Below are 57671 nucleotides of genomic sequence, written 5' to 3'. Positions count from 1 at the left end.
AATTAAAGTCGGTTAAACCAATTCGATAAGCAACTTCTTGATCATTTACGGTCCATAAATTCAGGTTGGGAATTATGGTAAAATTCTCGTTTACTTCATAGGTCACTTTAGCACCAGCAAGCGTATTTTCTATTTCATAAGTTGCATGTACAATTCCATCAAGACGCCTAAGTTTAAGGACATCGGCATCTAGCTTAGTCGAATCAATTTTATGCCCAACTTTTACCTTAATTAGTTTTTCAAGAAAAGATGTTTTGGTTTTTTTATTTCCCTCAAAAACTAGCTCACGAATAGTATTACCCTCCTGTGCGGTGGCAATAAAGCAATACCCGATAAAAAGCAAAGCAAGTAGGGTTTTTAATCTCATTATTCGGCGGTAAATACCTTTTGCTGTACTGCGCCTACCCAATTGTCACCACTAACACCCATTACCGTAATTTGATATGGATCGTTTGGTATAAGTGCTGGAGGTGTCCCAATTGTTACATTAAGTACAACGTTGTCTAGTTTATAGTATTGAAAGGTAGTATCTGTTGTGTAGGTTCCTGATAACGCATTATCACTTATATCGGAAACCACATGAAAATAAATGGTTGAGTCATTAATTACATCCCATGAAAATTCGGGCATTAATGATTCTGATTGATCGACCGTGATCTGATCACTCCAAACAGTTGGTTTTTCTAACTGCTTTAATCGTATTGGTGTTGATGTATGAATTTGTCCGTCTTCTTCAAAACTTACAATAACCCAAATTTCTTCTTGTAACTCGAGAATATACTGTTTCAGAAATCCATTGAAAAAGTCATTTATACCACCTTCCCCAGTAAATTGATAATTACTAAAGTCATTTTTATCTTCAATACTAGTATCAATGGATGCATATAATTTTAGATTAGTAGCACCTGGTCTTAAATAAGCAAAAACAAATACTTCATTTGGATCATCAGGGCTGCTTGCAGCACAAGCAATCACATTATCCCTAACTACGGTTAATCCTGAGGCTTCGATGTCAGCACTTAAATTGTCAAATGCGACCTCAACATCGGGCGAACAGCCCAACATGATAATTGATAATATGATGACTAATTTTTTAATATGCTCCGTTTTTATAAAACTTCCGTATCAGCTCTTCTGCTGGTTTATTTTGCGGTGTAAATTGAGCATTCTCAACGCCACCTACCTTTTCATGTTTGTCAAACCATTTCCATAGGAAGCCGCCAGCAAACCAATCTTCTGACCAAAACTCGTCATAAATGGCTTTTAAAGCGTTTTCTTGGGCTACAAGATTAACATCTTGCATTTCCCGGCTATAATCCCACGGGCGTTTACCAGAGTAATCCACACTGCGATATCCATACTCTGTAAATAAAACTGGCTTATCTACTTTTTCATGTAGTGCTTTTATTTTAGGCTTGTGAGTTTTCCAACCAGCTTTTAAAGTTTCCATGGTTGGTGTTTGTTTTTCACATAGCGGAAAATATGCATCTACACCTATATAATCAAGCTCATTCCAAAAAGGAACATCAGCAAAAGTATCCCAATTTTCAGCGTACGTAAGTTCTCCTTTATAGACACTTCTTATTTTGTCGATTAAACTGCTCCAAAATTTCGGTCGGGCACTAACAAATTTGTTCAATTCTGTCCCAATGCATAAAACCTCGGCTTCCAATTCGGCCGCCAGATCAGCATATTCCATAATAAAAGCTTCGTAGGACTTTTCAAATTTAAGCCAATCTTCTTCACTTTTCATGGTAATGGTACCCGTAAATTCACCATTTCGAACCCAAATTTGCGGCTTGATCATGATTTTTACGCCTTCTTTTTTATAAAGATTGGCAGTCTTACCAACGCCAAGTCTTTTTTCGCCCCACCATTGTCTTTCTGTATTATGTACTACGCTAGTACCATCAATACTTCGCATAAAACCAAATGGCATTAAACACACCCAATTGGCATTGACATTAAGTACAGGTTGAATTTGTTTTTCAGTCACGACATTAGGTCCGCCAACGAAACTAATGCCATTTATTTTTTCTTTTTGTGCTTCACAAGACATTAAGTGAAATACAATAAAAACGAGTAAAAGGAATCTCTGCATGTTGCTAATTTAACATGCATTTTAAAAACCCTTTCTAAATATGTGTTAAAAAAAGACCGCTGCGCTGCTAGAAAATAGAAACAAGATTAAAGAGAAACTGTAGTATAGGGACAGTTTGCAGTAAGCATTTTGCATAACAATATTTTGAATGAAGATTGTCGAGTTGAAACCCCTCACCCTAGCCCTCTCCCCTAGGAGAGGGAATAAATTTAAACATCATTTAGCTTAATACAGAAACGAGCTTCTGCCTTCTCTTCTCTTTGGTCTTTTTTCTTGCTTCTTGACTCTTACTTCAATCTTTAGAAATACTGCCCAATACCAAAAACTAATCCTTGTGTTGCATCATCACCAACACCAAAACCATAATCTAACCGAAAGACGGCATTAAAAATGCGCTTATGAATAAACCGAACGCCAAGACCTGGATATAATCTAGTTGATGTACCGTCAAATAATTGCGAGATATCTTGACCTGGATTTCGCCATGTTCCTGCATCGATAAATGCATTGCCTTGAAGTACAAACCAACCTTTTTCAATAAATGTATGTCTGTATTCCGTATTTAAGGTAAGTGCAGCAGTACCGCGATCGACAGTATTACCCACGCCACGAATATTAAGTTGATTATCTAATGTAAAAGGCGCGAACGGATTATCATTATTCGAAGCGTAGGCAACACGAAGTCTGTTTGCCCAGTTTCCTTTTTCTCCTACACGTTGAAAATATTCAAAATCATTTCGGCCAATAAAAAAGCTATCTAAGAATGCTTCGCTTTCATCACCAGATACCAAACGAACATCTAACAGGGTTCTAAAACCAGAAACATATTGGTAATCGATATCTATGTCATTATATTCATATTCTCCTCGAAAAGTAATACGGTCTGCGCTCAAATTTGCCGGTTTATCCGCTGGAAGGTCGCCTTCACTTTGTTCTGGTAAAAAAGAGTATTCTTCTTTAGAAATGATGGCACCTATTTGCGCATTGTGATAAAAATTAAATTCATAAGTAAACAAGACTTCAAAAGCCTTACTATCAAATCGATAATTCAACTCCTGTTCAGGAAAAAACACAGGTTCTTGATTGACATTATTCTGATAATTGACTCCAAAACCAAATTTGTTTGTAAATAGGTAGGGGGCTTCCCAAAAGAAACCATACGAGTTGAACTCATCGTTTTGATAGAAACCACCTATTAACTGGTTTTTTCCAAATAAATTAAACTCAAAAGCTGATAGTCTGTATGAGAATTCGTCATTGTTATCAGTTGCTATTCGCACTCCCGGTATTATGGTAAACGCCTCAACAATTTCATAGGTAAGTTGATAATTACCACTTGCATCTTTTTCCAATTTAGAGGTCGCTTTTGCAATACCCGGAAGTCGATTTAGCTTTTCAACATCAGTAGCAATCTTAATAGAATCGTACATAGATGCTGGCTTTACTTTTATCAATCTTCTAAGAAAACCTTCATCAGTCCGCTTTAGTCCTTCAATATTTATATTGGTGATACTGGCCTCTTGCGCAGTAGTAATTGAAGCGCAAAACAGCAGCATTATAACAATCAATCTTTTCATAACAATCAAAAAAAAGCAGGATAGTTTATGTTATTTCATATACTATCCTGCCAGCTAATTCATATTTTATTCTAAAAGACAGCTCTCAACCCTAAGTTGAAGGTTTGTCCTAAACCAGTATCAGTACCTCTTACAAAATTGGTATATAAAGCCTCTATATTTAGTTCGTTGGTAAGTTGGTATTTCGCACCACCACCAACTGCTGTAAAGTCTTGTGAAAAGTCATTCCCTAAATCGATTAATTGTGAATGTTGTACTAGACCCAACACCGTAAACTTCGAACTTGGAAAGTAACTTAAGAATACTCCAGGAGTCAAACGTAAACTGTTATTTGCAAAACTATCTTCTTCCTTACCAAAGTTCGCTTCAGAATTGATTTCAGTAAAAATTTGCCATTTATTTCCAGGGAATGTGTAATCGTAAAAGAAACGGTTTTGCCAAATAAATCCGTTTTGATCTAGGAAGACACCTTGTTCTACTTCATTATCTACTAAAGGGATAAATAATGACGACTGAATAGAGAAGTTACCCACATTTTTAAATGGTACAAACTTGACAGATGGCGCAATAGATGTAAATCCGCTACGCGCACTTCCAGATTCTCCATCGAATTTGAATACATCCAAGGCATCTCTACCTCCGATTACGTTCGATCTAAACTCAAGAATAACCCCTAAATTGACTCGTTTGTTTTCTGACACTCCTGTATAGGCTTCTACTGTAGAGGTAAAAAATGTATTTCGCGGGATATCTCTTTCCGCTCCATCAGGTCCAAAAAGATCCCGAGTTTCTGTATATAAATTATTAAACCATTTAATGTCATATTGTCCTTTAGCAATAAGCTTCGACGGTGTTAGTGTTTGAATTACCGATCCTTGATCATCATCATTATCTGTGTCATCTTGACCAAAAGCAAACGATGTTGCTAATAATAAACTTAGTGCTAGTATTTTGTGTAATCGTTTCATTTTAATTGTATTTGCCCTACCCTAGTCCAATTTTTCAACTAAGGCCGGAGTTGTTTATAAAGTGTTTTAATTGATTTTTTATTTGGTATCATTCAGTTTCCAATCGTAAGGATAGTATGAAATTCTAGCCTTTGTATCAATTGGTTCTTTTCTAAATTTATTGATGTAATCTACCTCTGATCCATTTTGGGTAAAGTCGCCTTTGTACCATTCAAAAATTTGAGAGATCTGTACTTTTTTACCCTTTACTTTTATGAAGGATGGATTGTTTAATGCAATTTCTGTCTGACGTTGTAATTGCGCTTCCAGTTTTGCAGGTGTATATGCTTCATTTATAATAGGAGGACATCCTAAACCGGCACATACTAATACAAAGTGAAAGCGTGGTTCTGATTTGAAATTACCTCTTAGCAATTTGTTTTCAATATCATTTAATGTGATCTGCTTACCCCCTATATCATGTTTTGTCTTATCAAAAAAGCCATTAATATTTAGAGGTGACTTTGTTGGATATTTTTTTATTATTCCATTTATAACGGAAAGATTGTATCCGTTAATCCAAAAAGCTTGGTATGTTTTGGCGTCACTTTTACTTACCGTAATTCCCTTTGCGAGCTCTACGAGCTCATTTAAATCAGCTGGATCTGCCTTAATTGCTTTGTAATTCACCTTGCCATTAGTCACATGCTTACCAAAGAAGGTATCTGCCTTGGTGAAAAAGGCATCTGTATTTTGAGCGATACCAGTAGTACTTACTAGCATACCTATTATTAAAAGTTTATATAGTTTCATTTTGATGTGGTTTTCATTTTTTTTAACAACAGCTATGTCGAAGCTTACCCTAACGGGCTTACAAAAAAATTTGATTATTTTAAGAAAAAAAGTATTTCTGTAGTAAATACGCAGCTGCTCGTAATCAAGTTGATTTCCTTACACTTACATCCTTTATTTGTAATTATTCTAAATAGTTGAGTCAAGCGTAAAGTTCTTATCTTTAGTTTCGACACAAGGGTCATCGAACTAGGTTAGTCTTTCAATTCTAACCATTAAATACACCAACTAATATGGAACACATTGTAATCATTGGTAATGGTATTTCTGGCGTTGCGGCGGCTAGACATATACGGAAATTATCAGATAAGAGAATTACAATAATATCGGCAGAAACCGATCATTTCTTTTCTCGTACCGCGCTCATGTACATTTATATGGGACATATGAAGTACGAACATACCAAGCCTTATGAAGATTGGTTCTGGAAAAAGAACCGAATCGAACTTAAGAACGCATTTGTACAAACTGTAGACCATCAAAACAATCAATTGGTTTTTGCTGATGGCTCAACAATGAGCTATGACAAACTCATTCTAGCTGTTGGTTCTAAACCCAATAAGTTTGGTTGGCCTGGTCAAGATCTTGATGGTGTACAAGGCTTGTATGCAAAACAGGATGTTGATTTAATGGAGCAATACGCCCCAAACAACAAGGTTTGCAAAAGAGCGGTTATAGTCGGTGGTGGTTTAATTGGTATTGAAATGGCAGAGATGTTTCATTCAAGGAATATTCCGGTCACTTTTCTAGTACGTGAAGAAAGTTTTTGGAATGGTGTATTACCGGATGGCGAATCGGGTATGATAAATAGAGAAATAGAGCGAAACCATATTGACTTACGATTAAGCACCAATCTTGTTGAAATTTTAGCAGATGAAAACGGAAAAGCTAGGGCTGTTACTACTGACAAAGGAGATACCATTGAGTGTGATATCGTCGGACTTACTCCTGGAGTATCTCCAAATATTGACTTCTTAAAAGAAAGTGGTATCGAATTAGGTCGCGGTATTAAGGTAAATCGCCATCTTGAAACCAATATTCCAAACATATATGCTATTGGCGATTGTGCTGAGCAACATGAACCTATTGGAAATCGTCGCCCTATTGAAGCTGTTTGGTATACTGGCCGAATGATGGGTGAAACAGTAGCCCAGACCATTTGTGGTAATAGATTAGAGTATAAACCAGGACATTGGTTTAATAGTGCTAAGTTTTTTGATATTGAATATCAAACTTATGGTTGGGTATTTAGCACAAGAGCTTGTCCTGATTGTGATGCAAATTTTCATTGGATACATAAAGATGATGACAAATGCATTACAGTCGCTTTTAACAAAGACACCAAAGAATTTGTTGGCATTAATACATTCGGGATTAGAATGCGTCATGAAATATTTGATCGCTGGCTCACTGAAAAAAGAGACGTGAATTATGTTATGGAGCATTTAAAGGATGCCAATTTTGATCCGGAATTTTACTCACAATATGAAAAGGAAATAGTTTCACAATTTAATGCCGAAAACGGTACTAATATCCAGGTCAAGAAAAAGAGTTGGAAAAGAATTTTTAGCAACGCCTAACAAAAAGAAAAATGAAAGTAATTAAAAATATCGGCCTTGTTATATTCTTAGCAGGCTTATCAATATTCACGGCAGTAGTATTTGTCGGTACATTTAAATTAGAGCAATCGACTTTTGATGAATACGTCAAAAACAATAATATCAAAAGTGAATTGTTTATCGATGCAATTAATAAAGATGTAGTAGGAAAAGAGTTTAATGGCATGTTTGCTTTATCTCCGGTTATTGCACAAGCTTTGGAAACTGCAAATGCACAACATATCAAAAATAAAGAATGGGGTAAACGCATTTTCAGCAAACCACGTGATATGGCAGCTGCGCTTGGAAAACCCGCTGGCTCTGGCTTTATAACAAACAATAAAGGTATTATGTGGTTGCTCACTTTCGGACTGGGTATTCTAGGAGCACTCATGTTTATTTTACCTAATGTCATTCTACTTGGCAGAAAAGGGATTAAGAATAATGGTATTTATCTTGAAAGTGCTACCAATAGAGGCTGGATTGCTTGGCTAGTATTTATATTTCTGGTTAGTTTTTACCTGGTATTATACTTTGCACCTCAATATGCAGTAAACTGGACCTATTTAGTAGATCCTATTAGCAAAACATTAAGCGGAAATCCTGCAGGGCATTGGTTTGTATATGGCTTTATGTATTGTACAGTAATGACCGTAATGGCGGTTAGAATGTATATTAAGTATCGTCATAATATGTACCAAGTTGTAAGAACAACTTCGGTGTTATTTTTCCAAATAGTGTTTGCTTTTTTGATTCCTGAATTAATGGGAAGACTTCAAGGTAGTTATAACAAAGGGTATGATTTTAAAAATGCATTTCCATTAGATTATGACTTCTTTTTCTCGTGGAATTTGAAAGAGCTGATTGATGGAGGTGGGTTAGGTCTATTTATTTTGGTATGGGGAATTGTTTTAACCTTAGTAATAGTACCGGTAATGGTCTATTTTTTCGGAAAAAGATGGTATTGCAGCTGGGTATGTGGTTGCGGCGGTTTAGCTGAAACACTCGGAGATCCGTATCGTCAACACTCTAGCAAATCGCTTTTCTCTTGGAAAGTAGAACGCTGGCTAATACACGCTGTCTTAGTCTTTGCAATATTGATGACAGCGATGACATTATATGGCTTTTTTGCAGAAACAAGAACTGTATTAGGAATTAAAGTGCAGGCCGTAATGAATACTTATAGTTTATTAATTGGTGCCGTATTTGCCGGTGTGATCGGAACTGGGTTTTATCCCATATTCGGAAACAGGGTATGGTGTCGTTTTGGTTGCCCTTTAGCAGCTTACTTAGGATTCGTGCAGCGTTTTAAATCTCGTTTTAGAATTACAACGAACGGCGGACAATGTATTTCATGTGGAAACTGCTCTACATATTGCGAACAAGGAATCGATGTGCGCGCCTATGCTCAAAAAGGAGAGAATATCATTCGATCTAGTTGTGTGGGTTGTGGTGTTTGTTCTGCAGTTTGCCCTAGAGGTGTATTAAAATTAGAAAATGGTCCTGAAGCGGGTCGCATAAATCCAACTCAAGTGTTGTTAGGTAACGACGTAGATTTAATGGACTTGGTTAATAATAAATAAGAAAAAGCTTTATAACATAAAAAAGCCCAGACAAAATTGTCCGGGCTTTGTTTTTTAAAGACTGAAAGTAATATTATAGTACTTTTACGTTTACTGCGTTTAAACCTTTTTTGCCTTCTTTTAAATCGAATTCAACTTCATCGCCTTCGCGAATCTCGTCGATTAATCCAGAAATGTGAACGAAGTGCTCTTTTCCAGATCCTTCTTCAGTGATAAAACCAAAACCTTTGGTGTCATTGAAGAACTTTACTGTTCCTTTACTCATGGTAAAATATTATATTAATTAAGTTACAAAGATGCACCAAAAGTTCCAAATAATTACTATAAATCTGTTTTTTAATTATTTAGTAACCTAGGCTATATCTATAAGATACACAATATAGTAGTCTAAATATCACAGAATAATCATACATAGATTATCAATTTTGGCATTTCATGTTTTAACTTTCGGAACTTAAAATAAAGCATATGACCATTTTTATCGATATGGACGAAGTGATTGCAGATGCCTACGAAGCATTCATCACAAACTACAATACCGATTTTAACGAAAACCTTACGATTGAAGATTTTAAAGGAGCCGAAGCATGGGAGATCATTCCCCAAGATCGAAAAAAGCAAATGCGCAAATATCTTTATACAGATGGTTTTTTCAGAAGTTTTAAACCTATCGGAAATAGTCAAGATGTACTTGAGCAACTTTGCAAAGAACATGAAGTCTATATTGCATCGGCAGCGATGGAGTTTCCTAATTCACTTAAAGAAAAGTCGGATTGGCTAGATGAGTATTTCCCATTCATCCATTGGAAAAACCGGATCTTATGTGGCAATAAATTCATTTTAAAAGGCGACTTACTTATCGATGATCGGGCTTATAATCTAAAAGCGTTTAATGGCCATTCCCTACTTTTTACTTCACCGCATAATATTTATGAAAACAGTTTTCCAAGAGCAAATAACTGGGACGAGGCCTATCAGTTCATCAAATCAATTGAAAAATAGAAGATTTTATAATTTGTTCAAATTAAAAAAGCTCATAAGAGCAAACTTATGAGCTTTTTTGTTCCGTATCCATAACAATACCTTGTAGGCTAATTCAAAGTAATTTACGATTTGGGGTCGTATGTTTATAAAACAACTAAAAGGGGATTTACCCTACCTCTTTTTATTTCTTTTTTAAAAAATTTATATAAACTGAAGCTAATACAGCTAATGTAATTCCGATAATTGTGGCCGTATCCACTAAATTACCATTGGGCAACCAGCCAGAAATTTTAAATACCAAATAAGCAATATAACTTCTCGGGAGGTCGGTTTCGCCTAACTTATTCAGTACGTCATAATGCCAATCGGTTAAAAAACAATAACCAAAACCCCTCCATATTCCTAAAACAACCCAAGAGAATAGGGTAAGCATTAAGGTAATAAAATTCCATTTTCGAGTCTTCCTCCAAATCCATCCAAACAAATTGAAAAGGATAAAGAGACTATGAAAACTCAGAAAGAAATAATGAAGCAGTACAAGTTGTGTCTCATTCATTCTTAAAAATAAGAAACTTTAAAATTCCTGTTAGGTTAATAGCAAGTGTTTCGTCTAAACAGGCATTAGCTTAATTAACGACCATGTTTCAAAAAATCGCCTTACTAATCTTATTTGTATCCAGCCTTGGATCTACTACTAATTACGAAAAAGTATATTTTGAGAATGGCAATATAAAAGAAGAAGGCTGGAAAATGGGCGATTCTAAAATTCGCTATTGGAAATATTATCACCCAAATGGTCAAATTGCTAGTGAAGGCCATTATAAAAACAATAAAAAACAAAACTATTGGTATTTTTACCAACCCGAAGGCACAAAAGAAAAAGAAGGTCACTTCGTAAATGACCAAGCCACTAACTGGTGGTCTTTTTATGATGCCAGCGGAATTTTAATCCACAAATGCCAATTAAAAAATGGCATTAAAAATGGGTATTGTTTGATGTATAAAAAAAAGAAGATTGTTTCTGCTAGAAAGTACAAGCAGGGTAAAAAAATAAATGAATGGTATGATTTTAAGAGCTTTAAGCGCGACAACAACTTATCCGATCTTAAATGACACATATTAAAGTCATTATTCCTGCATATAATGAAGCTGACTCAATTGGAAGCGTTATAAACGAAATTCCTAATCATGTTAATGAAGTAATTGTGGTAAACAATGCTTCGACAGATGATACGGTTGCTAATGCAGAGAAAGCTGGGGCGACAGTGCTTACAGAAAACAACAAAGGCTATGGCTATGCATGCCTAAAAGGGATGCAATATATCGCAGAACAGTCTAACCAACCCGATATTCTCGTATTTATTGATGGAGACTATTCTGATTATCCAGAAGAGTTGGATAAAATAGTTGCTCCTATTATTGATGATGATATAGATTTTGTAATTGGTGCACGAAAAAAAACATTACAAGAAAAGGGGTCGATGACTCCACAACAACATTTTGGCAATTGGCTTGCTACTTTTTTAATGAAAATCTTGTTTAGGGCCCGGTTTACGGACCTTGGGCCGTTTCGCGCAATTAAATATGATAAATTGATAGCGCTGCAAATGGAGGATAAAACATACGGATGGACCGTAGAGATGCAATTAAAGGCGCTGAAGCAAAAACTAAGCTATGTTGAAGTGCCTGTGCGATATAAAAGACGAATAGGAGTCTCAAAAGTTTCAGGAACCATAAAAGGTGCTATATTTGCAGGCGTAAAAATCCTGGGTTGGATCTTTAAATACAGTTTAAAATAATGTCAGACGACACCATATATTCGATTAGTTTCCTCCTATTGGTGATCTACTTAATATCATTAATACTAATCTTTTGTTATGCATTGGCACAACTCAATCTGTTGTTCAATTATTTGCGTTCTAAAAAGAAGGAAGACAAAGGCGAAAAATTCGACCTTGCCAATAAGGAAGAAGTGCCGATTGTAACCATTCAGTTGCCTCTTTTTAATGAGCTGTATGTAACAGAACGATTACTTCAAAACATTGCCAAAATAGATTATCCGAAAGACAAGCTTGAGATTCAGGTATTAGATGATAGTACTGATGATGAAGCGGTAAAAATTGCGGCTGATCAAGTTGCTGAATTACAAAAACAAGGTCTCGATATTCAACATATACAACGCACCAATCGTGAAGGTTTTAAAGCTGGAGCATTAAAAGAAGGCTTAATTACTGCTAAAGGTGAGTATGTTGCCATTTTTGATGCCGATTTCCTACCTGAAGAGGATTGGTTAAAGCGCACAGTACCTCATTTTAAAGATCCTGAAATTGGTGTTGTACAAACCCGCTGGTCTCATATTAATCGCGAATATTCACTGCTTACCAAAGTACAAGCATTCGCTCTAGATGCACATTTCACACTAGAGCAAGTAGGTAGAAATAGCCAAGGCCATTTTATCAACTTTAATGGTACAGCAGGTATCTGGAGAAAAGAATGTATTATTGACGCAGGCAACTGGCAAGGTGATACACTTACTGAAGATCTTGATCTTAGTTACCGTGCTCAACTTAATAACTGGAAGTTTAAATATCTTGAAGATGTTGAAACTCCAGCCGAATTACCCGTAGTAATTAGTGCAGCACGCACGCAGCAATTCCGTTGGAATAAGGGTGGAGCAGAGAACTTTCAAAAGATGCTTCGCGAGGTAATTCACTCGAAAAATATCTCATTTAAAACAAAAGTACATGGCATTTTACACTTGCTAAACAGCACCATGTTCTTAAACGTATTTATCGTTGCGGTTTTAAGTATCCCAATGCTATATGTAAAAAATTATTTTGCTGATTTACAGGGCTATTTTATTGCGATGAGTTTCTTTATTATTAGCACAATCATCTTCTTTATTTGTTATTGGGTGATGTATAAAAATATTAAAGGTGGGGGTGGTTTTAGCCGTTTTATTGAATATATACAGATGTTCTTTACCTTCTTCTCGGTAGCAATGGGCTTTTCTTTACACAACTCTATTGCTGTAATTGAAGGGCATATTCGCAAACGAAGTGAGTTCGTTCGAACACCAAAATTCAATATCAAAAACTTAACGGATTCATGGAAAGGAAACAAATACCTTCGTAAACGACCATCGGCTAATGTGATTATTGAAGGTGCCTTAGCACTTTACTTCGCCTTTGGTATGATAAGCTCATACTTGGTCGCTTTCATTGGTGAAGATAAACTAGATCCTAGTCTTCATTATGATTTTGGATTATTCCCATTTCATTTAATGTTGTTTATAGGTTTCGGTTATGTATTCTTTAAATCGATTACATCTAAGGCCTAATGAAGTTGTGGAGGTTGCATAAACTTCCTATTCTCTATGCACTACTTTCGGTGCTGTTTTATGTAGTTTTTGCTTATGATCTAGAGCGATCTGATCTTGTCAAGCTATTTAGCTTGTACACAGCATTATTTGTCTTCTTTTATAAAATATTACAAGCAGCTAAAGTCGACTTTAAACTACTCCTAGGTTTTGCCATTTTACTGCGTTTAGTATTTCTGGCAGCCACACCCAATTTATCACAAGACTTTTATCGCTTTATTTGGGACGGTAGAGTGCTTGTCGCGGGCTACAATCCCTATTTATATCTACCAAAAGAGTTGATAGCGACAGGAACCGCACCTATCGCAGATGCGCAGGAATTATTTAACGGCATGGGAAGTTTAAGTTCACGAAATTACACCAACTACCCTCCCATTAATCAATTGTGTTTTGCAATTGCTGGATTGCTAGCAGGTAAAAGCGTAGTTGGGGCTACAGTCATCTTAAGAATATTGATCATAGCAGCCGATATCGGAACCATCCTGATAGGGAAAAAATTACTTGAGAAATTAAATATTCCTGTAGATCGCATTTTTTGGTACGCATTAAATCCCTTTATTATTATCGAACTCACAGGAAACCTTCATTTTGAAGGAGTGATGATCTTCTTTCTTATTTTGGGGTTATATCTATTACATAACAAAAAATGGATTTGGGCGGGAATCGCAATTGCCGCTTCTATATCTGTCAAGCTTATTCCGTTGATATTGCTTCCTGTTTTCTTTCAGTTTTTTACGCAACAAAAGGTTCTCGACACACTTAAAAACCCATTTAGCAAGAAACACCTCATCCCCAACCCTTCTCCTCAAGGAGAAGGGAGTTTTTTAAAACGACTAACTTCACTTGTTGGTTTTTATTTGATAATCCTAATGACCATTATCGCTTTATTTATCCCATTTTTTTCATCAGAATTTATCAGTAATTACCAGCAAACAATTAGGCTTTGGTTTAGCAATTTTGAGTTTAATGCGAGCTTGTACTATATCGCTAGAGAAATTGGATACGCATTTCGAGGATACAATGAAATAAAGATTATCGGTAAGTACATTCCCCCTATTATAATAGCAATTGTTTTGCTAATCACATTTGTTAGAAATAACATCAGCATGAAAAATCTGATTACGGGAATGTTGTTAGCACTAAGTTGCTACTTCTTTATTTCTACCACCGTGCATCCTTGGTATGTAGCTACATTGTTGATTTTAAGTGTCTTTACAAAATATCGTTTCCCGCTAGTATGGAGCTTCGTGGTTATTTTCAGCTATACCGCTTATGCTAATGATAACTTTAAAGAAAATCTTTGGTTTGTGGGTGCTGAATATATCATTGTTTATGGTTTCTTTATTTGGGAAGTGTTTTTTAAGACTACCCGAAAAATAGAAACTACAGCATTTTCAAATTACTAACCTCTAGCTCTGTTAAAGTACGATATTTACCACGAGGTAGATCTTTTTTGGTAAGTCCACCGTAAGAAACGCGGTCTAACAATGTTATTTTATAATCTAGATGGTTAAAAATATTATGAACCAATTCTCCTTTAGCAGTATATACATGAATACCAACTTCAGTATGTGGTTTGTCATCGATATAGGATATATCAACTACTGATGTTTTTTTACCACGTATATTGATTCCTTCTTTTATCTTTTCTAAATCCTCATTTTTTAAAGGTTTATCAAGGCTCACCTGATAAATCACTCTTATCTTATGATTATTGCTATTAAGTTTTTTAGAAAGATCCCCATCATTGGTTAAAAGAAGTAATCCCATTCCCTGTTTTTCTAACTTGCCCACAGGTATCGTTTTTTCGCTAACTACATTTTTAACTAAGTCGAATACAGATTTTGATTCATCTTGTTTTGTCGTTACCAAAAATCCCTTGGGTTTGTTTAGCAGAATATAGTGTGGTTTTTCTGGATTAATTCGAGCACCATCAAAGCGAACTTCATCGGTTAGCTTTACCTTATACCCCATTTCGGTAATCACCTGACCATTTACCGTAACGCTGCCAATTTGAATATGCATATCGGCATCACGTCTTGAACAAATACCGGCGTTGGCAATGTATTTGTTTAATCGCATTTCATTTGGGTTAGAAACCTTCTTTTTCTGCGCACCTGGTTTCGGCATGTTTCCTTTTCTATTAGGTCGGTTTCGTCTTTGATTACTCATCCTGAAAATTTTTGCAAAAGTAAGTCCAATAAATGGATATTCAATGCGGTAAGTGGGATATGTCGCAAACCTACAAGGAGGTCTTGACTCTGCCCTACCAGACATTGGAATAATTAAGGGTTTTAGTCTTCAAACCTCGCAGTACTTTGTCTTTCTCGATTTACATGCAGTTGCGTGACATCAGGGCGCGAATAATGACCTACAGGATCGAAATTTTGCCGCTCTTCATAAACTCTGTTGAAATCTAAGGTCTCATAAATAAGTCCATCAGTAGTCATATCGGGTTCGATAATAAACTCACCATCAGGGCCAGCGATACATGATCCTCCATTTGATAAAACATCGGGAGATTTAACAAGTATTTGATCTAAATGAGGCGTGTCCTTCGGGAAATCTTCTTTTCGCATTATACTTGAAACCGATAGCACATAACTTCGCGATTCTCTTGCTATAAAACGGGTAATATCTTTTGTATTATGATCACTTCCTGGCCAAACAGCAACATGCAAATTTTCACCTTGAGCATACATAGCAGCACGTGGTAAAGGCATCCAATTTTCCCAGCAATTTAATCCACCCACGGTGAATTGCTTTAGAGGATGCACCTTCAATCCATTTCCATCTCCTGGAGCCCATGTTAAGCGTTCATCGTAAGTAGGCTGCAATTTTCGGTGAACTGATTTGATAATTCCATTTTGATCAATATAGACTAAGGAGCAATAAATACTATGTCCCCCACGATCAGCAGCACGTTCCATCATGCCTAAGTAAATAGCGATTTTATGTTTTTTCGCTAATTCGCATACACTATCTAATTCGCCTGCTTCTATTTGAATTGAATTGCGAACATAATGGCCATGAATTTCTTTATTGACTTTTTTATCCCATTCGGCACCTCCTGTTAATGCCAACCAGTATGGATAACCAGGTAAATGCGCTTCACCAAAAACTACTAATTCAGCTTGGTTATTGGCCGCTTCTTCAATATGATCTTTTACTTTTTGAAGACTTGCTTCTTTATTAAGCCATACAGGACTTATTTGGGCAAGAGCTACTTTTAGATGGTTTGGTTTGCTCATTTTGAATTTATGTTTTTGGAATTATAGTATCCTGCTTAGTACAAGATCAATATCCAACAGCAAAATACTAAACACTCCTGATACGATTACGAACTTTAAGATATTATGTAGCAGCAAATAATGATTTCGGCTACCTGCTCTAAAAAGTAGTAGTAGAAAAACTAGCAGTAAAATTACACTGGCATAAAAATAATAGTGCATCAATCCTAAATCGAAATACTTTGCCAGCAAGAAAATAGGCACTAAGGTTAAAACTACTAAGAATGTAATCAGGCCTTTTGACATTCGTTCCCCAAACAAAACAGGAATGGTCTTATAATTTTGGGCTAAGTCCCCCTTTAAATTTTCTAAATCCTTTACCAACTCACGCATTGCAATTACCAAGAATAAGAAAGTGGCGTGTACGAAAATGACCGTTTCGAAATTTTTGTAATAAATGAATACTGCAAAAAATGGTGTAATTGCCAATAATGCAGAAATCAAATTGCCTAGAAATGGGATTTTTTTAAGTCGGTGAGAATACCACCAAATCCCGAAAATATAGAAGGCAAAAAATACTACCGCCCGAAACGACACATAGCTGGCAAAAAATATAGAACCAAAGTTTAATACAAAATAAGTGGTAAGTTTCGTCCGCTGACTTACCAATCGATCGAGCATCGACTTTTTAGGTCTATTTATAAGGTCCTTTTCGGCATCGTAAAAATTATTGATGATATAGCCACCAGCAATTGCCAGTGCTGTTGCCGTAACCAACATAAACAAATTAAGATCGAAAACCACTTGACCAAGCGGTTTATTAGGTGCTAGTATATAAATGGAACTTAGATACTGAGCAAGAGTAATAATCAGAATATTATAGCCTCTGACCACTGAAAATAAACTTACAAACTTTAAAAGCAGTAGTTTATTCTTGCGAGAAAACATGTTGGTAGAATAATTAGAAGTTGTAAACCACCTCTAATTTATGATCTTTTAATGCTGCTTTGGCCTTGTCAATATCCTCAGTAAAACCAAGAATATAACCACCTCCGCCCGAGCCGCATAATTTTAAGTAATAATCGTTAGTTTCAATACCTTTTTTCCAAAGTGCATGAAACTGCTTTGGTATCATTGGTTTAAAATTATCAAAAACCACATTAGATAAGTGCTTGATATTTCCAAACAGCGACTTAAAATCTCCTGCTAAGAAATCTTCAACACAAGAGTCGGTATATTTTACAAACTTATCCTTAAGCATATTACGGAAACCTTCTTGTTTCATGCGCTCCATAAATAAGTTTACCATAGGAGCAGTTTCTCCTACGATTCCACTATCTAATAAAAAAACAGCGCCTTTTCCGTTAGTGTTTTGTGAAGGTATGCCTGTTGGTTCTATATTATCTTTTGAGTTGATTAAAATCGGTAAGCTTAAATAGCTGTTTAGTGGATCTAAGCCTGAAGATTTGCCATGAAAAAAAGACTCCATTCCAGCAAAAATCCCTTTTAGAATTAAAAGTTTGTCTCGTGTAAGATTCTCTAAAACTGTGATTTTATTGGTCGCATATTTATCATAAATAGCAGCAACCAATGCCCCGCTACTTCCCACGCCATATCCTTGCGGAATACTACTATCAAAATACATCCCTGAGTTAACATCTTTCTTTAAACGATCGATATCGAACTCGACTAAATTGGGATTGTTGCTTTGAAATTCTTCTAAATAACTAGCAAATGAAATTAAACTTTTATTCGATTTGGCAGCGTGATCTGTCAACTCTTCATCCCATTTTAAAGCGCCTTTAAAAAAGTTATAAGGGATAGAAAGTCCTTTAGAATCTTTAATAATTCCATATTCCCCAAAGAGAAGTATTTTTGAATAAAACAGGGGTCCTTTCATTTATTTATTGTCATTTAGACTTAAGAGCTAATTTCTATTATATTGAAAGATAAGAAATAAATTTTGTTTAAAGCAATTTATATATTGATAAACAAAAGTTAATTTATCTAATCTCAGACTTTCAATCTCGAGGCACCAGCCCCTACTCGGTCGCAAATATAATGCCCATTTTGGCAGTATTCAACTAATTGATCTTTAATAAACTGAAAAATACGTACTGAATCGTTTTCGGGATACAAAATATGAACATTCGCTCCTGCATCTAAGGTAAAACCTATTGGTAATCCGGTTTCTTTTCTAAACTCCCAAATCTTATTTATGACCTTTAATGTATTGGGTTTCATCAAAATAAAATAAGGGTTAGAAGTCATCATCATCGCATGTAATGTTAAGGCCTCACTTTCCATGATATTGATGAATCCTTCCAAGTCACCTTCCTTTAAAATCGTTCTTAGCTTACTCAAATTTTCATGCGCTTGCAAAAATCTATTTTTAGCGAAAGGATGTCCATGCATTAAATCATGACCAACAGTACTACTCACTTGTTTTTCACCTTTATCAATAAGTAGGATTGTATCGTGGTAGTTTTTGAAATTGGGGTGTACCGTATCAGGATATTGAATTCCGAAAAGATCATTACTTCCTTTGATATGATCATGTTCTCCCCAAACAATTAAATCGCCTTCAATGCTTCGGCAAGCACTACCCGACCCTAAACGCGCTAAAAAAGATGCTTTTTTGTTGAAGAACTCCTCGGTCATATCTCCAACTAATTCTTTTTCAACACTCATTAGGCACAATGCCAACGCACTCATGCCGCTTGCAGAAGAGGCTATACCACTACTATGTGGAAATGTGTTTTCTGTTTCTATTTTGAAATGGAAATTGCGAACAAATGGACAGTACTCTTCAATACGCTCGAAAAACTTGAAGATTTTGGGCTTAAAAGCTTCGTTCTTCTCACCTTCAAAATACACATCAAACGACAGCGAATTACCAGGGTAAATCTTGGGCGAATAGTACATTTTTGTTTTCGTGCGACAAGCGTCTAGGGTAAAACTTATCGATGGGTTTTCTGGGAGTTGAGGGTCACGTTTACCCCAATACTTTACTAGAGCTATATTACTTGGTGACTGCCAGCCTACAACACCGTTTTCTACTTCGTTTTTATAGGATGAAGGAATAAATTGTCTCAAAAAACTAAATTATTTTTAACAAAGGTAGCACTTATTCAATGTATGTTGAAATTAACATTTTCACAATTCAAATTAATTCCTATTTTAGTGACTAACTACCAGCCAGATGAAGGATAATATCGTAAAAATTTTCACCGCCATTTCCGTTTGCCTTATTATTGGCTTCATGTCGGGCTTCGCTACACAGTCATCCATCAACGATTGGTATGTATCACTTAACAAACCAAGTTTTAATCCACCTAACGAAATTTTTGGCCCTGTTTGGGTTGTGCTTTATGTAATGATGGGCATTGCCGCTGGATTAGTTTGGCAACGTGGATTTTATCACAAATGGGTGAAAACCGCGCTTTATCATTTCGGATTTCAATTGTTATTAAATGGGATGTGGAGCATTACTTTTTTTGGTTTGCGTAAACCTTTTATAGGACTACTTGTCATCATTGCTTTAATTGTTATGATTATTCTCACAATACGCTGGTTTAAGGTAGTTGATAAACGTGCAGCTTATTTAATGTATCCTTATTTAGCTTGGGTACTCTTTGCCACTATTTTGAATTTTAGTATTTGGCAACTTAATTAAGGTGGAAACTCCAAATTCCAAAAAGGCATAATTTTTCCTACGCTATAGGTTAACCCACCATCTCAATCAATTTGACCATCGTTTTATAATTACGCGTGGTTGCTGCTACTTTTAATTTCTTTTCAAAAAAGTTGTTGTTAAACTTTGCTTTCCCGTAACCCGCTTCACAAAAGAAATAAACGCACTCATTGGTGATGGTAAATTCTTCTTTTTCGTAACTTAAAGTAGTTACTTCATTAATTAGCAAACTATCGGGAGGCGTATGCAAAATGGTGAAATAACTTTTTCCTAGTTTTTCTTTCTTAAAAGGGCAGTTAGTTAAAATGGTCTCTAACTGTTCTTTAGTTCTTACTAAAACTGGTACTTCAAAACCATAACGTGATAAAATACATTGCTTGATCTTCCAAGCCAGCTCATTCGTTTTTATTTCTCTAGATTGAAAAACAACATTCCCGCTTTGGATATAGGTATGCACATTGCTAAGTCCGTTTTCTTCTAAAATAGCTCTAAGGTCAGCCATCAAAATTTTCTTTTGGCCACTTACATTTATTCCCCTTAACAAAGCGATATATGTTTGCATACTTATTAAAACTAAAAAAGCCCCCAATATTGGAGGCTTTAAATTACTATTTTATTCTTTTATGGCATTGGCACCGGTGCAGGAGGAGTTCCTATAATTGGTACTCTATAAAAAATACCGTCTTGCACATTTACTGATCCATCTTCGTTATTTGCGGTAAATTTAAATACTCCTGATATAAAATTCTCTTCCGTATTATATTCAGAAATTGTTACGTTACCAGTATTTCCCGTTTCACCAGTAAAGAAAGTACCGTCACCTTCTTTTGTATACGTTCCTGTGTTTCTCAGGTTCTCACCTAAGCCGTAAATTCCCGTATTCAAGTCGACAATTTGTAGAGTGATTTTCTCAACAGTCATGGTACCCTCAAGTATCCATACATCGTCTTCACCCGGCGTTACGCCGAGCTGAGTTGCCCTAAAAAATTCACCATCAATCGTACCTTGAAAGGCCGGTGTGTTGTCATCGATATCATCTTCGCAGCTAACCATAGCTCCTAGAAGTACAAATAAGTAGATTAGTTTTTTCATTTGTTTAAGTTAGATTTGGATTCTAAACCTCAAATATAACGCAAAAAAGCATGTTTTATTTGGCTGTAAACTAATTAATTTGGGTATCTTTGCGCCCTTAATTAATAACAGGGGTCGAGTACCCCACAATTAATAGCATATGCCTGTTAAAATTAGATTACAAAGACACGGTAAAAAAGGAAAACCTTTTTACTGGATCGTAGCCGCCGATGCGCGTGCAAAAAGAGATGGTCGTTTCTTGGAGAAATTAGGAATTTATAATCCTAATACGAATCCTGCAACGATTGAAGTAAACGTTGACAACTCAGTAAAATGGTTGCAAAACGGAGCACAACCAACAGATACTGCAAAAGCAATTTTGTCGTATAAAGGTGTGATGCTAAAAAAACACTTAGCTGGTGGCGTAGCAAAAGGCGCTTTAACTGAAGAGCAAGCTGAAGAAAAATTCAATGCTTGGTTAGCAGAAAAAGAAGCTAAAATTAACGCTAAGAAAGACGGATTAACTAAAGCTCAGGAAGAAGCAAAAGCTGTTGCCCTAGCTGCAGAAAAAGAAGTTAATGAAAAGCGTAATGCTGTAGCTGTAGAAGAAGAAGCTCCTGTTGAAGAAGCAACCGAAGCTGTAGCAGAGGAAGCAACTGAAGCTGTAGTTGAAGAGACTGCTGCCGAAGAAGCTCCTGCAGTTGAAGAAGCACCAGCGACTGAAGAGGCTCCTGCTGAAGAAGCTGCTCCTGAAGCTGAAGCAAGCGCAGAAGAAACAAAAGAAGAAGCAGCTGAATAATTAAAATAACGATGAGATGAGAAAAGAAGATTGCTTCTACCTCGGTACCATCGTTTCTAAATTCAGTTTTAAAGGGGAGTTACTAGTCAAACTAGATACAGACGAACCAGAAGCTTACAGTAAATTGGAATCAGTTTTTATTGCCCTTGGTAATAATCTGGTTCCTTTTTTTATTGAACGATGTTCATTACAAAAAAGTAGTTTACTTCGCGTTAAGTTCGAAGATGTAAATGATGAGGCTGATGCTGAATCGCTTTTAAAATCCGAACTTTACCTTCCCCTTGATTTTTTACCTAAACTAGAAGGAAATCAGTTTTACTTTCACGAAATTATCGGTTTTTCGGTCCAAGACGAACGTTTCGGTGCTGTTGGCACTATAACTGGAGTAAACGACACGACCTCACAAGCACTTTTTGAAATAGATAAGGACGGCAAGGAGATTCTTATTCCTATAAATGATGATTTTATTTTGGAAGTGAATCGAGAAGATAAGGTTATCAAAGTTGATGTTCCTGAGGGTTTGATAGAATTATATCTTAGTTAAATCCCAATACTCAAATCCAAAATCCCAATTTTCTTGATGTCGTTAATACAAGATCTTAGTTTCTAAATTCATTGGTCTAAAAATTTGTAGCTTTAAGTAAACCACCTTTTGAATGACCAAAACATATAATCTTGAGGAACGTACCTATGAATTTGCTCGCAATTGTAGATTTCTTATAGCCAAACTTCCAAAAACTATTCAAAATATAGAGGATGGAAAACAATTGGTAAGATCTTCGGGTTCTGTTGCAGCAAACTATATTGAAGCCAATGAAAAATTAGGAGATAAGGACTTTGTTTTTCGAGTTAAAATTGCAAGAAAAGAAGCAAAAGAAAGTAAATTGTGGCTTCGCCTATTAGAAACGCAGAATCCAAAACTTAAAGAGTTTATCAACCCATTATATAATGAGGCGGATGAACTAAGAAAAATCTTATCAGCTATACTTAATAAATCCTAATTTTTTTGGGATTTGGAATTTCAATCATTGGAATTTATGAATAAGCCATTTCAGTTCAAACAGTTTTCAGTGAAACAGGATAAGTGCGCAATGAAAATTGGCACCGATGGAGTTTTGCTGGGTTCTTGGGCGAGAATTGACCACAATCCATTTTCGATATTAGATATTGGCTCAGGCACCGGAATTTTAAGTTTGATGTTGGCGCAGCGATGCCATGCGGAAGTAATTGAAGCTATCGAAATTGATTCGGATGCATATGAGCAATGTGCTGGAAATTTTGAGTCCTCACCCTGGAACGATCGTTTGTTCTGTTACCACGCTGGATTATTAGAATTTGCGCAAGAAGTTGATGATGAATTTGATTTAATTGTTAGCAACCCTCCTTTTTACAAGCCAACTGAAACCATTACAGAGAAAGCGCGAGCTACAGCTCGTTTTCAAGACGCAATGCCATTTGAACATTTAATTGCATGTACCGCTAAGCTACTATCAGAAGTGGGAAAATTTGCTGTAATTATTCCGTTTGATGAAGAAGAAGGGTTTATTGAATTATCAAAAAACTACGGGCTTTTTACTGAACGCATTACTCGCGTTAAAGGAACTGAGGAAGCCTCAATAAAAAGAAGTCTATTGCAATTTTCGAAAATCGAATCAATAGTTGAAGAAGGCGAGCTCGTAATCGAAAAAAGAAGGCATGATTATACAGAAGACTACATAGCGCTGACCAAAGACTTCTACATGAAAATGTAAATTTCGGACAAAAGACTCCTTGTTTTATTTGAACCTAGCATAAAGGCATTATTTTTATTCCTCAAACCATCTACACATGAAATTCTTACAAAAAGAAATCATATTGCCAGCACATCCCAGAGGGTTTCATTTGATTACTGATATCATTTTAGAGGCTATTCCAGCACTAAAAGAAATTAAGATTGGCCAGCTACAGGTTTTTATCAAACACACTTCAGCCAGCCTTACAATTAACGAAAATGCCGACCCAACTGTACGAACTGATTTTGAAAGTCATATGAACAAAATGGTTCCAGAAAATGCCTCTTATTATGTTCACACCTATGAAGGACCAGATGATATGCCAGCACATATAAAGTCATCCTTAATGGGTGCTTCAGTTCAAATTCCTATTACTAACGGACGATTAAACTTAGGTACTTGGCAGGGCATCTATTTATGTGAGCATCGAGATCAAGGTGGAAGTAGGAAGTTGGTATTAACTGCAATAGGAAATTGTTAAATTCATAACAATTAATCAATCAATTGTTGTATTTCTTTTATCTATCTTTGACATATAAAATTGCTACAAAATGAAACCAGACCTTTTCGAAGCACCAGATTACTACAACCTTGATGACCTATTAAACGATGAACATAAATTAGTTCGTGATGCGGCTCGTCAATGGGTAAAAAGGGATGTTTCTCCAATTATAGAAGACTATGCACAAAAGGCAGAGTTCCCAAAACAAATAATCGGTGGGCTAGCTGAAATTGGCGCATTTGGCCCCTACATTCCAGAGGAATATGGTGGCGCTGGTTTAGATCAAATCTCTTATGGTTTGATCATGCAAGAAATTGAGCGCGGTGATAGTGGTGTTCGTTCAACTGCATCGGTGCAATCGTCATTAGTAATGTACCCTATTTACACCTATGGAACAGAGGAACAGCGTAAAAAATATTTACCAAAACTAGCTTCTGGTGAATTTATGGGTTGCTTTGGTTTGACAGAACCCAACCACGGATCGAATCCTGGTGGAATGGAAACCAAATTCGAAGATAAAGGCGATCATTTTCTGTTAAACGGCGCCAAATTATGGATCTCAAATTCACCCTTTGCAGATATTGCAGTAGTATGGGCAAAAAATGAAGAAGGGCGCATTCATGGTCTAATCGTAGAACGTGGTATGGAAGGTTTTACGACACCAGAAACTCATAATAAATGGTCATTACGTGCATCAGCTACTGGAGAGTTAGTTTTTAACGACGTTAAAGTGCCAAAAGAGAATTTACTACCTAATAAAAGTGGACTTGGAGCTCCTCTTGGGTGCCTAGATTCTGCCAGATACGGAATTTCATGGGGTGCAATAGGAGCGGCAATGGACTGTTATGATACAGCCTTACGATATGCAAAGGAGCGTATTCAATTTGGAAAACCGATAGCAGCTACCCAGCTTCAACAGAAAAAATTAGCCGAAATGATCACCGAGATCACCAAAGCCCAACTATTGGCTTTCAGATTAGGCCAGCTTAAAAACGAAGGAAGAGCAACTACTGCTCAAATATCTATGGCAAAACGCAATAATGTAGATATGGCAATCAATATAGCGCGCGAAGCGAGACAAGTTTTAGGCGGTATGGGTATTACCGGAGAGTACAGTATTATGCGCCATATGATGAACCTAGAATCGGTTATTACTTATGAGGGTACTCATGATATTCATTTATTGATTACTGGAATGGATATTACAGGACATGCAGCTTTTAAATAACAGCTATTCATAATAAAAAAGGAGGCTTTTCTTGCATTCCTACTGAGAAAGAATTACAAATTCTGATCGTCTATTTAATTCATGATCTTCTTTAGAGCAGGGAATATCATTGGCACATTGATTAATTAACTGCGATTCTCCAAAACCTTTTCCACTAAGTCGATTTGCATCAATGCCCTTACTTATCAAATATTGTACTGTAGATTCTGCACGTCTGTTAGATAATGCCATATTATAAGCATCATCAGCCCTACTATCGGTATGCGAGCGCACCTCCATTTTTATCTGAGGATATAGATTCATTACCTCCACTACTTTATCCAATTGTGCTAGTGAATCGCCTTCTTGAATAATTGCAGAGTCAAATTCAAAATAAATTACTTGCAGTTGCAAAATCTTACTTAAATCATCGTTTACATCGGTAATGGCCTTATCAAATTCTAAAACAACATCAATGTTTACCGTAGCTGCCTTATCCGTTTTAGCAACAACTATCTCGTTAGTGACATAATCGTCCGCCTTTGCCCTAATTAAATGATTTTTCGTAGCATCGGTGGTAAACGTATAATTACCATTAGTTACAATAACTTCCTCAAGCACCACTCCAGCTTCATCTATTAACTGAACTGTCGCAGTATCAATTATCTCATTTTCATCCTTTGATTTTACACTTCCTGAAACGATAAGATCGATCTTCTCGACAATCGGCTTTGTTTCAACAAAACTATAGATATCATCATCGCCTTTTCCACCCTCGCGGTTAGATGCAAAAAACCCCTTCTTCGTACTATCATTAATAATAAAACTGAAATCATCTTTAGGTGAATTTACTGGACTCCCAACGTTGACCACATTAGTGGTTGGAGCGCTATTTTCATCAAGGCGAACTGTAAAAACATCCAATCCACCTAGCCCTAAATGACCATCGGAAGCAAAATACAGCTTGCCTTCTGCTGATATATATGGAAAGGTCTCTCTTCCTTCAGTATTAATTACATCACCAAGGTTCCTTGGTTTACTAAAGCCACCATCTTCTAAAACATCAACAACATAAATATCACCATAGCCTTTTGTACCCGGCATATCAGATGCGAAATACAGTTTCTTACCATCGGCACTTAATGCAGGATGCGCATAGGTATGTTTATGATCAGTAAAAGGAAGGGGTTCTACCTCAACCCATCTATCTTTTTTTCTTGTGGCTCTATATAAGCGTAATCTATTTAGTGTACCGCCTTGTTCTTTTAATAAGCTGTTGCGCGTAAAATACACGGTATTACCATCTGCAGTAAAGGTCGTAGATGATTCATGAAAACTTGTATTAATTCTTCCTTTTAATTTTTTTGGGGTTTGACCAGCCTCGGCATCAGGATTCAAAGAAACTTCGTATAGATCGATAAAGGGTTTTGCATCCCATTCGTGAATAAACTTTGTAAACAAGCTTTTGTTTAGTGATGAAGAAAAAATCAGCTTATCTCCAACAACCATAGGTGAAAAATCGGCATTTGGCGTATTAAATGGAACCGCACTAATGTTATACCTCCCTGATTGAGCGCCAATATCCTCGAGATAATCAGGATTTTCACGATAAAGAATTGCACGCCGGTCAGTGCTATTTAACTCAGTAAATTTCTGGAGATACACATTCGCTTCGTCGTATTTTTTAACCGATTTCAAAGTTTGAGAATAGCGATAGAAATACTCAGGCTCTATTTCCTTATTCAATGCCATTAGTTGTTCATACCACTTATTAGCCTCCACTAGTTTAGCATTGAAATAATAACTATCTCCTAAACGTTTAAATATCTTAACAGATTTTTCTCCGTTTTTTACTTCTCGCTCATACTCGTTGATAGCCTTGTTATAGTTATAATTATCATAGGCTTTATCTGCCTCTGTTTCCTGTTCTTGCGCAAAAGCAAAAAGGCTTATCATAACTAAAATTAATGAGGCAGTAAGTTTCATGATATTGATTGTTGGTTTTGTCAGCGCATATATTGCACAACTATAAAATTATTAAAAAAATCGGGGAGACAAAGTACCTCCGGTACTTCTAAAGAGTTCGAACCTTAGAAATATCTCGTGCGAGCCAGAATTTGCGCTTCCTAAAGTGGTTAATTCTGCATCATAAGCATACCCTATTAATAAAGAATCATTTATTTGGAATCCGGCCATTCCACTAATTGCTGCACCCCATCGATATGCTAAACCGGCTCTAACTTTATCATTGAACAGAACATTTACCGACAGGTCAACTTGCAACGGTGCACCTTGCACCATTTTAGTCAGGATTGTTGGCTTTAGTTTTGTAAAATAATCCAAATCAAAAACATAGCCCCCTATTAAATAAAGATTAGCTCGTTCTTTAGCGAGCAATGTAACGGCTTCATCATCATTAAAAATACCTTCATCAAAATGGTTCGTCTCTAATAAATTTGGAACTGATACACCGACGTACCCTTTTTCACCATATAAAAAAGCGCCAACCCCTACATTTGGTGAGAATCGATTATCAATATTATTTTGAAATCTAGGATCAATCTCAGAGCCTTCCAAACGACTAAAGTCAACATCTAACAAATTTCCACCCGCTTTTAGTCCTAAATTAAGACTTAGATCGCTATTCATTCGCAGCGTATATGCAAAATCGGCATAGAAATAGGTTTCATTAGACGGGCCTATCTTATCATTTACAATTGACAGTCCGAAACCAACATTTTCCGCTACAGGAGAATTTAAGGTCAATGTTTGTGTTTCAGGGGCTCCATCAAAACCAACCCATTGTGAACGATATAAACCTGTTATACTTAAATACCCTCGTGAGCCAGCGTAAGCAGGATTTACACTTACCGTATTATACATATACTGAGTATACTGCGCATCTTGTTGGGCATTTACTCTTGACAAAGCACTAAATGTCAATACAATACAGAAAAATAATTTTAATCTCATTCGTGATACAAATTAAGCTTTTTCTAATTGATAGAAACCGATCTTTTTAACAATTGTAAAACGTAAAATAACATACTATCGCATTCAAATCCCATACCGTAATGTTAAAAAAACAGTATGAGATTTTTTTAAATCTACATACGCAACTGACAATGAGTGTTTTAAGTAAATACAATCAGTTTTCACTCATTAATTTCTTTTAATTCTTAAGTTTGCATCGATGAAAAATTTCCATAGCATTTTATTGACTTTATTTTGTCTTTTTATGGCAATGACTTCAGTTTTCGGACAAGAAGAGAATGAAGTGATTAAGCGTATCAAGGAAAGACCCCTTAAAACCGTTGCTTTTGAACTTGTTCATAAAGCGCCTCAGCATCCTGACTGCACTGACTCCAAAGAAGACCCTCAAGGACGACGTTGTTTAACCCAAACCTTGGTAAAAAAAATAAGTGAAGATTTTAATAAACCTTTGTTGTTTGCTACTCCTAATGGGCAACGCCGAATTATCATTACCATTTTAATTAATGAACGTGGCAAAATCCAATTCTCAAGCACCAATTCTAAAGATGAAGTTTTTGATAAGGAAATTAAGCGCATTATAGAAACCGTCCCTCAACTAAGCCCAGGAATGCACATGCGTGAACCAGCACGAGTTCGTTTACGATTGCCTATGACGTTTGTAGTAAGTGACTAATCTAACCGAAGGTTTCTCTAACTTTTTTAGGCAGACTCTGTACAACTAATTCATACGAATGATCAATTAGATCAGTTACTAATTCAGGAGGTAGTTGTTGAACAAAAACTGTATTCCAGTGCTTTTTACTCATATGATAACCAGGTATAATCAATCCATCATATTCTGCTCTTAATTCTTCAGAGCGTTCGGGATCGCATTTTAAGTTAATTTGAAAAGGAATTCGTTCTATTCCACAAAGTGCAAACATTTTTCCTGCTACTTTAAATACCAAAGTGTGCTCATCAAATGGAAAATGCTCTGTTACTTGCTGTTTGACCAAACAATATTCTCTAAACCGTTCTACATTCATAGCTTTCAAAATTAAGGTAATCGACTTAATATTTCTTTAAACTTAGGGTGTGCCCGTAATCCTCCATAAGAGATATCCGCCATTAGTATTCCTGATTGTGTATTTCCTTCAATTATCATAGGTCCATTTGAAGTGATGGCAATATCCCAACCTACAAATCCATCAGGAAGTAATTTCATGAGTTTATGAATTAATGCACAAGTCTCTTGAAAATATGGAATAGAATAGTCTTTAAAAATGGTATTGGTATCTGGGTGCGCTTTATAACTCTTCCCTCCATAACTAAACAATTGTTGCCCCATTTCCTTCAGAGTTCCTTTTTCCATATCTATTCCTACATAAAAGCCACCTGAACTAGCATTATCTACCACCGATTTCCCGACTCCAAACCGCATTAATGCCGTCAAAATATGCCCTTCGCCTTTTTCATCTACATAGGTGTCAATTCTTATTGAATTAATGCTATTCGGGTTAAGCGCGCTAAGCGCTGTATGTTGCTCGATACATTCCTGTACCAAGTAATTTCCGCTTAACATCTCTCCTATTTCTTTTTGTTGAAAGGAATCCTCGCTATTTTCAATTTTAAAACAACCTACTCCACCATGATTATCTACCTCCTTTACAAAAAGCACATCAAGTTTATTGTCGATCATTATTTCTTTTAAAAGGTCAACAAGATTACTTTTCGTTTCAATACAAATGGTCTTACCATTTATATTAAACCATTTACCATAATTGTTACACAACATTCTAGGATGAGGCAGACTATTTTTCTTACAAAACAGAGCCATCACCACTTTGTTTTCAAAAAAAGGTAACATTGCCGCTTTATTAAAATAGCGAGAAAATGAAACTCTTTTAACCTCCTGCGTAGTTAAATAGTCATTAATGTTTTTAACTCTTTTTCGATATAAATATTTGGCGAAATAATGAGATGGTACGGTCCTTTGTTTTATTAATAAATACATCAACTCATTTACCACCACAAACAAGTTCTTTCGTTCGGGGTCTTTTAAGAAATAGTTGAGTTTTTTCATTTTGCCATGAGGAATATAATATTGGCTTATTCTATCTTCTTGATTTGAGCATCTGGAAGTTCTAGGGCCTTGTAATCCAATTTCCAACCTATTGTTTCAACTATCTGCTCGATAAGCAATATCGTATCTAAGGCTTCCTTTGCTGCGGAACCATACAAACCACTTTGTGGAACCTTAGCACGAATGTGTTCTTTTGCTTCCGTATTCAATTCAGTTAGATCAGCGGCCTCAAACTTGTTAAAATAACCATCCTTTTTATCATAGTACTGCACATTCGTATCGATACTCAACACTTCAGGTTGCGGAAAAGACTCCAACACAATTAACTTACTCTTGTCCTTGGCAGTCATCTTAATTTTCGTAAGATCAAAACCAACATAGGCTTTTGCATTGATGATAACTAATGCTTTCTTTTTACTTGAGATGAGTTTTAGTAACTTCTCCTTTGTATTTTCATAATGATAGATCTCTGCAAAATCGCCTTCAACAGTTATTAACTTACAGACACGCTTTATCTTTTCTAATAAAATAGCAGATTGTTGATGTGTAATCGAGTTTTTACGTTGTTTCTGAATATAAACGGATCCAGCATACACCAGAACCCCGCCTAATATCAAACTTAAAATCGCTATTAAAATTGACTCCATACCTTATTTATGACCTCCCAATTCTTCCTAGGTGAGTGTTTTTAAAATCGTCGGAATATTTAAGTCCATATCCCAAAATCCTATCGAAACATGAATGCGCAAATAAGATAATACCAGCAAAAAGAAGCCATTTATTCTCAATATAAACACCCAATAAATACACCGCTATAGCTATCCCTTTATGATGAAATAAATTATAGCTGATTGCTCCTATCTTACTATTAATTGCATACCCTAACATTCCTATATCGGGCACAAGTAAAAACACTACAAACCACCACCAAGCTAAGTTTAGCAGACTAAACAAATAGGCAGCTAAAACAAACATTGCTATTTCTTCTAATTTTATTATTGAAGTCATGGCTTTATAATTTTATATAAAATCGGTTTACTAGGCGCAGCATTATTGACAAACGGTGCTACTTGTAAATTCAAAAAATACGAACCATCTTCGACCTTGTTTTGTACATAAACAAACTCCGTTATCGTGGCTTCCGGCCTTGGTTTATTAGGCAATCCCCAAAATGCCTTATGCGAGGATAGCTCGCCTCCATCCTTCTCTTTATCGACACTAGGCAAATCGATCAATAAATGTTTAATGTCTTGGCTATTAATAAAAGTAGCTGCATTTTCAAGCAAATAAGGTGGGTTTTCACCTGAGTATTTCCTTGTCAACTTATCCTTAAAATTAGGCATTGTGCGAATTACCAATGCATCGGGCTTTTTATTCTTTAAATGATACTGCAATTGCTTTTTAGAAATCACGAAATCATCCCCTTGCTTTTCGGGAGCAACGGTAATTAATTCGGTTTTAAAAAAATGAGATTTTAGCCGATCGTGTATACTGTAAAATGATTTATCTACATGACTTAAACTTTCCGTATGAGTACCATGCGAATGTGGAATGATCGTTAGCTCATTAAAATTAACAGGATCACCATTCTCGATAGATAATAGTTGTTTAAGCCGAGGGCTTTCGGCATTCCAAGCCGTTACATTCTCTTTGGAAAAGCGAAGTGGAATAGAAATATCGATCGGTTGTAATAAGTCTATCTGATATTTACGTGATCTTAGGGTTATGTCAGCGATCATATGCTGTATTATTTTGCAAAGTCGACCATAAAGAGATCGGCTGCAATACCGTCACTTAAAAATCGGCCATTTTTAGAGGTCATTAGTTTATCATCATCAATATACAACAAATGTTCATCAACATATCGCTTGCTTTGTTTTAAAAGATAATCTCTAAATCGTTGCCCATATTCTTTCTCAACCTTACTTAAAGATACTCCCCAGATCGTTCGAAGTCCAGTCATAACATATTCGTTATATCTGTCTATAGCGCTTAATCTTTCACGTTCAATAGGTAATTCGTCTTTGGCGAGTGCTTTTATATACTTGGCGTTATTATTAATATTCCAGCTTCGCTGTTCCCTATCAAATGAGTGCGCCGAAGGGCCAACACCCAAATAAGGTTTGTTTTGCCAATAAGCCGAATTATTTTTTGAGAAATAACCTGGCTTCGCAAAATTAGAAGTCTCATAATGCTCATATCCCTTTTCTTCCATGGTATCGATTAACATATTAAAATGTTGTTGGGCAGCTTCATCATCTACGGGATCGATAACGCCTTTTTCAATAAAAGAATGTAACGCTGTTTTAGGCTCAACCGTTAAAGCGTAACTAGATATATGCGGAATATTTAATGCGATTGCCACATCTAAGTTTTCCTGCCATTGCTCATTCGTCATATTGGGAATACCATAAATAAGATCGATAGAAATGTTGTCAAAATACTTCTTGGCCTGATCAAGACAGTCTTTAGCCTCTTTCGCATTATGGGCGCGATTCATAAGTTTCAAATCTGCCTCTAAAAACGATTGAATACCAATACTCAATCTATTTACGCGAGATCCGGCTAGTACTTTTATAGTTTCTAAATCAAGATCGTCGGGATTTGCTTCTAGCGTAATTTCCGGATCATCAATAACTTCATATTCGGAATAAACAGTATCGATAATTGCATTAATCTCTTCACCTTTTAATATGGAAGGAGTTCCACCACCAAAATAGATAGTTTCGACTTTGGTGAGCAATTCGGCTTTACGAAGTTTCAGTTCCTTCTCAATCGCACCTATCATCTCCTCTTTCTTCCCTAAAGAAGTTGAGAAATGAAAATCGCAATAATGGCAGGCCTGCTTGCAAAATGGGATATGAATGTATATGCCTGACATTTTTGATTTATGATTTATGATTTATGATTTATGATTTACGAAGTTACTGAATGCCATTTTAGTTATTCTCAAAAAAACAAATTATTGGCTCTGACACCTCCCTCAATCCCTCCTCAAGGAGGGAGGCATAATTCCATTTAATAGAAAAAGAGTTATTTAAGAATTGTATTGCCCAACACATGAAGGCTTTATACTTTTGCAACATGAGCAGAAAACTTAAAAATAGTGAGTTGAGTAGGTTGAATACGGCCGAATATAAATCGGCAACGAAAACACCTTTGATCATTGTTTTAGATAATATTAGAAGCTTGAATAATATTGGTTCCGTCTTCAGAACCTCTGATGCATTTTTAATTGAAAAAATATACCTGTGCGGAATTACCGCTACACCACCACATAAAGAAATTCACAAAACAGCATTGGGCTCGACCGATTCAGTGGATTGGGAATACCGGAAAGACACCTTATCTTTAATTAAGGAATTGCAGGAAAACAACATAAAAGTTGCTGCAATTGAACAAGCTGAAAATGCGATTATGCTGGATGCTTTGCAGCCCGAAAGTAATCAGAAGTACGCGTTAGTTTTTGGGAATGAAGTAAAGGGAGTTAATCAAGAAGTAGTTTCTGCGAGTGATTATGTTGTTGAAATACCTCAATTTGGCACCAAACATTCGCTAAATATTTCTGTAAGTGCCGGCGTTGTTATCTGGGATTTGTTTAGTAAACTAAACTCGAATTAAAGTTGATGTACTGCCTTGTTAATTTGTTTTAAAAGGTGATCATAGTCATGATCACTACTTAAAAAGTCCATTTCAGAGATGTCTATAATCTCAACCTTTTTTTCAGTTTGCGTTTTAATATAATCTAGATAGCCGTTATTTATCTTTACTAAATACTCCGGCGTGATATCTTGCTCATAACCCCGACCTCTCTTCTTGATATTCTGCAATAATCGCTCGGTATTTTGATATAGATATATGAACAAATCCGGTTTCACCACTTCTTTATACATGATATTGAATACTGTTCGATATAAACTGAATTCTTCATCCTGTAATGTAACTTGTGCAAAGATTAGGGATTTATAAATATCATAATCGGCAACCACAAAATCAGAAAACAAATCAAATTGCGCTAAATCATCAGAAAATTGTTGATAGCGATCGGCCAAAAAAGACATTTCTAGTGGAAAAGCATATCGGCTTTGGTCTTTATAAAACTTTGGTAAAAACGGATTGTCAGCAAAACGCTCTAACACCAATTTCCCATTGAAATCATTTGCGATTTTGGTCGCAAGTGATGTTTTCCCAGCACCAATATTACCTTCAATCACCAAATAATTCAATTTAGATGTTTGAAGCATGGTGCTATTCAATTTAATATCCAGTTTTGTTAGGACAGCTTCGTCAGTACAAGAAGTCAATAATTGCTGTACAGTTTTATGCATTACGGGATGTACTTTACTAGGTGCAATATCGGCTAAAGGTTGCAATATGAAAAGTCGATTTTGTAATTGTGGATGTGGCACTTGCAAGCGTTCGTGCTTAATCACCTCATCTTCATAAAACAAAATATCAAGATCGATTGTTCTCGATTGATAGCCCTTTTCATCACTGCGCACCCGACCAAGCTTGTATTCTATTCGCAATAAAGTATCAAGTAATTGATCGGGGTTCAAAACCGTATGTACACGTAATACTGCGTTAAAAAAAGAAGCTCCTTCAAAACCCCAGGCAGGAGTTTCATACACTGAAGAAACTGCATCAATAGTTCCGATTTCCTTTTTAATAGCAGCAACAGCACTGTTTAAATGCTGATGTCGGTCACCCAAATTACTACCAATAGAAATGTATGCTTGATGCTGTTTCATGAACCAGCAAAATACGGAAATCTAGGAGGAAGTTTCAAGGAAATACTGCTAGACTTACTAAGCCTAAAAATCTAAATAAGAAATGTTCTTTTGTTCAGGCAATAGCTGCTTTAAAGTATCAGTCGTAGTATTCGTATAAAAATGATGTACGCCAGCTTTGGAGGAATCATTTAACAAACCATGCTCCGCTAAAACTGCTTGTACTTGTCTTGCCACTGCTTCACCCGAATCGATTATAGTAATATGATCAGGCAATATCTTTCTTAAGGGCTCTATTAAATAAGGATAGTGGCTGCAACCTAATACCAAATAATCAATGTTCGCTTGCAACATTGGTTCAGTATATTTTTCAAGTAGTTCAATTGTTTCTTTATCATTTATTTTCCCAGCCTCAACTAGCGGAACTAGACCTTCCCCGACACGCTCTATAACTTTAATTCCACTAGCGTGTAAACTACTCGTTTTATGAAAAAGCGCACTTGTAAGTGTGCCTTTGGTTGCTAAAACACCTACGGCATTTGTTTTGGTTGCTAAAGCTGCAGGTTTTATTGCTGGTTCAATTCCTATAAAAGGCACATTATACATTTCGCGCAGTATATCAATGGCATTTGTGGTAGCCGTATTGCATGGTACTGCAATGAGTTTACAGCCTTTCTCTAGCAATAATTCGGTGTTTTTTATGCTCAACTCAATAATGCGATCTTTTCCTTTAGGGCCATAAGGGGCATTCTTACTATCAGCTAAATAAATAGAATTTTCATTAGGCAGTAGGGTGATTACTTCACTCCAAACTGACGTACCGCCAACGCCCGAATCAAAAAAACCTAAAGGTGCTTTGCTCATGGTCTAAAAATAAGTGATTTTGAAGTACTTCCTTAACTTTTTTTAAGAGTTAATTTCAAATTACGGTATACATGCAATAATAGAAATTACACAAACTCTTCTTTATTTTTCTAGTAAAAAGATGATACTCCCTTCCCTTGAGGGAAGGGTTGGGGATAGGTGTTAATACTCCAAAATTTCCAACTACACATAAATCATTTTAGCACTTCAGGAGATTACACCCCTCTAAATCTCCCCTCAAGGGAGACTTTCACAAAAAAAAGACCGCCTCAAAAGAGACAGTCTTTTTTAAAGTATTCTTTTAAATAAGAATTAGAATCCTAATTCCTTCTTTACATCAGCATACAAATCAGTACCATCAGCAAGTAATACTCCGCCACCTACGGTAGCATCTAATACGTACTGAACACCTTTTGCTCTTGCTACTTTTTGAATAGCAAGACGTGCTTTTTCCTGAATTGGCTTGATTAAATCAAGTTGCTTTTGTTGTAAACTCTTGTCTGCATTTACTTGAAACTCACGAATGTTGTTTTCCATTCCAGCCACTTCTTTTTGACGTGTTTCGTTCATTGTTGCAGTTACTGTTTCAGCTTCAGCTTGATATTGCTTAATTTTCGCTTGATACGAATCCATTAAGCTTTTCATATCAGCTTGAAAAGTTTTAGATACTTGCTCTAATTGTTTCTTAGCAGCAATCATCTCCGGCATCTCACTTATTAACTTTTGAGTATCGATATGGGCTACCTTACTTTGTGCATTTACAAAGCTTGTAGCGCCAAAAAATAATACTACAGCTACTAATAACGTTTTGAATTGTTTCATGGTAATCTTAAAAATTATTATTAATTGTTATTGTTGTTCTAATTTATTCTCCGTCTCCGTCCTCGCCTTTTTCTTTGGCTTTCTTTTTACGTTCTTCTTCTTTTTTCTTTCTTGCCGCAGCACGTTCTGCCAACAACTTTTTACGTCGTTCTTCAAATTCCTTTTTCTTCGCTTCACGATCAGCAAGCTTTCGCTTTCTATTTTCTTCGATCAGCTTTTGTCTAGCTGCAGCTTTATCATTGCTTGCTGCTTTGCGGGCGTCAATTTCGGAAGTAGGTGTCTTGCCAGCGCCTGTTATCGTTTTACTGTCTTTTGCACTTGTACTATCCTCAAACTTATCTTTTGAACTATCAACTTTCCTACCGATATTACGCTTTCTCGCATCACGATTAAGCCTTCTTAAAATAAGGTCGCTAATATCGTGTTTTTTGGCGGAAAATAACATACTGCCTTCAGCTGATTTATCAAAAATATAATCATACTTTTTGCTTGCCGCAATTTCCTGAACTGCATTAAAAACCTGGTCCTGAATTGGCTTTACTAATTGAATACGTTGCAAGATTAAATCGCCTTTGGGGCCAAATCGATCTTGTTGGTACTGTAGCATTTCCTTTTCTTTCACTAAAATATCTTCTTCGCGCTCCTCGATCAATTCTTTGGTAAGCAACACTTTCTCGACACTTAGGTTTTGTCGCATTTGTTCAATACTACTTTGTTGCTGCTCGATCTCAGTTTTCCATTTTTGCACCTTACTATCTAGTTGAGTATTTGCTTGACCATATTCTTCAATATTTTCAAGAATGTACTCCATGTCGAAATAACCAATACGTGGTCCACGTTGTGCGTTGGTAATCAATGAGCCTGCAACAAGGCTTGTCAATAAAAAAAGAACTTTAACTTTCATGCTCTTAGTGTTTTAATCATTAGTTTGATTGACTGTTGCAATCTTAAAAATGACAACTTTCAGAACCTGAATAATAGCTTTATGTTGTCATTTTTAAATTTCTCAAATAAACGAATATTTCGTGAGAAATGATAATACCGACAATCGCTATTGCATTGGTTATAGAAAATATCGTGCCAAAATTAAAATTGCTGTCCGATAATGAAATGCGTTTCCCATCCGTTTCGCTGTGTTTGACCTGGTAGCGGATCGAACCCATAACCGAAATCAATACCCAATAAACCAAAGGCTGGCATGAAAATACGTACCCCAAGACCGGCAGATCTTTGTAATTCAAACGGATTATAATCCTTAAAATTATTGAAAGCGGCTCCAGCTTCTAAAAAAGTTAATCCATAAATGGAAGCAGCTGGCTTTAAAGTTAGTGGATATCGTAGTTCTAACGAGAATTTATTGTAGATCGTCGCCCCATCATTGTTTGATTGTTGGCCTGTTACTGGGTCAGTTATTATAGGATTTAATGATTGGTTAGGATACCCTCGTAAACCAACGGCTTCAGTACCACCAATATTAAATTGACCAAGCCCATCGCCTCCTAGTGCAAAACGTTCAAACGGAATCACACCGCGATCTTGATTATAAGCTCCTAAAAAGGCAAACTCCGCAGATGATTTAAGGACTAATTTATCAACTAGCCTCGTATACCAGTCACCCTTAAATTTAATTTTATAAAATTCGAGCCAATTCACTTTTTCTTGCTCTATTTTTTCAGAGTCTGGCAACGGAATACCCGCATTATCTGTTAGAACATTTCCATTGGCATCTTTAAGTTGAAATTCTTCTTGATCAGCAAGGTTTGCATAATCAACTCCATTCCACAATGAATATGGTAATGTAAACTTTGCGTTTATAGAGAACTTAGAGCCATACAATGGAAAAATAAGGTTACCCGACAATGCTTGTCTTGTAAGGTCGACCGTATACGCTAAGTTATTTGCAGTACCATTAGCACCGATATTGAAAAGTCCTGTTTGATAATTCTCGAACTCATAACTTTGAAATGAAAGCGATTGAGACAAGATAAAGTTATCATCAGGCACTTGTAATACTTTTGCTAAACCAACAGTAATCCCAGAAATAATAAACTTTCTATCTTTATCAGCACGACGTGTTCGTTGGTTGAATAAGAATTGTGTTGTTCTTGACAAAGAAGTCGAGAAGGATACTGGTTGCTTACCTCCTAACCATGGTTCTGAAAATGAGAAACTATAGGTTTGAAAAAATTGACTTGCCTGCAATCTAAGCGATAAGGTTTGCCCATCGCCCATTGGTAAAGGTTTGTATGCCTCCTTTTTAAATAGATCTTTAACGGCGAAGTTATTAAAGGATAGTCCTAACGTACCGATGAAGCCACCGCCACCAAAACCACCTTGCAGTTCTATCTGGCTTGAGCCACGTTCTACTAATCCGTATTCAATATCGATTGTACCATCATTAGGATTGGGATTCTTGAAGTTTGGAGACACTTGTTCTGGGTCGAAAAACCCTAGTTGTCCAAGCTCACGTACAGAGCGTACTACATCATCCTTACGATATAAGGCTCCTGGTTTCGTGCGAATCTCACGGTAGATTACATGGTCATTGGTTTTATCATTTCCTACAACTGTAATCTTATTAAACTTTGCACGTTTACCTTCAATAATTCTAACCTCAAAGTTAATAGTGTCATTTTCCGCACTCACCTCAACAGGATTTATACTTGAAAATAAATATCCGCTATTTTGATATAGATTGGTAAGGTCATTAGCATCAGGCTTCGAGTCATCGGCAATCTGCTTTTTAAGGAGTACACCATTATAAACGTCTCCCTTTTTTATACCTAACACCTGATTTAATTGTGCATTAGTGTAAGAGGAGTTTCCTAAGTAAGTAATGTCTCCAAAATAATATTGATCACCTTCCTGCACTTTAATAGTAACATCTAAGGTGTTTTCATCTTTATTGAAGGCTACAGTATCAGTAATAATACGTGCGTCGCGATATCCTTTTTCTTTATACTTATCGACCACGCTTACAAGATCCTCTTTATAATCGTCTTCAATAAACTTTGATTTTTTCCAGAAACGTCCAAAAAACTTCTTCTTGGTATTTTTCATTTGCTTGCGCAACTTACCATCAGACAGCACATCGTTTCCTTCAAAATTGATATTCCCAATTTTTACTTTTTCACCAAGATCGACATTAACAATCATGTTCACAGCATTGGTAGCTGTGGTATCAATTGATGTGAATAATGAGGTTTTTACATTGAGATAACCCACTTTACGATATTTGTTATCGATAAAGTTTTTGGTGTTTGTCAGGAAACTCTCTGTTAGTTTTTTTCCTTTTTTAAGATCGGTTTCTTTTACGATATCATCGATCTTACCTTGTTTTTTAATGCCTTGGAATTTTACTTCAGACAAGGTGGGTAACTCCTCAATAACCAACTCAAGAAATGCCGTTTCCCCCTGTACATCGGTCAAGTAAAATTCGATATCACTAAACAACTCCAGTTTCCAAAGCTTATTAATCACTTCAGTAATACGTTCTCCTGGAATAGTTATCACCTCTCCTTTACGAAGCCCGGTGTAGGTAAGAACAGTTTGTGTATTGTAGCTTTTTACACCTTTAACTTCTATACCACCAATGATATACTTTTTTCCGTTATCAAAGGTTGCCTCTTGCGCATTAAGTGCAGCAGAACCAACACAAAAAAGAAGTAATAGGAATAGGGTAATGTAATTTTTTTGCATCAAGGTGCTAGTTAAGTTGTTCACTCGTTTTTCCAAATCTACGCTCTCTTTTTTGATAATTGATAATGGCCTCAACTAAATGTTTTTTCTTAAAATCTGGCCAAAGTACCTCGGTAAAATACAACTCCGCATATGCAATTTGCCATAACAAAAAGTTACTTATCCTGCATTCACCACTAGTACGAATTAACAAATCAACATCAGGTAAATTTTGCGTGTAAAGATGACTATTTATGACCGCATCGTCAATGGCGTCGGGCGAAATTATATTATTTTTAACTTTAATACTAATTTCTTTAACAGCATTACTTAACTCCTCACGTGACCCATAGCTTAATGCCAATGAAAGTGTCATGTGATCATGATGTTTTGTTTTGTCAATAACTTCTAGCAGCTCGCGCTTTGCCCTAGCTGGTAACGCATTAAGGTTGCCAATTGCATTGAGTTTGATATTGTTGTTGGTAAGTGTTTTTAGTTCTTTTTTTAATGAAGTAACTAGTAGCTTCATTAAGGTATCGACCTCTAGTTTAGGTCTATTCCAGTTTTCTGTACTAAAGGCATATAACGTTAAATTTTTAACGCCAAGCTCAGCACAAGCCTCCACAGTCGTACGAACGGCCTTGGTGCCATTTTCATGGCCAAAAACACGCAACTTGCCCTGCTTTTTAGCCCAACGACCATTACCATCCATTATAATGGCAATATGTTTCGGTATGTTAGCTTTGTCTATTTGATCTGCTATGTCCATTTCATCTTCAATAATCCCTGCAATAGCATGGCCTTCTTCCGAAGGTGTAGGTAAGTGTGGCGCCAGTAAATACGTACCAATCATCACTGTTGGTATTTCCAAAGGTAACGATACCCGTGTTATTACCCTCAAGATTATCCGTTAATGTATAGCGCGCACCAATTTCAGCTCCTAGTACCAGATGCTTCGCAATACTTGCTTTTACACCTAAGGTCATAGGAATTGAAAAATCCCACGCAGTCTCAGTAGTCAAGCTGTTATTAACAACCCTATACGAGAAATATGAAACGCCACTATATATATAAGGACTAACCACCCTTCGTTCGTTATGTAAGTTAAACTCTAAAAAGTTAAATTCCATCCCAAGCGAAAATTCTGATATCCTATTTGAAAATGAGAATCCTCTTGCTTGTCGTCTTCGGTCATCAGAGTTACGATCAATGCCCTGAATATCAGCATACGTATATGATGCTCTCCAGGCGTAACGCGGACTCCGATTCCATTTATAAAGCACTCCTAATGCCAGTTGGTCCGGTTTTATATAAGATGTACCACCGACGTCTCCTATAAAATTACTTCCCCCTACAAAAAGTCCAAGCTCGTGTATTTGTGCGCTTACTACATGCGTAGTTAAGACTACAAAAAGAACAACAAACGCTTTTTTCATACTTTATAAAGTTTGCAAATATAACAATTCTGACTTCACATGAACAATTAGCCCATACTATTCACGCAACCGTTAAGGACTTTGTTATAGCGAATTAAGAAATTGACAACAAGGTGCTTTTTAGGCACTATTTTTAAACTATAATTAGCAGCTTTTATTGTACTAAACATGCTAAATAAAAGAAAGTGTGTTATACTGCAATTAGTTGCGCTTGTCTTCTCCCCACAGAAGTTTATTCCTTAGAGTTTTTAGAAAACTCTGATCTGCAAGTTCGATCAAATTAATATTAAATGGAGCTCTACTTATAATAAGGTCAGTATTATTTGGCACAGTTGCAATACGAGAATCTAGCGATACTAGATAGGTATCTTCTCTACCCGAAACTCTCAATCTTATTTCAGTATTATCAGGAATTACCAGTGGCCGGGCATTTAAATTATGAGGTGCGATTGGTGTAAGCACAAAACTCTTTGCATTAGGAGCAATAACCGGACCCGCACAACTTAAGCTGTAACCTGTCGAACCTGTCGGTGTTGCAACAATAAGACCATCCGCCCAATAATTGGTCAAGTACTCATCGTTTAAGTAGGTTTCAACAGTAATCATACTTGTTGTATTCTTTCTACTAACAACAATTTCATTCAATGCAAAATCTAAAACATCAAAATCATCAATTGCGGGAGACGCGCTTAACTTAAGCAAACTACGTTCAACAATTTTATAATTTCCATTTACAAGATCAGTAATAGATTCCTCGATCTTATCCTTTTGAATAGTTGCTAAAAAACCTAATCTACCCGTATTAATACCAATAATTGGTAATCCACTATTGCGAACATAGGTTATGGTTCTTAACAATGTACCATCCCCACCAACACTAAATAACAAATCGAATGAAGGATCAACCTTATCGCTAGCCGAAAAAGTAGCAAGTTCTTCTGGCAAGCCTACCTCTTCTTTTATAATGGTATAAAAATCCTGTTCAATAATCAGTTCAACCCCATTTTCCAGAAGAGTGTTGATCAGTAGCTTTACGTACTTACCAGAGTTGTTGCGATATGATTGCCCGTAGATAGCAACTTTCATGTAATTGATTGGTTTGATATTTAGATCAAATATTTAAATATCGATCAAGATAATCTGATCGGTCTTTTAGTGTATCTATAAATACATCATCATCGTTTCCGAAAATGACATTATAACTGTAACGTCTAAAGGTTTGCAACACTTCGTTAAGGTTACTGTTATTTAATTTGATGGTTATTTGCACCATATCATCTTTTGTTTCCGATATAAATGCACCAAGTAATTTACCATTATTCGACTCTACAATTTGCGCAATCTCACTAAACGAATAATCTTTTAGTCCCTTTTCAACCACCAATATTCCACCTGGCTCACTTAAAAAAGGAGTATTGTTAAACAAGTCAAGTATTTCAGTTAACTCATAATAACCTACATACCTATTTTCTCTGTCTAAAACAGGCATAATATTGCTTTCATTTTTTGCAAATGCTTCAATTACATCTAACCAATTAGTATGCTCGTTTACATAAAATAAATCCAATTCATATTGATAATCACCTAACTCCTTACCCTTATCGTAATTCTTAGCATCATCTTCGAAAACTGCTCCCAATAAAACAGCATTATCGGTTACTGGTATATGAGAATATGTAAGTTGATTAAACAACTGATGCACCTGACTAATAGGTGTTTGTAAATTTAAAGGATGAATCCTTTTTGATATAAGTTGATTGATCTCCATCTGATTGCAAATTAATTAAAATTAATGATAACCGCCTTTGCATCACTTCGTATTTTTGTGGTGCTATAATTTTCTTATCAAATGACAAAACTTAGCGTTAATGTAAATAAAATTGCTACACTTAGAAATGCTAGAGGTGGCGATGTACCCAATTTGATGAAAATGTCGAAAGACATCGAAAAATTTGGTGCACAAGGCATTACAATCCACCCTCGTCCTGACGAACGCCATATTCGATATCAAGATGCACACGACCTTAAACGAGTTGTTACAACAGAGTTGAATATCGAGGGAAATCCCATTAAAAAATTCGTTGACCTGGTTCTTGAAGTAAAACCAGAACAGGTAACCTTAGTACCCGATGCAATCGATGCCATTACTAGCAATGCCGGTTGGGACACGATAAAGAATAAAGACTTTTTAAAAGAGGTTATTACGGAATTTAAACGAAATAATATAAGGACTTCGATTTTTGTAGACCCTGTTCTTAAGATGATCGAAGGCGCAAAAGAGACTGGAACTGACCGTATTGAATTGTATACTGAAGAGTTTGCTACTGAGTACGACAAGGGAAATATGGCCGCCGTAAAATCCTATACTTATGCAGCTGTATTGGCAAGTGATCTCGATATAGGTATTAATGCTGGACATGACTTAAGCCTCAAGAATATTCGGTTTTTTAAAGAAGAAGTTCCAAACCTATTGGAAGTTTCTATTGGCCACGCTTTAATTACTGAGTCATTATATATGGGAATTGAAACGGTCATAAAATCCTATTTAGAGAAATTGAGTTAATGCTGCTACATTCAAAAATATTAGGCGAAGGCACACCCTTAGTAATTCTGCATGGATTTTTAGGCATGTCGGATAACTGGAAAACCCTGGGTAATAAATTTGCCGAAAACGGTTTTCAAGTACATTTAGTAGATCAAAGAAACCATGGGAGAAGTTTTCATAGCGATGATTTTTCATACCAACATATGGCCGATGATCTTTTGTATTATTCCAATCATTATCAGTTAGAAAATATTCATCTCATCGGTCACTCTATGGGTGGTAAAACGGCTATGCTTTTCGCCACTAATAATGAGACTAAAATTGAAAAGTTATTGGTAGCCGATATTGGACCAAAACAGTACCCTGCACACCATCAAGAAATCTTAAATGGGCTGGCTGCTTTAGATTTTGATGCTATTACTTCAAGAAAAGAAGCCGACCTGTCACTTTCGAAATATATTGAGGATCAAGGCACTAGAATGTTTCTGTTAAAAAATATTTATCGCACTGACAAAAACAATCTTGGACTTAGAATAAACTTAGAAGTTTTAAGCGAATCTGCCGAAGATATTGGAGAAGCCCTGCCAAATAGTTCCATTTTTCAAGGAAAAACCTTATTTTTAAGAGGAGATAAATCCGGGTACATTGCCCCCACCGACACTACACTAATCAAATTACATTTTCCGGATGCTTCTATTGACACCGTTAGTAATGCGGGACATTGGTTGCATGCCGAGAATCCGCCTGAGTTTTATGACAAGGCTTTTACTTTTTTAAAAGCCTAAGCCTTTCAGCAACCATTAATTAGTGTGCTATACGCACAGTAACCTACTATTCAACACTATGAAAACAAAAAAAATCTATTTTCTTGTTTGCCTACTCTTTGCCAGCGCCGCTTATGCCGGGGGTTATCGAGTAAGCGTACAAGGAAACAAACAATTAGCCATGGGTCATGCAGGTGTCGCTGTCATATCAAGTGCCGAAAGCCTATTTTTCAATCCTGCGGCAATGTCTTTTCTTGACGGAAACTTGAATGTTTCTTTAGGAGTAAGTGGTGTTTTTTCTAATGTAGCGTTTCAAAATGCTGATTTAGGAATTAGCACTACAACTGACGGTAGTATCGGCACGCCTTTATATGGCTATGGGTCTTATAAGATTAATGATTGGCTTTCTGTAGGTCTCGCCATTTACACTCCTTATGGAAGTAAAGTTGCTTGGCCAACCGATTGGGCAGGATCTCATTTAGTGAACAATATTGAATTACAGTCAATCTTTATTCAACCTACTGTATCTATAAAACTAAGTCAACATTTAAGTATTGGCGGCGGACCTATTTATGCAATTGGCTCCGTTAATTTTAATAGGAACCTAAGTAGAACGTTGGCAAATACAGAAGGAGAACGAACCAATGTAACTATAGACGCTTCCGGCATTACCGCTTGGGGCTATAATGTTGGTTTACTATTCAGACCAAGCACTAAATTAAATATCGGATTAAACTATCGATCAGAAATTCTGGTAGAAGCCGATGGTGGTGAAGCTGATTTTGAAAATGTTCCTTCAGCTTTACCAGGAGATTTTTCTGATACCACTTTTGATGCTACACTCCCACTTCCTGCTGAACTAACGGTGGGGCTTTCCTATCAGGTAACAAATAAGGTCTTGTTAGCAATCGATTTTAACCGGGCTTATTGGAATGTATATGAAGCATTGGATGTTCAATTTAACAATAGTGCTGGATTATCTCAAAATCCGCGTAATTACGAAAATGCCTCAACCTATCGCTTTGGATTACAATATACCGCCAACCAGCGTTTTGTGCTCCGTGGCGGATTCTATTTTGATGAATCTCCTATTCAAGATGGGTTTTACGCGCCCGAAACCCCTAGAAATGACTCCGTAGGTTTCACGGGCGGTTTTACTATTAATATCAATTCAAGATTGGCCGTAGATGCTTCATTTTTATATCTACGTTTCGCGGAAGTTGATAATTCATATGATTTTTTCTCTGATGGTTCCTCTTTTGGAGGCACCTATAAATCGAACGCTTTTATCCCCGGAATCGGACTTTCCTACAAACTATAAACGATTAAATCATGAAAAAACACATTCAATATATAGCCGTCAGCCTCCTTCTTATTTTTGCCAGTTCTTGCGATCCTGAATTTGAACGTGCAATCGAGGATCCCGGATTTTTTGATGCCGGCGAAGCCAATTTTAGCGCCACCATTGCTGTAGGAAACTCACTTACCGCCGGTTTTGCAGATGGCGCCTTATATCAATTAGGTCAGGAAAACTCATTTCCAAATATACTGGCAAAACAACTATCATTTGTTAGCAGTAATACATTTACGCAACCGCTAGCCGCCGATAATATTGGAGGGCTAACCTTGAACGGAACCCAAATAGCAGACAAACGCAGGGTATTAACTCAAGATGTTACTGGTAATTTAGGTGCAGTAAAATTTATCGAAGGAATACCTTCAACCGAAGTATCTACTGTACTCGAAGGCCCATATAATAATATGGGTGTCCCAGGGGCAAAAAGCTATCATTTAGTGGCGAATGGTTATGGCAATATTGCTGGCGTAGCGACAGGAGCGGCTAATCCATATTTCGCACGATTTGCTTCAACACCTAATGCCTCTATATTAGAAGATGCCGTCGCTCAAAACCCGACTTTTTTCACCTTATGGATTGGAAATAATGATGTCTTATCCTATGCCACTTCAGGCGGAGTTGGAGTTGATCAAACAGGAAATTTGGACGCCACCATGTATGGACCTAATGATATCACCGATCCGAATTTGTTTGCTGGTGTGTTCCAAACCTTAATTGGTGGCCTTACTCAAAATGATGCAAAAGGAGTGGTACTGAATTTACCAGATGTTACATCAATCCCATTTTTCACAACCGTACCGAATAATGCACTAGTGCTCTCTGCAGAAAATGCTGCAAGTTTAACCGGAGCTTTTCAAGCGGTTAGCGGAGTTTTCACGCAAGTACTCATTCAACAAGGTGTTCCTCCTTCTCAAGCCCAGGCAGTTGCATCTCAATATGCGTTTACGTTTAAACCAGGACCAAACCGATTTTTAATTGATGTTCCAGTTACCCAGACCAATCCATTAGGTATTCGCCAAATGAGTGAGAACGAATTACTTTTACTAACAATCGACCAAGCTGCGCTAGCACAAGGCTATGGATCGATTGTTTTAAGTGACTCGGTATTACAAGTATTAGGCCTGTTGCAACAAGGTGGCACACCAAATGCAGAACAAATACAAACCTTATTAGCTGCTGTAAGCGGAATTGATGACAAAGATGTACTAGACTCAGATGAATTAGGCGCTATAAGTACAGCACAAAGTGCATACAACAGCACCATTCAAAATCTCGCTACAGCTAATAATCTTGCATTTTTTGATGTAAAAACCACATTAGCACAATCTGCAAATGGCGGAATAATGACCGATGCTGGACTTGTAACCTCAACCTTTGCAACAGGCGGTGCCTTCTCCTTAGATGGCGTACACCCAACGGCAAGAGGCTACGCCATAGTCACCAATGGGATTATTGATGCCATTAATGCGCAGTATAATTCGACTATCCCTAAGGTAAATCCTGGATCGTTTCCTACGGTTTATATTGAATAAGCTACTTCCGAATCTTACGCACAATCCCGTTCTCTGAAAGAGATAAACCAGACAAAAGTCTCCCCTTGAGGGGAGATTTAGAGGGGTGTTCACCCTGATGAACTCCAAATTATATTGATATTGAAGTTTTGGGAATTATCACAACACCCATCCCCAACCCTTCCCTCAAGGGAAGGGAGCCAATTCCAATATTCCAAGAATTGCCTCCGAGAAAAAGAGACAGAGGTAAGAATATAAGCGAAAAACGCTATCTTCATATTCCATTTAAAACCTAAACCAATGAATTTGCTTCTTAAACTATTATTGACAGGTGTCGCTGTATTTATTTTATCATATGTACTACCGGGTATTTCGGTAGATGGTTACGTCACCGCTTTGATAGTGGCTGTAGTTCTAGGTTTACTCAACCTAATTGTCAAGCCTATTTTAGTCATTTTAACCCTTCCTATTACCATTCTCACTTTAGGGTTATTCTTGATCATCATTAATGGACTCATCATCTTATTAGCCGACAAACTAATCGATGGTTTTGCGGTTTCAGGACTTTTATATGCGCTTATTTTTAGCTTTCTTCTATCTATATTACAATCTATTTTACATTCGATGTTGAAGAAGGACAAGTCTTAAAATTCCTTCTACTTAAAGGATGGAATACAATAAACCTATTAAGAGTCTTCCTATCTAAGTTTCCCGCTTAATTTCCAAGCTGTTAAAACTTGGCGAAATAGCAAAAAAAAAGTACTTTTGCAGCCCGTTTTAAAGAAAGAAACAGACAATGAATATTACAAGAGAAAACATCGATGCTTTAAACGCTGTTGTAAAGGTTGATATTGCTAAAGACGATTATGCTGACAAAGTAAACACTGTACTTAGCGACTACCGCAAAAATGCTAACATTCCCGGCTTTAGAAAAGGACATGTACCTATGGGCTTAGTTAAAAAGCAATATGGGAAAGCTGTTTTGGTTGATGAGGTAAACAAATTACTTCAAGATGCTTTGAACAAATACCTAACTGAAGAAAAGTTAGATGTACTTGGTAATCCACTACCAAAACCACAAGATGATTTAAATTGGGATGCTGATGAGTTTTCTTTTGAATTTGAGTTAGGCCTTGCTCCTGAATTTGATGTAAAGGTAAAAAGCAAAAAAGCGATTACACATTATAACATCGAGGCGACTGACAAAATGATCGACGATCAAATTGAAAATATCGCAAATCAATACGGAAAATTAATCGCAAAGGATACTGTTGAAAAAGGTGATGAAGTTACAGGACGTTTCTTTAGTGAAGAAAATGAGATTGACAAAAGCACCACTTTCAGCTTAGACAAAATCAAAGGCAAGAAAAATACTGATGCATTTTTAGGTGCTAAGGTGGATGATGTGTTGACTTTAAAAACAAAAGGCTTGTTTGATGAAACACATAGCCTAGTTTCTTATGTTGGTGTTAATGCCGAAGAAGCTGATAAATTGAATGTTGAAGTTACTTTCACTATTACAGAAATTAACCAACGTGAAGGTGCTGATCTTGATCAAGATTTGTTCGACAAATTGTTCGGGAAAGATGTTGTTAAATCGGTTACCGAATTAAAAGCAAAACTTAAGGAAGATGCTGAAAAGCAGTTCGCACAACAATCGGATCAAAAATTACTAAATGATGTAACTGAGAACTTGATCGAGAACACCAAATTCGAACTTCCTGCAGATTTTCTTAAAAAATGGATCCAAACATCAGGGGAGAATCCATTATCTGAAGATGAAGCATCAGAAGAATATGAAAAGTCTGAAAAAGGATTACGTTACCAACTTATTGAAGGTAAAATAATCACTGATAATAATCTTCAAGTTACTTTCGATGAGATCAAAGAAGGAACTAAAGAAATGGTAAAAGGTCAAATGGCACAATTTGGTCAATTAAACCCATCAGAAGAAGAGCTTGATAATATCGCAGCACGTGTATTAGGTAATCAAGATGAGATTAAAAGAATCAACGAACAAATGCTTAGCAAAAAGTTGATTGAATTTTATAAAGAAAACGCCAATTTAAAGGTTAAGAAAATTAGTTATGACGACTTCATTAAAGAAGTTTATAGCTAAACCCTTAAATAAAAGATAAAAGAAGCTTGAGGCGTGGTTCAAAAATGAGTCACGCCTTAATTGTTTACACAAGAATCGTTATTTTTGAATAAACTATTTAGATTCGTTATTAGATGAACTACGGAAAAGAATTTCAAAATTTCGCAATAAAAGATCAAGGCATTAATAGCATGGTATATGACCAAGTTATTAGTAGCATGTACCCAGTTGGTATGACCCCTAATATTATTGAAGAACGCCAAATGAACGCAGTAGCGATGGACGTATTTTCAAGATTAATGATGGATCGCATCATCTTTTTAGGAACGGGCATTAATGATCAAATTGCAAACATTATACAAGCACAATTGTTATTTTTAGCAAGTGTCGATGATTCAAAAGATATTCAGATTTATATCAATTCACCAGGTGGTAGTGTATATGCCGGATTAGGTATTTATGACACTATGCAATTTATTAATCCCGACGTTGCTACTATTTGTACAGGAATGGCAGCTTCGATGGGTGCCGTTTTATTATGTGCAGGTGAAAAAGGAAAACGCTCGGCTTTACCGCATGCGCGTGTAATGATTCACCAACCAATGAGTGGCGCTCGTGGGCAAGCGAGTGATATTGAGATTGCAGCTAAAGAGGTACTTGATATTAAGGAAGAATTATATCATATAATCGCAAAACATTCTGGTCAAACTTATGACAAAGTTTATGAAGACAGTGATCGTGATTACTGGATGAAAGCACCACAGGCGAAGGAGTATGGTATGATCGATGAATTACTTACGAAAAGTTAATGTAATTTTAACCCAGTTTTCCCTACTAAAACTAAACTACAAACTAATAGAGGAAGAAGATAGTAATGGCTAAAGAAGAATTAGAATGTTCGTTTTGTGGGCGTAAAAAGCCTGAGACCAATTTGCTAATAGCTGGCCTTGATGCGCATATTTGCGATCGATGTATTGAGCAGGCACACGGTATTGTTGTAGAAGAATCTAAACAAACGGAAACTGATGAGCTTTCGGCTGAACTTATTTTAAAGAAGCCGAAAGAAATTAAAAGTTTTCTAGATCAGTTTATTATTGGTCAGGAGTTTACTAAGCGCGTCATGTCAGTAGCAGTTTACAATCACTATAAAAGATTGTTACAGCCCGCTACCAAAGATGATATCGAGATACAGAAAAGTAACATCATCATGGTTGGGCAAACCGGAACTGGCAAAACATTAATGGCAAAAACAGTTGCCAAAATGTTGAATGTACCACTTGCCATTGTAGATGCTACTGTACTTACTGAAGCTGGATATGTTGGAGAGGATGTAGAGAGTATTTTAACTCGTTTGTTGCAAGCAGCCGACTATAATCTTGAGAAAGCAGAACGCGGTATCGTATTTATTGATGAGATTGATAAAATAGCTCGAAAGAGTGATAATCCATCAATCACAAGAGATGTTTCAGGTGAAGGGGTGCAACAAGCCCTTTTAAAGCTTTTAGAAGGTACTACTGTAAACGTTCCACCAAAAGGTGGCCGTAAGCATCCGGATCAAAAATTTATTGAGGTAAATACAGAAAATATATTGTTTATCGCTGGCGGTGCTTTTGACGGTATTGAAAGACACATTACCAAGCGATTAAATATGCAAGCCATTGGCTATAGTGCTTCTAAAAAAGAAAGTCGCTATGACGATGATAATATGTTGCAATATATCATACCGAGGGACTTAAAAGATTTTGGACTAATCCCTGAAATCATAGGTCGATTGCCAGTACTTACGTATATGAATCCGCTTGACGCTGGAACCTTACGTGCCATTTTAACGGAACCTCGAAATGCCATCATCAAACAATACAAAAAGCTGTTTGAAATGGATGAAATCAAGTTCTCGATTACTGAAGGTGCTTTGGAGTATATTGTGGAACAAGCGATAGAATACAAACTAGGAGCTCGTGGTTTACGCTCTTTATGCGAAGCCGTTTTAACTGATGCCATGTTCGACATGCCAGGTTCTGACGAGAAAGACTTAAAGGTCACCAAAGCATATGCTGAGGAGAAATTGACTAAAGACGCAATTAAGAAATTGAAAGCGGTCTCTTAATCAGAAAGAATAATATTTAAAATGCAAAGCCTTTGGAATAGTAGTTCAAAGGCTTTTTCTTTTTCAAAATAGGGCACAAAAAAAAGCCACTTCCTTAGCAATAAAGTGGCTTTTATTGGTTTTAATTTAGTTTGTAAAACACCTTAACAGATTAAATATAGAACAATACTGTCCTTATTCCTCTTAAATCCTGACAAGGTGCGGGATTCTTCGTTTAAAAGGCTTAGTAAACGGTCAAAATAATAATTGTAACGGGCCTAATCGGCTATTACAATCAATCTAGAATCGTATTTAATTTCCGAAATTATATCGCAAGGTAAATCCGCTTCGAATAGTGGTCTGCGGGAAAGCAGTTGAAATTGCGAATTCAGAAAATGCATGATCATAGAAAAACACGGTGGTCAAGTTTTTCGTCAATGCATAATCAGCAGTGAACTTTAAAGACCATTGTTTCTGACCAGCTGTCACTTGATTATTCTCAACATCTAAGCTTCTAATTACCGTAATATTATCACGCAATGAAACATCAGCCTTAAAGTTTAGATCACCTTTAAAGGTCTGTCTTCTTCCTCCTAATGTCATCGTGAAAGGCACATTGGCCACACGATAACCAAGACCAAAAACATATTCTTGACCAGTTGCCTCAGTTAATAATTGGTTATCTAAACTCAGTGATAAGGCACGATCTCTTCTTACTTCAGCCAGCACCTTCAGTGAACTCTTTAATTCAAAATCAACTTTTACCAACGGATTAAATTGTTCTACCAAATTGATATTTGAAAACAATTGATCATTTAAGAAATTACCCGCCTGATCTAAAGCTCCAACATTTGCCGCATCAAACTCAAGGTTCGTGGTAAAGTTATTTATTGTATAAGACGAGCGATATCCATGCTGAATCGAGAAACGTCTAAACTTCTTTTTAAACCAGGGAATTTTCATTAAGCCAGTGTATTTCAACTGCCAGTTAGGAATCGGAATATCTCTAAACGCTCCTAACTCCACCTTACTAGCATCTTGTCCTGTGTAAGCTGACACAAAAGCTGGAATAAGCACCGATTGGTTGGTCTTACCAAGTCCAACAGGAAAACCATCTCCATCAACATCATTCGGATTCAAGCCACGTTCAGCAGCAAGACGTTGTGCTATCTCTAAGCGGTTATCCCTAAAGGTTTGAAACACTTCCGAAAATCCTTGATCGCTTGTTTTAAAAGCTGTTTTAAGCATGAAATTTGAGATCTCGAAGTTCCCAAAACGATTACTTAGTAGTTGATTATAGAACAACTCATTATCTGCATTGGTGTCAACTCTAAAATTCTCGGCGATATTTTCATTGAACAATCTATTAGCCGTTAGATCAATTACAAGATCAGGCAATAATTCAATGTTTGCGGTAACTGCAAGTGTTTTACGTCTGGTCTCTAAAAACTGCTGATTGAATTCTGGAAAGGTCGTTAACCAACCTTGTTTTGCAGCTTCGAAACGAACATCAGACTGAGATCCGAATACAAAACCAACTGAAGGACGTAGCGTTCCGATAAAGCCGATTGACTGCGTATAACCTGGCAAGGTTTTACTATTTGTTTCCGAATAATCAACCCCAAAACGTTTTACTGCAGTAACTAAGCCAATTAAAGTATTGGCAACTTTATTCCCAGCACTTAGACCCTTTTTTGGTTTGTCTTGTGCTGCTGACTGATTCCCTGCTAAAGGATTATTCTTAGGATTCCTAGTCCCTCGAGTTGCACCTGTTCGACTACCAGTTGTACTATTTGATGTTTTCTTAACCAACCCAAGATATTGATACAACTTATCCATATTAAAGGTTGTATTCAATCGATGTGTATTGGCATTTTGAATTGTATTAATTCGTTCTCCCACGACTTCCTCGACCGCTAAACCTTCTCGTTGCCAGTCAAAATCACCTGTATAAGCATAATTAGAATCAATAAAACTAAATAGCGGAATCTTATTAATTGGCAACTCATAGTTCGCCTCTAAACGAGAGGTGTGCCTATTAGGTTCGCCAATATCCCAAAAACCACTCCATATATTATTCTCACGCAGCACATCACCGTCTTCATCAAAATAGTTACGAATAATATTGTTATTACTCGCAGTAAAATTAACCTGCAATGACCGGCTTAAATTATAGTTGACGCTATATGCCCAATCAAATAAAAAGTTGCGTTGTTGAATGGATGGTAATGGGATGTTATTTGGATTTACATCTCCAGAAAAATCCACCTCGCGAAAACGCTGATCGCTAAATGCTCTAGTTAAATTAGAAGTTACCGCGATACTAGTGGGCAGTGGATTGAAGTTAATCTCCTTCAACCAATCCCAATACTTACTTTTAAGAGAATCTAGCTTTTTAAATGGCTCAATATTTAATGGCTTAAAAGCGTATCCATAATTAACTCCCAAACGAACATTTTGATCAGTACGATTCTCTATCTCATAGTCTCTATGATTCGTCTCATTATATGAATAAGAAAAATCGAAATTCTCGATATCGTAAATGCGTTCTTTTTGCTCGGGCGTTCTATTTTTTCGTACTCCAATAAAATTAAGACTCGTTCGCTTTGTATAATCTTCAGCACGATTTAAAATGGCATCTTCTTCCTCTTGCGAATCAGCTGTGTCCAACCGATCTTTAAGCTTTAAATCTTCGTAAAAAGGATCATACTGGGGAGTGATGATTTCCTCTGAAATATTATAACTAAATGGAATTTGTACATCCCATTTTTTTGGCAACAGTTGCCCGACATTTAAGTTCGTCGTTATATCATACTGTCTTGAATCTTCTAGATTACGCTCACGAGGTCCTTGTTCAATCGTTCCAAAACCGATGGTACTCATTCTACCGGTTGCCGAAATTGAAGCAAAATCGGCTAAGTTGGTGTCTATTTGTCCAATTGCAGCCCAACCACCTTCGCTATCCAATCCTGATAAACGCAATTCATTAAACCATACTTCAGCACAAACACCCTTAACATCAGTATTTTTTACACCAACCATTAATGCTCGAACACTTCCTACAGTTGGATTTCCTTTAATTGCTACTCTAAGTTCAGCTGCTTGCCTAGGGTCCAGCTCATTTACAACCTCACCATTTGCATTATAAAATACCGCATTCGGATTCCCTAGAGTTCCATCTGAAATTCCTTGAGACTTAATCTGAGATAGAAGGTCTAGTGGTAATAATATTTCATTATCCGCTGGCCAGATTTCAGATTCAGTGCTTGCTCCAAATTGGGTAAGCTGTAATGGAATTTCAACTTGATAATAGTTATTTGTAAAATCGGTCCCAAAACGAATAAACGCAACTAATGTATTATCAGATGGCACTGGTCCTCCTTGAATAGCTTCAGCATGCAAGAACATACGTAATCGTTCGTACTGCCGCATATCGATATCAATATTTTTAAATACTGCGCGCGAATCGCCACTATTCAACCCATTATCACCACAAACCGTAAGGGCTAATGATTGCTCATTTTGACGAATAATGTTATTCGTATTATTCAATCGTTCCCGCTGAACTCCTGGAGGTAATACATAAGGTATAGGAACACGATCAGAGTTTTCTTCGATATTTACTGAAAGTACATCAACCTCTGTACCATCGCCATCTTCAGGATCGAGATCAGCTTCTAAACTTTCGGTATAACGACGCCAATCACCACGTATAAGATCAAGCGTACCAAAACGCAGTACAGTTGGATCTTCAAATCCTTTCATATACATACGAATAAATCGAATGGAACGAAGATCATTAATACCACCTACCCGACTTAATATCGTGTTTGGATCAGTCTCATCGTAATTTTGTGGATTGATCGGTATTTTAAATTGAAGCCATCTAGCCGTTAAAGTTCTACCGTTTGGAAGTGTGATTTCGCGCTCCTTTTCGTCAGTAATAAAACGCGACGTGTTCACACTCATATTAGGCACAATCGGAATAGTATATTCAAAATAACTATTGATTGTATTCATAGTCAAGTCACGATTCACATCTTCTACATCCGGAAGTGTAATTGCGCCACGATTCGTATCTCCTACCTCTATCGGAGAGTTACCGTCTAGTCCATTAAACTTTTTATAACGTTCTAAGACGTCACCAGTAGCATCTAAAAAGTATTGATAATTATCCGAAGCCGGATCATCTGCTGGTCCATTGGTATAAAAAGGTGAAGCAGCTTCCTCGGCATCATTCAAACCATCTAAACCAATATCTTGAACATTTCTATTCGCGTCTACAGCATCAAAAGCATATACCAACGACTGATTTGCTGGCACTTGTCCCCAGGGCGTTGGTCGCACCTCTAGGTTATTTCCTGTAGCTCCTGCCTCAGGTAATCCGTTTTCATATTGTTTTCTACCATCTTTTAAAACATCTTCAGAAATGTTGCCAAGGTTAAATACCAGCTCCCCTCCTTGATTTGTGTTTCCCGGTTGATTGAACGGATCTAGCACCCAAAACTGAATATATTCCACATTTGATTGCTCGAAGTTAGTAGCAGTAATAGATCTTGTAATTCCAGCCCATTTATCAGGATTAGGTTCCGCGTCAAAAGCTGGATTGTTGTTATAAGGACCACGTTCGTCAGGATAGTATGCTAAATCTAGGGTAAACTGCACCGTAGTTTGCCCTTGCGCCAAATCTGTTCTCGGAAATATCTCGTTCACAAAAACTCGACGCGTTTCATTAGTGGAAACATCATCATCACTAATATCCCCTGGCCTTTGATTATTGTAAAAAATAGGGTCGATGGTATACCAAGCCAATTTAGCACGGTTATAACCATTCTCTAAAATATTAGGATCTCCGGTCTGGATATCACCACCTTCAACACCTAGCGGAGTACTTGATAAACTCCATGCTAAAGGCGATTTTATATCGATTGTTGACTGCGCACCTTCAAAATCGTCGACATATACAGTTGCCTCTCCATTAAAATCTGCAGTTTTAGGCGCATTGGGAAACAAATATGCAGCTTCAGCTCTTATTGAAAAATTAGACTTTGCATCAGTATCAATATTTGGTAGTTTGTTTGCTAGCCTCGTTAAGAAAGGAGCTTCTGTTGAAAAATTCAGACGAGCACCTAAGATTGTATTACTAACTGGCTCTACACCGTAATTTGCTTTTTGGGTTAGTGGTCGTTCATTTAAATTTAAAAAAGTACCCCCAACTAAAAAGTTATCATTGAACTTATGCTCCACATCAACTCCAGCAAATCGCTTATTTTGTTGTCTAAATAATGCGTTATTTTCTGTTGAAACTTCAATAGGTGTGTTTGATGCTTTTAACGATTCATCTAAAATTTGGACACGCCCTGCCTGATAGTTCACAGTATAATCAATTCCTTCTTGAAGCACACGACCACCAGCAGTAACTTTCACC

At 36.6% G+C, this 57671-nt stretch carries 57 protein-coding genes (2 of these 57 running past the window's edge); 24 read left to right on the top strand and 33 right to left on the bottom strand.

The features are described 5' to 3' along the window. The 6 genes from GWK10_RS13245 to GWK10_RS13220 form a co-directional block, all read right to left on the bottom strand. Positions 1–367 carry the 5' portion of a POTRA domain-containing protein gene (locus tag GWK10_RS13245; protein WP_164032863.1) on the bottom strand. Its footprint begins 899 nt before the window's first position, so 367 of the gene's 1266 nt are visible here — the first part of the coding sequence; it begins with the start codon at positions 365–367; its stop codon lies beyond the left edge, outside the window. Then, positions 367–1065 carry a hypothetical protein gene (locus GWK10_RS13240; RefSeq protein ID WP_164032862.1) on the bottom strand — a complete coding sequence of 233 codons (699 nt, stop codon included), beginning with the start codon at positions 1063–1065 and terminating at the stop codon, positions 367–369. Before GWK10_RS13240 ends, GWK10_RS13245 begins: the two co-directional genes overlap by 1 nt. A gap of 28 nt (positions 1066–1093) precedes the next feature. Continuing rightward, positions 1094–2101 (bottom strand): glycoside hydrolase family 113, encoded by a 1008-nt coding sequence (locus tag GWK10_RS13235; RefSeq protein ID WP_164032861.1) that lies wholly within the window; start codon positions 2099–2101, stop codon positions 1094–1096. Positions 2102–2400: 299 nt separating this feature from the next. Beyond that, the gene (locus GWK10_RS13230; RefSeq protein ID WP_164032860.1) at positions 2401–3678 is read right to left on the bottom strand and encodes a POTRA domain-containing protein; all 1278 of its coding nucleotides are present in this window, start codon (positions 3676–3678) and stop codon (positions 2401–2403) included. A gap of 71 nt (positions 3679–3749) precedes the next feature. Next, positions 3750–4646, bottom strand: coding sequence for a hypothetical protein (locus tag GWK10_RS13225; RefSeq protein ID WP_164032859.1), 897 nt, complete (start codon positions 4644–4646; stop codon positions 3750–3752). A gap of 78 nt (positions 4647–4724) precedes the next feature. Next, on the bottom strand, positions 4725–5438 hold the full coding sequence (locus GWK10_RS13220) for a DUF547 domain-containing protein (RefSeq protein WP_164032858.1): 714 nt from the start codon (positions 5436–5438) through the stop codon (positions 4725–4727). Between the two features lie 272 nt (positions 5439–5710). Between GWK10_RS13220 and GWK10_RS13215 the strand changes: the two genes are divergently transcribed. Both GWK10_RS13215 and GWK10_RS13210 read left to right on the top strand, forming a co-directional pair. Further along, entirely contained in the window at positions 5711–7057 is a 1347-nt protein-coding gene (locus tag GWK10_RS13215) for an NAD(P)/FAD-dependent oxidoreductase (protein ID WP_164032857.1), read from the top strand. An 11-nt stretch (positions 7058–7068) separates the two neighbouring features. Continuing rightward, entirely contained in the window at positions 7069–8658 is a 1590-nt protein-coding gene (locus GWK10_RS13210) for a 4Fe-4S binding protein (RefSeq protein WP_164032856.1), read from the top strand. A 73-nt stretch (positions 8659–8731) separates the two neighbouring features. Here GWK10_RS13210 and GWK10_RS13205 read toward each other — a convergent pair whose 3' ends face one another. Further along, entirely contained in the window at positions 8732–8923 is a 192-nt protein-coding gene (locus GWK10_RS13205) for a cold-shock protein (protein ID WP_164032855.1), read from the bottom strand. Positions 8924–9126: 203 nt separating this feature from the next. On the opposite strand from GWK10_RS13205, the gene GWK10_RS13200 reads away from it, so the two are divergent. Next, complete coding sequence (locus tag GWK10_RS13200) at positions 9127–9660, top strand: 5' nucleotidase, NT5C type (RefSeq protein ID WP_164032854.1); 534 nt, start codon at positions 9127–9129, stop codon at positions 9658–9660. A 163-nt stretch (positions 9661–9823) separates the two neighbouring features. Here GWK10_RS13200 and GWK10_RS13195 read toward each other — a convergent pair whose 3' ends face one another. Continuing rightward, positions 9824–10198, bottom strand: coding sequence for a DUF2784 domain-containing protein (locus GWK10_RS13195; RefSeq protein WP_164032853.1), 375 nt, complete (start codon positions 10196–10198; stop codon positions 9824–9826). Between the two features lie 83 nt (positions 10199–10281). On the opposite strand from GWK10_RS13195, the gene GWK10_RS13190 reads away from it, so the two are divergent. Genes GWK10_RS13190 through GWK10_RS13175 form a run of 4 tightly spaced genes read left to right on the top strand, consistent with a single transcriptional unit; the run spans position 10282 to position 14427 of the window. Then, positions 10282–10755, top strand: a complete 474-nt coding sequence (locus GWK10_RS13190) for a toxin-antitoxin system YwqK family antitoxin (RefSeq protein WP_164032852.1) — start codon at positions 10282–10284, stop codon at positions 10753–10755. Further along, the gene (locus GWK10_RS13185) at positions 10752–11441 is read left to right on the top strand and encodes a glycosyltransferase family 2 protein (RefSeq protein WP_164032851.1); all 690 of its coding nucleotides are present in this window, start codon (positions 10752–10754) and stop codon (positions 11439–11441) included. The genes GWK10_RS13190 and GWK10_RS13185 overlap by 4 nt, the downstream gene beginning before the upstream one ends. Continuing rightward, entirely contained in the window at positions 11441–12982 is a 1542-nt protein-coding gene (locus tag GWK10_RS13180; protein WP_164032850.1) for a cellulose synthase family protein, read from the top strand. Before GWK10_RS13185 ends, GWK10_RS13180 begins: the two co-directional genes overlap by 1 nt. Further along, positions 12982–14427, top strand: coding sequence for a mannosyltransferase (locus GWK10_RS13175; protein ID WP_164032849.1), 1446 nt, complete (start codon positions 12982–12984; stop codon positions 14425–14427). Before GWK10_RS13180 ends, GWK10_RS13175 begins: the two co-directional genes overlap by 1 nt. Here the strand turns inward: GWK10_RS13175 and GWK10_RS13170 are convergent. The 5 genes from GWK10_RS13170 to GWK10_RS13150 form a co-directional block, all read right to left on the bottom strand. Further along, positions 14405–15193: a pseudouridine synthase gene (locus GWK10_RS13170; protein ID WP_164032848.1), complete on the bottom strand. Its 789-nt coding sequence runs from the start codon at positions 15191–15193 to the stop codon at positions 14405–14407. The genes GWK10_RS13175 and GWK10_RS13170 overlap by 23 nt on opposite strands. 122 nt (positions 15194–15315) lie before the next feature. After that, positions 15316–16272 carry a carbon-nitrogen hydrolase family protein gene (locus GWK10_RS13165; RefSeq protein WP_164032847.1) on the bottom strand — a complete coding sequence of 319 codons (957 nt, stop codon included), beginning with the start codon at positions 16270–16272 and terminating at the stop codon, positions 15316–15318. 21 nt (positions 16273–16293) lie between these two features. After that, complete coding sequence (locus GWK10_RS13160) at positions 16294–17199, bottom strand: geranylgeranylglycerol-phosphate geranylgeranyltransferase (RefSeq protein WP_164032846.1); 906 nt, start codon at positions 17197–17199, stop codon at positions 16294–16296. Between the two features lie 13 nt (positions 17200–17212). Further along, complete coding sequence (locus GWK10_RS13155) at positions 17213–18151, bottom strand: mevalonate kinase family protein (RefSeq protein WP_164032845.1); 939 nt, start codon at positions 18149–18151, stop codon at positions 17213–17215. Between the two features lie 113 nt (positions 18152–18264). Beyond that, positions 18265–19347: a diphosphomevalonate/mevalonate 3,5-bisphosphate decarboxylase family protein gene (locus GWK10_RS13150; RefSeq protein WP_164032844.1), complete on the bottom strand. Its 1083-nt coding sequence runs from the start codon at positions 19345–19347 to the stop codon at positions 18265–18267. 106 nt (positions 19348–19453) lie between these two features. On the opposite strand from GWK10_RS13150, the gene GWK10_RS13145 reads away from it, so the two are divergent. Then, positions 19454–19927, top strand: coding sequence for a TspO/MBR family protein (locus tag GWK10_RS13145; RefSeq protein WP_164032843.1), 474 nt, complete (start codon positions 19454–19456; stop codon positions 19925–19927). Positions 19928–19976: 49 nt separating this feature from the next. Here GWK10_RS13145 and GWK10_RS13140 read toward each other — a convergent pair whose 3' ends face one another. Both GWK10_RS13140 and GWK10_RS13135 read right to left on the bottom strand, forming a co-directional pair. Beyond that, positions 19977–20507, bottom strand: coding sequence for a DUF1697 domain-containing protein (locus GWK10_RS13140; RefSeq protein WP_164032842.1), 531 nt, complete (start codon positions 20505–20507; stop codon positions 19977–19979). 59 nt (positions 20508–20566) lie between these two features. Further along, the gene (locus GWK10_RS13135; protein WP_164032841.1) at positions 20567–21037 is read right to left on the bottom strand and encodes a DUF6252 family protein; all 471 of its coding nucleotides are present in this window, start codon (positions 21035–21037) and stop codon (positions 20567–20569) included. A gap of 139 nt (positions 21038–21176) precedes the next feature. Here GWK10_RS13135 and GWK10_RS13130 point away from each other — a divergent pair, with 139 nt between their 5' ends. The 6 genes from GWK10_RS13130 to GWK10_RS13105 all read left to right on the top strand — a co-directional run bounded on the left by GWK10_RS13130 (position 21177) and on the right by GWK10_RS13105 (position 25317). Next, the gene (locus GWK10_RS13130; protein ID WP_164032840.1) at positions 21177–21815 is read left to right on the top strand and encodes a 30S ribosomal protein S16; all 639 of its coding nucleotides are present in this window, start codon (positions 21177–21179) and stop codon (positions 21813–21815) included. A gap of 16 nt (positions 21816–21831) precedes the next feature. Further along, the gene (gene rimM, locus GWK10_RS13125; protein WP_164032839.1) at positions 21832–22359 is read left to right on the top strand and encodes a ribosome maturation factor RimM; all 528 of its coding nucleotides are present in this window, start codon (positions 21832–21834) and stop codon (positions 22357–22359) included. Between the two features lie 112 nt (positions 22360–22471). Beyond that, a complete protein-coding gene (locus GWK10_RS13120; RefSeq protein WP_164032838.1) occupies positions 22472–22816 on the top strand; it encodes a four helix bundle protein in 345 nt (114 codons plus the stop codon). A gap of 36 nt (positions 22817–22852) precedes the next feature. After that, positions 22853–23566 (top strand): tRNA1(Val) (adenine(37)-N6)-methyltransferase, encoded by a 714-nt coding sequence (locus GWK10_RS13115; RefSeq protein WP_164032837.1) that lies wholly within the window; start codon positions 22853–22855, stop codon positions 23564–23566. Between the two features lie 76 nt (positions 23567–23642). Beyond that, positions 23643–24068 (top strand): secondary thiamine-phosphate synthase enzyme YjbQ, encoded by a 426-nt coding sequence (locus tag GWK10_RS13110; protein WP_164032836.1) that lies wholly within the window; start codon positions 23643–23645, stop codon positions 24066–24068. 70 nt (positions 24069–24138) lie between these two features. Beyond that, entirely contained in the window at positions 24139–25317 is a 1179-nt protein-coding gene (locus GWK10_RS13105; RefSeq protein WP_164032835.1) for an acyl-CoA dehydrogenase family protein, read from the top strand. Between the two features lie 39 nt (positions 25318–25356). On the opposite strand, the gene GWK10_RS13100 is transcribed toward GWK10_RS13105, so the two are convergent. Beyond that, a complete protein-coding gene (locus tag GWK10_RS13100; RefSeq protein WP_164032834.1) occupies positions 25357–27282 on the bottom strand; it encodes an OmpA family protein in 1926 nt (641 codons plus the stop codon). A gap of 51 nt (positions 27283–27333) precedes the next feature. Next, positions 27334–28269, bottom strand: coding sequence for a PorP/SprF family type IX secretion system membrane protein (locus GWK10_RS13095; protein ID WP_164032833.1), 936 nt, complete (start codon positions 28267–28269; stop codon positions 27334–27336). A gap of 220 nt (positions 28270–28489) precedes the next feature. On the opposite strand from GWK10_RS13095, the gene GWK10_RS13090 reads away from it, so the two are divergent. Then, positions 28490–28963, top strand: coding sequence for a hypothetical protein (locus tag GWK10_RS13090; protein WP_164032832.1), 474 nt, complete (start codon positions 28490–28492; stop codon positions 28961–28963). A gap of 1 nt (position 28964) precedes the next feature. On the opposite strand, the gene GWK10_RS13085 is transcribed toward GWK10_RS13090, so the two are convergent. From GWK10_RS13085 to hemW, 6 genes are read right to left on the bottom strand one after another with little or no spacing between them, the layout of a single operon-like run. Next, positions 28965–29315, bottom strand: a complete 351-nt coding sequence (locus tag GWK10_RS13085) for an MmcQ/YjbR family DNA-binding protein (RefSeq protein ID WP_164032831.1) — start codon at positions 29313–29315, stop codon at positions 28965–28967. 11 nt (positions 29316–29326) lie between these two features. Then, entirely contained in the window at positions 29327–30352 is a 1026-nt protein-coding gene (locus tag GWK10_RS13080) for a sugar-transfer associated ATP-grasp domain-containing protein (protein WP_164032830.1), read from the bottom strand. Between the two features lie 26 nt (positions 30353–30378). Further along, positions 30379–30999 (bottom strand): DUF4230 domain-containing protein, encoded by a 621-nt coding sequence (locus GWK10_RS13075; protein WP_164032829.1) that lies wholly within the window; start codon positions 30997–30999, stop codon positions 30379–30381. 7 nt (positions 31000–31006) lie between these two features. Further along, on the bottom strand, positions 31007–31360 hold the full coding sequence (locus tag GWK10_RS13070) for a DUF4260 domain-containing protein (protein ID WP_164032828.1): 354 nt from the start codon (positions 31358–31360) through the stop codon (positions 31007–31009). Further along, positions 31357–32091 (bottom strand): cyclase family protein, encoded by a 735-nt coding sequence (locus GWK10_RS13065; protein ID WP_164032827.1) that lies wholly within the window; start codon positions 32089–32091, stop codon positions 31357–31359. Before GWK10_RS13065 ends, GWK10_RS13070 begins: the two co-directional genes overlap by 4 nt. A gap of 8 nt (positions 32092–32099) precedes the next feature. After that, complete coding sequence (gene hemW / locus GWK10_RS13060) at positions 32100–33233, bottom strand: radical SAM family heme chaperone HemW (RefSeq protein WP_164032826.1); 1134 nt, start codon at positions 33231–33233, stop codon at positions 32100–32102. 203 nt (positions 33234–33436) lie between these two features. On the opposite strand from hemW, the gene GWK10_RS13055 reads away from it, so the two are divergent. Next, positions 33437–33973: an RNA methyltransferase gene (locus GWK10_RS13055; protein WP_164032825.1), complete on the top strand. Its 537-nt coding sequence runs from the start codon at positions 33437–33439 to the stop codon at positions 33971–33973. Here GWK10_RS13055 and folK read toward each other — a convergent pair. From folK to GWK10_RS13010, 9 genes are all read right to left on the bottom strand, one after another. Beyond that, positions 33970–35103 (bottom strand): 2-amino-4-hydroxy-6-hydroxymethyldihydropteridine diphosphokinase, encoded by a 1134-nt coding sequence (gene folK, locus GWK10_RS13050; RefSeq protein ID WP_164032824.1) that lies wholly within the window; start codon positions 35101–35103, stop codon positions 33970–33972. The genes GWK10_RS13055 and folK overlap by 4 nt on opposite strands. A 63-nt stretch (positions 35104–35166) precedes the next feature. Then, entirely contained in the window at positions 35167–35946 is a 780-nt protein-coding gene (gene murI / locus GWK10_RS13045; RefSeq protein ID WP_164032823.1) for a glutamate racemase, read from the bottom strand. Positions 35947–36258: 312 nt separating this feature from the next. Beyond that, positions 36259–36768, bottom strand: coding sequence for an OmpH family outer membrane protein (locus tag GWK10_RS13040; RefSeq protein ID WP_164032822.1), 510 nt, complete (start codon positions 36766–36768; stop codon positions 36259–36261). Positions 36769–36811: 43 nt separating this feature from the next. Continuing rightward, positions 36812–37672: an OmpH family outer membrane protein gene (locus GWK10_RS13035; protein ID WP_164032821.1), complete on the bottom strand. Its 861-nt coding sequence runs from the start codon at positions 37670–37672 to the stop codon at positions 36812–36814. A 182-nt stretch (positions 37673–37854) separates the two neighbouring features. Next, the gene (gene bamA / locus GWK10_RS13030; protein ID WP_164032820.1) at positions 37855–40467 is read right to left on the bottom strand and encodes an outer membrane protein assembly factor BamA; all 2613 of its coding nucleotides are present in this window, start codon (positions 40465–40467) and stop codon (positions 37855–37857) included. 7 nt (positions 40468–40474) lie between these two features. Beyond that, positions 40475–41215, bottom strand: coding sequence for an isoprenyl transferase (locus tag GWK10_RS13025; RefSeq protein ID WP_164033137.1), 741 nt, complete (start codon positions 41213–41215; stop codon positions 40475–40477). Positions 41216–41222: 7 nt separating this feature from the next. After that, on the bottom strand, positions 41223–41882 hold the full coding sequence (gene porG, locus GWK10_RS13020) for a type IX secretion system protein PorG (protein ID WP_164032819.1): 660 nt from the start codon (positions 41880–41882) through the stop codon (positions 41223–41225). A gap of 201 nt (positions 41883–42083) precedes the next feature. Beyond that, positions 42084–42968, bottom strand: coding sequence for an NAD kinase (locus GWK10_RS13015; RefSeq protein ID WP_164032818.1), 885 nt, complete (start codon positions 42966–42968; stop codon positions 42084–42086). A 25-nt stretch (positions 42969–42993) separates the two neighbouring features. Next, complete coding sequence (locus GWK10_RS13010; protein WP_164032817.1) at positions 42994–43650, bottom strand: CBS domain-containing protein; 657 nt, start codon at positions 43648–43650, stop codon at positions 42994–42996. Positions 43651–43731: 81 nt separating this feature from the next. Here GWK10_RS13010 and GWK10_RS13005 point away from each other — a divergent pair, with 81 nt between their 5' ends. The 8 genes from GWK10_RS13005 to clpX all read left to right on the top strand — a co-directional run bounded on the left by GWK10_RS13005 (position 43732) and on the right by clpX (position 52264). Further along, positions 43732–44445 carry a pyridoxine 5'-phosphate synthase gene (locus tag GWK10_RS13005; RefSeq protein WP_164032816.1) on the top strand — a complete coding sequence of 238 codons (714 nt, stop codon included), beginning with the start codon at positions 43732–43734 and terminating at the stop codon, positions 44443–44445. Next, a complete protein-coding gene (locus GWK10_RS13000; RefSeq protein WP_164032815.1) occupies positions 44445–45212 on the top strand; it encodes an alpha/beta fold hydrolase in 768 nt (255 codons plus the stop codon). The genes GWK10_RS13005 and GWK10_RS13000 overlap by 1 nt, the downstream gene beginning before the upstream one ends. 58 nt (positions 45213–45270) lie before the next feature. After that, the gene (locus GWK10_RS12995; protein WP_164032814.1) at positions 45271–46512 is read left to right on the top strand and encodes an OmpP1/FadL family transporter; all 1242 of its coding nucleotides are present in this window, start codon (positions 45271–45273) and stop codon (positions 46510–46512) included. 11 nt (positions 46513–46523) lie between these two features. After that, positions 46524–48080, top strand: coding sequence for an SGNH/GDSL hydrolase family protein (locus tag GWK10_RS12990; RefSeq protein ID WP_164032813.1), 1557 nt, complete (start codon positions 46524–46526; stop codon positions 48078–48080). Positions 48081–48359: 279 nt separating this feature from the next. Further along, positions 48360–48707: a phage holin family protein gene (locus GWK10_RS12985; RefSeq protein ID WP_164032812.1), complete on the top strand. Its 348-nt coding sequence runs from the start codon at positions 48360–48362 to the stop codon at positions 48705–48707. Between the two features lie 148 nt (positions 48708–48855). Then, the gene (gene tig, locus GWK10_RS12980) at positions 48856–50178 is read left to right on the top strand and encodes a trigger factor (protein WP_164032811.1); all 1323 of its coding nucleotides are present in this window, start codon (positions 48856–48858) and stop codon (positions 50176–50178) included. A 113-nt stretch (positions 50179–50291) separates the two neighbouring features. Next, the gene (gene clpP, locus GWK10_RS12975; RefSeq protein WP_164032810.1) at positions 50292–50966 is read left to right on the top strand and encodes an ATP-dependent Clp endopeptidase proteolytic subunit ClpP; all 675 of its coding nucleotides are present in this window, start codon (positions 50292–50294) and stop codon (positions 50964–50966) included. A gap of 65 nt (positions 50967–51031) precedes the next feature. Further along, on the top strand, positions 51032–52264 hold the full coding sequence (gene clpX / locus GWK10_RS12970; protein WP_164032809.1) for an ATP-dependent Clp protease ATP-binding subunit ClpX: 1233 nt from the start codon (positions 51032–51034) through the stop codon (positions 52262–52264). A gap of 291 nt (positions 52265–52555) precedes the next feature. Here the strand turns inward: clpX and sov are convergent, their stop codons facing one another. Then, positions 52556–57671, bottom strand: partial view of a T9SS outer membrane translocon Sov/SprA gene (sov, locus tag GWK10_RS12965; protein ID WP_164032808.1) — the 3' portion only. 2105 nt of this gene lie beyond the right edge of the window; 5116 of the gene's 7221 nt are visible here — the last part of the coding sequence; its start codon lies off the right edge, out of view; its stop codon occupies positions 52556–52558.

It is taken from the genome of Spongiivirga citrea (assembly GCF_010671565.1).
In the GTDB taxonomy this organism is placed as follows: Bacteria; Bacteroidota; Bacteroidia; order Flavobacteriales; family Flavobacteriaceae; genus Spongiivirga; species Spongiivirga citrea.
The sequence above is the reverse complement of the archived record's forward strand: the minus strand, read 5'-3'. Positions and strand labels throughout refer to the sequence as shown.

What these genes read in the sequence shown, in the direction of transcription:
- GWK10_RS13240 (WP_164032862.1), bottom strand. Translation starts at nt 1,065, where the DNA reads ATGTTGGGCTGTTCGCCCGATGTTGAGGTCGCATTTGACAATTTAAGT.
- GWK10_RS13235 (WP_164032861.1), bottom strand. Translation starts at nt 2,101, where the DNA reads ATGCAGAGATTCCTTTTACTCGTTTTTATTGTATTTCACTTAATGTCT.
- GWK10_RS13230 (WP_164032860.1), bottom strand. Translation starts at nt 3,678, where the DNA reads ATGAAAAGATTGATTGTTATAATGCTGCTGTTTTGCGCTTCAATTACT.
- GWK10_RS13225 (WP_164032859.1), bottom strand. Translation starts at nt 4,646, where the DNA reads ATGAAACGATTACACAAAATACTAGCACTAAGTTTATTATTAGCAACA.
- GWK10_RS13220 (WP_164032858.1), bottom strand. Translation starts at nt 5,438, where the DNA reads ATGAAACTATATAAACTTTTAATAATAGGTATGCTAGTAAGTACTACT.
- GWK10_RS13215 (WP_164032857.1), top strand. Translation starts at nt 5,711, where the DNA reads ATGGAACACATTGTAATCATTGGTAATGGTATTTCTGGCGTTGCGGCG.
- GWK10_RS13210 (WP_164032856.1), top strand. Translation starts at nt 7,069, where the DNA reads ATGAAAGTAATTAAAAATATCGGCCTTGTTATATTCTTAGCAGGCTTA.
- GWK10_RS13205 (WP_164032855.1), bottom strand. Translation starts at nt 8,923, where the DNA reads ATGAGTAAAGGAACAGTAAAGTTCTTCAATGACACCAAAGGTTTTGGT.
- GWK10_RS13200 (WP_164032854.1), top strand. Translation starts at nt 9,127, where the DNA reads ATGACCATTTTTATCGATATGGACGAAGTGATTGCAGATGCCTACGAA.
- GWK10_RS13195 (WP_164032853.1), bottom strand. Translation starts at nt 10,198, where the DNA reads ATGAATGAGACACAACTTGTACTGCTTCATTATTTCTTTCTGAGTTTT.
- GWK10_RS13190 (WP_164032852.1), top strand. Translation starts at nt 10,282, where the DNA reads ATGTTTCAAAAAATCGCCTTACTAATCTTATTTGTATCCAGCCTTGGA.
- GWK10_RS13185 (WP_164032851.1), top strand. Translation starts at nt 10,752, where the DNA reads ATGACACATATTAAAGTCATTATTCCTGCATATAATGAAGCTGACTCA.
- GWK10_RS13180 (WP_164032850.1), top strand. Translation starts at nt 11,441, where the DNA reads ATGTCAGACGACACCATATATTCGATTAGTTTCCTCCTATTGGTGATC.
- GWK10_RS13175 (WP_164032849.1), top strand. Translation starts at nt 12,982, where the DNA reads ATGAAGTTGTGGAGGTTGCATAAACTTCCTATTCTCTATGCACTACTT.
- GWK10_RS13170 (WP_164032848.1), bottom strand. Translation starts at nt 15,193, where the DNA reads ATGAGTAATCAAAGACGAAACCGACCTAATAGAAAAGGAAACATGCCG.
- GWK10_RS13165 (WP_164032847.1), bottom strand. Translation starts at nt 16,272, where the DNA reads ATGAGCAAACCAAACCATCTAAAAGTAGCTCTTGCCCAAATAAGTCCT.
- GWK10_RS13160 (WP_164032846.1), bottom strand. Translation starts at nt 17,199, where the DNA reads ATGTTTTCTCGCAAGAATAAACTACTGCTTTTAAAGTTTGTAAGTTTA.
- GWK10_RS13155 (WP_164032845.1), bottom strand. Translation starts at nt 18,151, where the DNA reads ATGAAAGGACCCCTGTTTTATTCAAAAATACTTCTCTTTGGGGAATAT.
- GWK10_RS13145 (WP_164032843.1), top strand. Translation starts at nt 19,454, where the DNA reads ATGAAGGATAATATCGTAAAAATTTTCACCGCCATTTCCGTTTGCCTT.
- GWK10_RS13140 (WP_164032842.1), bottom strand. Translation starts at nt 20,507, where the DNA reads ATGCAAACATATATCGCTTTGTTAAGGGGAATAAATGTAAGTGGCCAA.
- GWK10_RS13135 (WP_164032841.1), bottom strand. Translation starts at nt 21,037, where the DNA reads ATGAAAAAACTAATCTACTTATTTGTACTTCTAGGAGCTATGGTTAGC.
- GWK10_RS13130 (WP_164032840.1), top strand. Translation starts at nt 21,177, where the DNA reads ATGCCTGTTAAAATTAGATTACAAAGACACGGTAAAAAAGGAAAACCT.
- rimM (WP_164032839.1), top strand. Translation starts at nt 21,832, where the DNA reads ATGAGAAAAGAAGATTGCTTCTACCTCGGTACCATCGTTTCTAAATTC.
- GWK10_RS13120 (WP_164032838.1), top strand. Translation starts at nt 22,472, where the DNA reads ATGACCAAAACATATAATCTTGAGGAACGTACCTATGAATTTGCTCGC.
- GWK10_RS13115 (WP_164032837.1), top strand. Translation starts at nt 22,853, where the DNA reads ATGAATAAGCCATTTCAGTTCAAACAGTTTTCAGTGAAACAGGATAAG.
- GWK10_RS13110 (WP_164032836.1), top strand. Translation starts at nt 23,643, where the DNA reads ATGAAATTCTTACAAAAAGAAATCATATTGCCAGCACATCCCAGAGGG.
- GWK10_RS13105 (WP_164032835.1), top strand. Translation starts at nt 24,139, where the DNA reads ATGAAACCAGACCTTTTCGAAGCACCAGATTACTACAACCTTGATGAC.
- GWK10_RS13100 (WP_164032834.1), bottom strand. Translation starts at nt 27,282, where the DNA reads ATGAAACTTACTGCCTCATTAATTTTAGTTATGATAAGCCTTTTTGCT.
- GWK10_RS13095 (WP_164032833.1), bottom strand. Translation starts at nt 28,269, where the DNA reads ATGAGATTAAAATTATTTTTCTGTATTGTATTGACATTTAGTGCTTTG.
- GWK10_RS13090 (WP_164032832.1), top strand. Translation starts at nt 28,490, where the DNA reads ATGAAAAATTTCCATAGCATTTTATTGACTTTATTTTGTCTTTTTATG.
- GWK10_RS13085 (WP_164032831.1), bottom strand. Translation starts at nt 29,315, where the DNA reads ATGAATGTAGAACGGTTTAGAGAATATTGTTTGGTCAAACAGCAAGTA.
- GWK10_RS13080 (WP_164032830.1), bottom strand. Translation starts at nt 30,352, where the DNA reads ATGAAAAAACTCAACTATTTCTTAAAAGACCCCGAACGAAAGAACTTG.
- GWK10_RS13075 (WP_164032829.1), bottom strand. Translation starts at nt 30,999, where the DNA reads ATGGAGTCAATTTTAATAGCGATTTTAAGTTTGATATTAGGCGGGGTT.
- GWK10_RS13070 (WP_164032828.1), bottom strand. Translation starts at nt 31,360, where the DNA reads ATGACTTCAATAATAAAATTAGAAGAAATAGCAATGTTTGTTTTAGCT.
- GWK10_RS13065 (WP_164032827.1), bottom strand. Translation starts at nt 32,091, where the DNA reads ATGATCGCTGACATAACCCTAAGATCACGTAAATATCAGATAGACTTA.
- hemW (WP_164032826.1), bottom strand. Translation starts at nt 33,233, where the DNA reads ATGTCAGGCATATACATTCATATCCCATTTTGCAAGCAGGCCTGCCAT.
- GWK10_RS13055 (WP_164032825.1), top strand. Translation starts at nt 33,437, where the DNA reads ATGAGCAGAAAACTTAAAAATAGTGAGTTGAGTAGGTTGAATACGGCC.
- folK (WP_164032824.1), bottom strand. Translation starts at nt 35,103, where the DNA reads ATGAAACAGCATCAAGCATACATTTCTATTGGTAGTAATTTGGGTGAC.
- murI (WP_164032823.1), bottom strand. Translation starts at nt 35,946, where the DNA reads ATGAGCAAAGCACCTTTAGGTTTTTTTGATTCGGGCGTTGGCGGTACG.
- GWK10_RS13040 (WP_164032822.1), bottom strand. Translation starts at nt 36,768, where the DNA reads ATGAAACAATTCAAAACGTTATTAGTAGCTGTAGTATTATTTTTTGGC.
- GWK10_RS13035 (WP_164032821.1), bottom strand. Translation starts at nt 37,672, where the DNA reads ATGAAAGTTAAAGTTCTTTTTTTATTGACAAGCCTTGTTGCAGGCTCA.
- bamA (WP_164032820.1), bottom strand. Translation starts at nt 40,467, where the DNA reads ATGCAAAAAAATTACATTACCCTATTCCTATTACTTCTTTTTTGTGTT.
- GWK10_RS13025 (WP_164033137.1), bottom strand. Translation starts at nt 41,215, where the DNA reads ATGGACATAGCAGATCAAATAGACAAAGCTAACATACCGAAACATATT.
- porG (WP_164032819.1), bottom strand. Translation starts at nt 41,882, where the DNA reads ATGAAAAAAGCGTTTGTTGTTCTTTTTGTAGTCTTAACTACGCATGTA.
- GWK10_RS13015 (WP_164032818.1), bottom strand. Translation starts at nt 42,968, where the DNA reads ATGAAAGTTGCTATCTACGGGCAATCATATCGCAACAACTCTGGTAAG.
- GWK10_RS13010 (WP_164032817.1), bottom strand. Translation starts at nt 43,650, where the DNA reads ATGGAGATCAATCAACTTATATCAAAAAGGATTCATCCTTTAAATTTA.
- GWK10_RS13005 (WP_164032816.1), top strand. Translation starts at nt 43,732, where the DNA reads ATGACAAAACTTAGCGTTAATGTAAATAAAATTGCTACACTTAGAAAT.
- GWK10_RS13000 (WP_164032815.1), top strand. Translation starts at nt 44,445, where the DNA reads ATGCTGCTACATTCAAAAATATTAGGCGAAGGCACACCCTTAGTAATT.
- GWK10_RS12995 (WP_164032814.1), top strand. Translation starts at nt 45,271, where the DNA reads ATGAAAACAAAAAAAATCTATTTTCTTGTTTGCCTACTCTTTGCCAGC.
- GWK10_RS12990 (WP_164032813.1), top strand. Translation starts at nt 46,524, where the DNA reads ATGAAAAAACACATTCAATATATAGCCGTCAGCCTCCTTCTTATTTTT.
- GWK10_RS12985 (WP_164032812.1), top strand. Translation starts at nt 48,360, where the DNA reads ATGAATTTGCTTCTTAAACTATTATTGACAGGTGTCGCTGTATTTATT.
- tig (WP_164032811.1), top strand. Translation starts at nt 48,856, where the DNA reads ATGAATATTACAAGAGAAAACATCGATGCTTTAAACGCTGTTGTAAAG.
- clpP (WP_164032810.1), top strand. Translation starts at nt 50,292, where the DNA reads ATGAACTACGGAAAAGAATTTCAAAATTTCGCAATAAAAGATCAAGGC.
- clpX (WP_164032809.1), top strand. Translation starts at nt 51,032, where the DNA reads ATGGCTAAAGAAGAATTAGAATGTTCGTTTTGTGGGCGTAAAAAGCCT.